Origin of the sequence: Burkholderia cepacia GG4 (genome assembly GCF_000292915.1) — a bacterium.
Classification (GTDB): domain Bacteria; phylum Pseudomonadota; class Gammaproteobacteria; order Burkholderiales; family Burkholderiaceae; genus Burkholderia; species Burkholderia cepacia_D.
In genome coordinates this window covers 1541315-1596857 of record NC_018513.1, presented here as the reverse complement: position 1 = coordinate 1596857, position 55543 = coordinate 1541315, and the positions used below count along the sequence as shown (strand labels likewise).

The following is a 55543-nucleotide window of genomic DNA, read 5'->3' as shown; positions in this document are numbered from 1 at the left end:
GTGCTGGTGAAATCGGACCTGATCTTCACGACGACGCGCCTGTTCGCCGATCATTACGCGAAGTTCCTGCCGCTGTCGGTCGTGCCGGCGCCGCTCGACTTCCCGCCGATGCAGTACTACCAGCTGTGGCACGAACGCTGCCATTACTCCGACGAAGTGCGCTGGCTGCGCAGCCTTGTCGCGGAAGCGACCCGCACGCTGATCGAGCCGTAATCGCGCGCGACGCGCGGGCCGGGCCCGCCGTTGCGCAGTGGCCCGGTGTGATGCGTGTGATGCGCGGCGTGTGGTGACTCGAGTCGTAGCCGCCGCGCGCGCCCGATCCGCAGCGCGCGGCGCGACCTTCACTTCATATCGGCGCGTCAGCGCGACGCCTCCACGAGCGCCTGCGCCAGCGCGTTATGGCGCTCGATGACGGGCGGCAGGTCGAGCGTCGCGAGCCGCCCTTCCCGCACCACCACCTTCCCGTTCACCACCGTGTACGCCGTCTGCGACGGCGCGCAGAACACGAGCGCCGCGACCGGATCGTGCAGCGCGCCCGCGAACAGCGGCTGGCGCAGGTCGAATGCGGCGAAATCCGCGGCCATGCCCGGCTTCAGCGCACCGATGTCGTCACGGTTCAGCACCTTCGCGCCACCGAGCGTCGCGATCTCGAGCGCCTCGCGCGCGGTCATCGCATCGGGCCCGAAGCCGACCCGCTGCAGCAGCAGCGCCTGCCGGACTTCCGCGACCATCTGCGCACCGTCGTTCGACGCGGAACCGTCGACGCCGAGGCCGACCGGCACGCCCGCGAGGCGCATCTTCTTCACCGGCGCGATGCCGGACGCGAGCCGCATGTTCGAGCACGGACAGTGCGCGACACCGGTGCCGGTGCGCGCGAACAGGCCGATTCCCGCATCGTCGAGCTGCACGCAGTGCGCGTGCCACACATCGTGGCCGACCCAGCCGAGATCTTCCGCGTATTCGGCCGGCGTCATCCCGAACTTCTCGCGGCTGTATGCGATGTCGTTGACGTTCTCCGCCAGGTGCGTGTGCAGCGACACGCCGTATTCGCGCGCGAGCACGGCCGCGTCGCGCATCAGCTCGCGGCTCACCGAGAACGGCGAGCACGGCGCGACCACCACGCGCAGCATCGCGTAACGGCCTTCGTCGTGATAGGTCTCGATCAGGCGCTGCGTGTCGCGCAGGATCTCGGGCTCGCGCTCGACGACCGAATCGGGCGGCAGCCCGCCGTCGCGCTGACCGACGCTCATCGAGCCGCGGCTCGCGTGAAAGCGCATGCCGATCCGCTGCGCGGCGCCGATGCTGTCGTCGAGCCGGCTGCCGTTCGGGTAAATGTACAGGTGATCGCTCGACGTCGTGCAGCCCGACTGCAGCAGCTCGGCCATCGCGGTCAGCGTCGACACCTCGATCATCTCGGGCGTCAGGTGCGCCCAGATCCGGTACAGGTTCGTGAGCCAGCCGAACAGCTCGGCGTTCTGCGCAGCGGGCACCGCGCGCGTGAGGCTCTGGTACATGTGGTGGTGCGTGTTCACCAGCCCCGGGATCACCAGGTGGCCGCGCAGGTCGAGCACTTCGTCGGCGTGATCGGGCAGCTCGGCGCTCGGGCCGACCGCGACGATCCGGTTGTCTTCGATATAGAGCCCCGCGTCGCGCAGTTCGCGGCGCGTGTCGTCCATGGTCACGAGCACGTCAGCGTGCTTGACCAGCAGGGTTTTCGGGCGGGATGAGGAAGTGTTCGGCGCGCGTGCGCCAGCGTGCTGCTCGAGGTTCATGCGTTCTCCGCGTCGGTCTGCCCCCAGGGGCTGTCCTGGAGGCGGTCACACAGCCGTTCGAACGCTGAATCGCGGCACGCCCCGGTGCCTGCGTCCGTTCGAACGCCCTGGCCCGGTTACCCGGCGTGCTCGCCGTCTTCGGGGTACGCGCCGGCCATCGGCCGACGCGCACGGCGGGAGGATCGCCCAAGCGCGCGCCGCACACAATGCGCGATCCGGAATACCGCGCTTCAGGGTTCCGATATGGTACGCCGCGCAGGCCCCCGCCGGGCCCCTGAAAGCCCGCCGGAAGCCGCGTCCGGCGTGCCGTCGACAGCGGTTCATGCGCGGCGCATTATCTTTGATATCGCGCCCGTATTTGCGCGGGGAACCTTTTTACAATGCCTGCACGGCGCTCGCTTCAATCTCGCCGACGGGTATGTAGCCACGTGACGTGGAGCCTCGATCCGCCGCACAGTCAATGGATCGAGTCGCCGCCGAACCTCGCATTCACACAAGGACAATTGCGAATGGGAAAGCTCACTACCCACGTACTCGATACGGCGCACGGTCGTCCCGGCGCTGCCATCAAGGTGGACCTCTACGCGCTGGACGGCGAATCGCGCCGCGCGATCAAGACCGTGCTGACCAATAGCGACGGCCGCTGCGACGAACCCCTGCTCGAAGGCGCTGCGCTCGCCGCCGGCGAGTACGAGCTCGTATTCCATGCCGGCGACTACTTCGCGTCGCTCGGCGTGAAGGTTCCCGAACCCCGCTTCGTCGACCGCGTCGTGCTGCGCTTCGGCATCGCCGACACCGCATCGCACTACCACGTGCCGCTGCTCGTGTCGCCGTGGTCGTACAGCACCTATCGCGGCAGCTGACATTCGAATCAGCGCCCGCATCAAACAAACGATTTGAGTCTGGAGGAGTTTCATGGAAGGCTTCATCACCGACTGGCTGAACCTCGCGCTGCGATGGCTGCATGTCATCGTCGCCATTGCGTGGATCGGCGAGTCCTTCTATTTCGTCGCGCTCGACAACAGCCTGAAACCGCCCACCGACCCGAACCAGCGCAAGCGCGGTGTGTTCGGCGAACTGTGGCACGTCCACGGCGGCGGTTTCTACAACATGCAGAAGTACACGGTCGCCCCGCCGGAAATGCCGGATGACCTGCACTGGTCGAAGTGGCCGTCGTACACGACCTGGCTGTCGGGCTTCTCGCTGTTCTTCGTGCTGTACCTGCTCGCACCGAACACGTACCTGATCGACAAGAGCGTGCTCGACATGGGCCCGGTGGTCGCCGTCGCATCCGCGCTCGGCTTCCTCGCGGCCGGCTGGATCGTCTACGACTCGCTGTGCCGCCTCCTCGGCACCAACGATCGCGTGCTCGGCATCTGCGTCGGCATCTACGTCGTCGTCGCCGCGTACCTCGCATGCCACATCTTCTCGGGCCGTGCGGCGTACCTGATCGTCGGCGCGATGCTCGCGACGATCATGTCGGCGAACGTGTTCTTCGTGATCATCCCCGGCCAGCGCAAGATGGTCGACAAGATGCTCAAGGGTGAAGAACCGAACCCGATCTACGGCAAGCGCGGCAAGCAACGCTCGGTGCACAACACGTATTTCACGCTGCCGGTCGTGTTCGCGATGCTGTCGAACCACTATGCGATGACGTACACGAACAAGTTCAACTGGATCGTGCTCGTGCTGATCATGCTGGCCGGCGCGCTGATTCGTCAGTTCTTCGTGATGCGTCACCGCGGCAAGCAGCTGTGGTACCTGCCGATCGGCGGCGTCGCGCTGCTGTCGGGCGCACTGGTGTGGACGATGCCGAAGCCGGTCGCACCGGAAGCGCAGGCCGCGAACGCGCCGAAGATCGTGATCAACGACATCATGCCGATCCTGCAGCAGCGTTGCGTCGAGTGCCACTCGGCGAAGCCGACGCTGATGGGCAGCGCGCCCGCCGGCGTGATGTTCGACACGCCGGACGAAGTGTCGAAGAACGCGCAGCGTATCTACGAACAGGCCGTGCGCCTGAAGGCGATGCCGATCGGCAACGTCACGCACATGACCGACGACGAGCGCGTGAAGCTCGCCGCCTGGTTCGAGGGTGGTGCGGCCAAGTAAGCCGCCGTGCGCCGGGTGTCGGTTGCCGGCGCAATCCTCTCCGTTCGCGGGCCCGGAAACGGGCCCGTTTTTTTGCCTGTCCGGAATGCCTCGCCTGCTAGCCGCGCAGCGCGTCGCGCTGCAGCGCGACGAGCGCATCGAGCGCGCGCGGGCCGTCGTCGAATGGCACGAAGATGTGATCGTGATATGCGGCGGCCATTACGTTGCAGCTGATGCCTGCCGCGCCGAGGGCGCGTGCGAACGCGGCCGTCAGGCCGACCGCTGCCAGGTCCGAGTGCACGGTCAACGTGATCCACGCGGCGCGAAACAGCACCGGCCAACCGCGCCGCCCGGCCGTCTCCTCATCGACCACGACCGTCATGCCCTCCGCTTCGCGGAACGTTGCAATCGCTTCGGATAACGATATGTTTGCATCGACCGGTAGCACGACGAAGGCGAACGCACCGCGATGCAGCTCGGGCTGCATCGTGCGCAGCAGGATCGTGAGGTCGTTTTCAGGTTGGCTCATCGTGGGAACGGGCCCGGAACCGGGCGTCGTGCGGTGGCGATGCGGGCACGATAGCACGCGCCGGCGCGACTTCGTCTGCGAGCCAGCCGCGATATGCGAGCACACCGCGCCATGCTGCCCGCGCAGCGGGCATAAAAAAACCCGCGCAAATCGCGCGGGTTGCTTCGACATCAATGGCTGAAATGCCGCTCAGGCCGTCAGCGCATCGAGCGCGTCCTCGGTGAGCCAAAGCGATTCCTGCAGGTCCTGCTCGTTCAGGTTCAGGCCATCGCCGCCGCGATCGACGACGATGAAGTCGCTGACGCCGCCCAGCGCGATCAGCGGGTGATGCCACACGCCCTTCGCATAGTTGACGCCCTGCCACCCGCTCGTCACGAACGCGCGGATGTTCGACGGATCGAGATCGCCCGCGGGCGCGACGACGACGAGATACGGCTGGTCGTTCAGCGGCACGAACGCCTGGCTGCCGAGCGGATGGCGCTCGAGCATCTTCACTTCGAACGGCAGCGTGCGCGGCTGGCCGCGGAACAGGTTGACGAGCGTGCGGCCGTCTTCATCCGTCACGTCGACCTGCGCGAGATCGTGAAAGCGGATCGTCGTGCCGAGGTTGATCGGAATCTGCTTCGCACCTTCCGTTTCGATCACGTCGCCGAACGGCGCGAACGCTTCCTTGGTCAGTGGTTCGATTGCAAGCGTCTTCATTTGTCGAGCGTCCCCCACAGACGCAGGCGCGATACGCCGCCGTCCGGAATGATGTTCAGGCGCACGTGGGTCACCGGGCCCAGCGATGCGATGTCCTGTTCGAAATAGTGCTGCTTGTCCATCTGCAGCTTCTGTTCGCCGAGCAGCACCGGCCAGAACATCGACTGCGTGATCAGCGAGCTGTCGGTCCCGCCCGACACGTACGCGGCCTGGATCGAGCAGCGATCCGGGTAGTTGCCCTTGAAGAACGCGGTGTCGACTTCGATCTTGCGGATCACACCCGGCTGCGCGAGCGCGATGATCGCCCAGTCGTTGCCCGGTTCGCGGCGGCGGCGGGTTTCCCAGCCGTCGCCCATGTTCACGCCGCGGCCCGGCAGCAGCAGGTTCGACGCGACGCCGAAGTGCTGGTTGTTCGCGGCCACCACGTAGCCGCCGTTTTCCATCGCCGCGAGGTCGAACTGCTCGGTCGCGCTCGCGCCGGCCCAGTCGAGCTGCGGCTGGCCATACACGCGCAGGCGCGCGATGCCGCCGTCCGGATAGATGTTCACGCGCAGGTGCGTGAACGCACGGGTATCGCTCGCCGCGACGTAGTGATGGCTGTTGCCCTGCAGCGTCGTCGACGGCACGACCTCGACCCACTCGGTCGCGTGCGTCGGCGCGCCGTCGGCTACGAACGCGGCCTCGATCGACGCGGCCGGCGGGAAGTTGCCGGTGAAGTGGCTCGTGTCGATGTCGAAGCCCTTGATCACGCCGGGCCGCGCGAGCTTGACGATGCACCAGTCGTAGCCCGTCGTGCGCTTGCGGCGCGTCTCCCAGCCGTCCATCCACTTGCCGTGGTCGTCGTACTTGCCGGGGATGAATACCGCCGGCTCGGGGTTCAGCATCCGGTCCTTCGGCGCGAAGAAGTCGTCGCTGGCCTCGAGCGCCTGCGCACCGAGACGCGGGTCGGCGAGGTTCACGTAGCGCCGCGTGAAATCGGGTGCGTCGGGATCGAGAAGCGGAACAGCCATGATGTTTCCTTGTTTCAGTGATGCGATCAGGCCGCTGCCACGCAGCAGGCCGTCTTGCGGAGTCAGGCGTCGATCAGGTCGTCGAGGCGGAAGCGCGCGATCCGGTAGATCTGGTCGAGGCTCGCACGCAGTTCTTCGGTACGCGAATGATTCACGCGCGATTCGAAGTTCGCGATGATGCCGTGCCGGTCATAGCCGCGCACCGCGAGGATGAACGGGAAGCCGAACTTCTCGCGGTACGTGCGGTTCAGCGTCAGCAGCTTGTCGAACTCCTCCTGCGTGCACTGGTCGAGGCCCGCGCCGCTCTGCTCGCGCGTCGACTCGGCCGTCAGCTCGCCGCGCACGGCGGCCTTGCCGGCCAGCTCCGGGTGAGCGTTGATCAGTGCGAGCTGGCGCACTTCGCCGCCCGCCTCCACCGCACCCGACATCCTCTGGTGCAGCGCGTCGATGCTCGCGAACGGCCGCTCGCCCGCAGCGACCTCGGCCACCCACGGCGAATGTTCGAAGATCCCCGACAGCGCCGCGACGAATGCGCTCGGCGCCATCGTGTTCAGTTGCTCCAACGTGTAACGCATCGCCTTCATGCTTTCCCTTCGTTTCGATGATTGGGCTGATACGGATGATGTTCACGCCAATGACGCGCGATATCGACACGGCGCGTCACCCATACGCGATCGTGCTTCTCGATGTGATCGAGGAAACGCTGCAGCCCGCGGAAACGTCCCGGCCGGCCCAGCAGGCGGCAGTGCATGCCGATCGACAGCATCTTCGGCGCCTCGTCGCCCTCGGCGTACAGCACGTCGAACGCGTCGCGCAGGTAGTCGAAGAAGTGATCGCCGGTGTTGAAGCCTTGCGGCGTCGCGAAGCGCATGTCGTTCGTGTCGAGCGTGTACGGGACGATCAGTTGCGGCGACGTGCTGCCGCCCGACACTGCGACGTCCATCCAGAACGGCAGGTCGTCGCCGTAGTTGTCGGAGTCGTACAGGAAGCCGCCGTATTCCGCGACGAGACGGTGCGTGTTCGGGCTGTCGCGGCCGGTGTACCAGCCCAGCGGACGCTCGCCCGTCACGCGCTCGATCGCTTCCATCCCGAGGCGCATGTGCTCGGCCTCGAGTTCGGGCGTCATGCTCTGGTAGTGGATCCAGCGCCAGCCGTGGCACGCGATCTCATGGCCGAGCTCGACGAATGCGCGCGCGAGCTCCGGATGGCGCTCGATCGCCATGCCGACGCCGAATACCGTCAGCGGCAGCCCGCGCTTCTCGAATTCGCGCAGGATGCGCCACACGCCGGCCCGCGAACCGTATTCGTAGATCGACTCCATGCTCATGTGGCGGTCCGGATACGCGGCCGCGCCGACGATTTCGGACAGGAACTGTTCGGAACCCGGATCGCCGTGCAACACGCAGTTCTCGCCGCCCTCCTCGTAGTTCAGGACGAATTGCACGGCGACGCGGGCGCGCCCCGGCCAGTTCGCCTGAACGGGATGGCGGCCGTAGCCGATCAGGTCGCGAGGATAGTTGGGATCGAGTGACATGGTTCGAAGGGCGACGAAAGCTTGCTGAAATAATGGGTTCGCATCGCCCCGCGCGGCTGTCGGAGGCCGGCCGCGCGGGCTGATGCGATGACGGCCCAGTGTAGCGAAAACGTTCATACGCGCCCATACAGCGGCGCAGATAGTGCATGTCAGACGGAGTGTATGTGCGGTTGCGGCAAATTCGGGACCGGTTCCGATGCGGTGATCCCGCTGCGCGCCGTGGTGGCGACCGGCACGGCCGGCGACGCGTCGTCCGGCGGGCTGAAACGCGCGAATTCGCCGTCGTAGCGCTTCGGCAGCGGCCGCGCATAGTCGCCACGCTTCGCGGTCGCGAGCCGCAGCGCCACGAGCGCCTCGGCCCATTTGACGGCCGCCGTGACGCCCTCGACCACCGGCGCGCCGATCTGCTGCTCGATCTCGTGCGCGAATTCGGCCATCCCGGCACAGCCGAGCACGATTGCGTCGGCACCGTCCTCGTCGAGCGCGCGCCGGCATGCGTCGACGATGATCCGCCGCGCGGCCGAGCCTGGCCGATCGAGCTCGAGCACCGCGACGTCGGTCGCGCGCACGTTGCGGCAGAACCGCTTCATCCCGTAGCGCTCCGCGAGATGCCACGCCATCCCGCAGGTGCGGGCCAGCGTCGTGACGACCGAGAAGCCCGGCGCGAGCACGCTCGCCGCGTGCATCGCCGCCTCGGCGATCCCGATCACCGGCCCGCGCGCGACCTCGCGCGCCGCATACAGGCCGGGATCGCCGAAACACGCGATCACGTACGCGTCGAAGCCGTCGCGCTCGCCCTGCGCGATCTCGGCAAGGAGCCCGGGCGTCGCGAGCGCCTCGTCGTAATAGCCTTCGATCGACGGCGGCCCCATCGGCGGGCTCACGGCGACGATCGCGGTGCCCGCGGCCGCGACTTCGCGCGCGCAGCGGCCCATCGCGTCAGTCATCCGCTGCGTCGTGTTCGGATTGATCAGCTTGATCTTCATCGCGCGCTCCTCAGGCCTTCGTGCTCACGAGCAGCCGGTAGAACAGGAAGCCGAGCCCCGCGCCGATGAACCACGAGAAGTTCGCGGCGGCCTGCCAGCCCGGCACCATCACGCAGACGACGGCGATCACCGCGGCCGGCAGCAGCGCGGCGAGCGCGCGGCGGTTCACGCCGCCCGTGTACCAGTAGCTGCCGCGCTCCGACATCGTGTACAGGTCGTCGCGCACGATCCGGCCGCGCTTGACGAGGTAGAAGTCGGCGATCAGCACGCCGTACAGCGGACCGATGAATGCGCCGAGCACGTCGAGCGTGTAGTGGATCACGGCCGGGTTGTTAAACAGGTTCCACGGCGTGATGAAGATCGACGCGACGGCCGCGAGCATCCCGCCCGCGCGCCAGCTGATCAGCCGCGGCGCGACGTTCGAGAAGTCGAACGCGGGCGACACGAAGTTCGCGACGATGTTGATGCCGATCGTCGCAATCGTGAAGGTGAGCGCGCCGAGGATCACCGCGGTCGGATGGTCGATGCGGCCGACCGTCTCGACGGGATCGGTGATGAGCTCGCCGAACACCGGCAGCGTCGCGGCGGTGGTGATCACCGTGACGAGCGAGAACGCGAGGAAGTTGACCGGCAGCCCCCAGAAGTTGCCGCGCTTCACTTCGCCAAACGAGCGGCAGTAGCGCGAGAAGTCGCCGAAATTCAGCATCGGCCCGGAGAAGTACGACACGACGAGCGACACGGCCGTGATCATCACCGGAATCACTGCCGCGCCGTGATACTTGACGCCGCCGAGGTTGATGCCGATGTTGCGCCAGCCCGCGCGCCACACCATGTAGCCGGCCAGGATGAACATCACGACGTAGACGGCCGGGCCCGCGAAGTCGATGAACTTCTTGATCGTCTCCATCCCGTTCCAGAACACGAACGCCTGCAGCACCCACAGCAGCATGAAGCCGGCCCAGCCGACCGCCGACAGCCCGAGGAAGCCGTAGCGATGCACGTCCGCGTACGGCAGCCATTGCGGGAAGAACTTCAGCACGACGATCACGAGCGCGCTGGACGCGAGATAGGTCTGGATGCCGTACCACGCGATCGCGATCAGCCCGCGGATCACGGCCGGCACGTTCGCGCCGAGCACGCCGAACGTCGCGCGGCACGCCACCGGATACGGCACGCCGACCTGCTGGCTCGGCCGCGCGATCAGGTTGCACAACCGGTTCACGATCGTGATGCCGACGATCAGCGCGATCAGCACCTGCCAGCTCGTCAGCCCGAGCGCGAACAGGCTGCCCGCGAACACGTAGCCACCCACGCTGTGCACGTCCGACATCCAGAACGCGAAGATGTTGTACGAACCCCATGTCTGATTTTTTAGGGGTGCCAAATCTTCGTTGTACAGACGTTGACTGTAGCCGTCCGGCAACGCGGGGCCGCCGCCCTCGCCGCCTTGTTCCGCCGGGTACGCGCTGTCGTGCGCCACACTGAACTGAGCCATGACTTCTCCTTGACGCGGCCGGACAGCCGCTCCACCGTCATCGATATCGCTCCGGATCATCGCCCGGAGTCGGACTGGCGGCCGGCGGCGCAAACCGCCGGCCTGCATTGCTCTCGTCGTGTGGCGCGCGGCCGGGTTCGCGTCGCCGCTCAGGCGCCGCCGAACACTTCGCGCAAATCGACCTGCCCTTGCGCGGGCCGGTCCAGCATCTTCAGTTCGACATGCTGCAGGTGGTGCGCCATCAGCGTCACCGCCCGCTTCGAATCGCCCGCTTCCAGCGCGGTCAGGATCTCGTCGTGGTCGTCGCACGAGCACGGGCTGCGCCCGTGCGATTCGTACAGCGCCGACATCAGCGTCGAGCGTGCGACGAGCCCGTCGAGGCACTCGCAGAGCGTCGCATTGCCCGTCAGCGCCGCGAGCGCCGTATGGAATTCACCCGACAGACGGATCCAGGCCGCGAAATCGTGCCGCTCGAACGCCTTGCGTTCCTTGTCGATCAGCGCGGCGACGCCCTTCAGCCGCTTCGCGCCCGGCCCGGTCGCGAGCCGCTCGACCACAGCCAGCTCGATGATCCGGCGCATCTCGAACACCTCGTGCACGTCCTGCAGCGTCGGACTCGCGACGAACGCACCGCGGTTCGGCTCGAGATCGACCAGCTTGTCGGCCGCGAGCTGCGAGAGCGCCTGCCGAATCGTCCCGCGCTTCACGCCGAACACGTCGCAGAGCTGCGCTTCCGTCAGCTTCGCGCCGGGCGCGAGCCGATGCTCGAGGATCGCGGTGCGGATCCGCTCGGCGATCGCTTCGGGACCGGCTGCGCCGGACGGGGGGGTATCGGACTCGTTCATGTTCTGCATCGTGTGATGGTCCTCATCCTAGGACGGACATAAAGATTGTCAACAATTCTTTTCCCGTATTGCGCACAATCGGCGTGCATTTCTCTGTGCCAGATCGGTGCGCGGCGCTCACCATTCAGGCGCGACAAGCCTCACATGCTTGTCCTTGGCCGCTCACGGTGTATACCCTCCAGGCCATTTTGTTGACAAAAATGGTGCGTGGCACGCTGTCGCCTCGATCGATGGCGTCGAAAATTTGCGACCGTTAGTTGCATGCTTACTTAAAGAAAAAGGCGGGAAACCCCGCCTTTCGATGGTATCCGCCTGGCCCGCTCAGCCGAGATGCGGATAGTCCGACAGCGTGAGCCGGAAACCGTGCGCATTCGCGACGAGCTGCGCCTGCGCGCCGAACGGCAGCGTCAGCAAGTCGGGCACATGGCCGAACTGCAGCCCCGTGACGACCGGAATGCCGATCACCGAGCGCACCTGCTCGATCATCGCCTGCATGTCGTAGCCGTTGTCGTACTCGAACGGCCGCGCGCCCGTGAACTGGCCGAGCACGAGCGCCTGCTGGCGCGCGAGCAGCCCCGACAGGTGCAACTGGTAGATCATCCGTTCGATCCGGAACGGCTGTTCGTTGACGTCCTCGACGAACAGGATGCCGCCGTCGATGTCGGGCATGTACGGCGTGCCGACGAGCGACGTGAGGATCGCGAGGTTGCCGCCCCACAGCGTGCCCGTCACGTTCACGGTTTGCACCTGCGGTGCTTCGGTGATGATCGTCGCGGTCGGCTGCGACAGCGTCTTCCAGAAATGCCGCATCGTGAAGTCGCTCGGCGTTTCCGCGCCGAAGTCGGCGGACAGCATCGGGCCGCCGAAGGTCTTGATGCGCGCCTTCGCATACAGCGCGAGTTGGATCGCGGTGAAGTCGCTGTGGCCGACGAGCGCGATCGGCTGATCGCGCAAGCGGCGTTCGAGGCCGCGATAGTCGAGCCCGTGCAGGATGCGCGCGGCGCCGTAGCCGCCGCGCACCGCGAGCGCGATATCCGGCAGCGGCCGCTCGGGGTCGGCCAGGCGGTTCAGGTCGCCTGCCCGCTCACCGTCGGTGCCGCCGAAACGCTGAAAGCGGCGCTGCGTCGCGTCGAGGTTCTCGATGCGGTGCTGCGCGCCGCTCAGGCGCTCGAGCGCGCGATTGATCGCGTCGGGGTCGTGCGGATAACCGGACGGCGCCAGCAGGCGGATGGTGTAGGACGCGGCGGGCTGGAAGGACATGGCGAAAGGTGTCGGGTCGTCAAACCTGCTTAGAGGGTCCGAACCGTCTCCGGTTCACGGAACCGCGCAGCTCGTCCCGTTCGGGGCGACGGGCGCGGCCGGGGCGCTCATGACGCGCCGGATTCGGCGTCGCGGGCCAGCCGTGCTTCACGCAGCGCGCGGCGGCGCTCCGCGAAGAACGACTTCAGCGCGGCGCCGCACTCGTCGGCGAGCACGCCGCCGGTCACGTCGGTATGGTGATTGAGCTGAGGATTCGCGAACGCGTCGATCACGCTGCCGCACGCGCCCGTCTTCGGATCGGCGGCGCCGTAGACCACCCGCGCGATGCGCGCGTGCATGATCGCGCCCGCGCACATCAGGCACGGCTCGAGCGTCACGTACAGTTCGCAGCCGGGCATCCGGTAATTCTGCAGATGCTGCGCGGCCATGCGCAGCGCGGCCATTTCCGCGTGGGCCGACGGATCGTGTCCGCCGATCGGATGGTTGAAACCGCGTGCGATCACTTCGTTGCCGCGCACCAGCACCGCGCCGACCGGCACTTCACCGGCCGCGCGCGCCTCTTCGGCGGCGGCCTGCGCAAGACGCATGAAGTGCAGGTCGCGCGCCGACACCGGCGCGGCTTCCGGTGCGGCTTCCGGTGCGGCAGCAGGAGAATGGCAAGCGGCAGCGGCTTCGGCTGCTGCGTCGCTCAGCGCGTCGGCGCTCACATCGGCCCCGCTTCGGCGGAAACATCGTCGAGCCCGCGCTCGCACAGACGTTCCGCGATGCGCCGGCAATAGTCGCGCGGCATCACCATCGGGCCTCCGCGCAGCGATTCGAGTGCCATGTCGAGCGCGAGGATCTTCGCCTGCAGCCGGCAGCGCGCGGCACGGTCGCTGACCGCCTGCAGTTCGTCCTGCAGGTTGCGCAGCGCGCGCAGTTGCTCGACGGCCGGCGGCACGAAGCCCGCATTCTTCAGGATACGGTTGGCCACCCGCACCTCCTCGGGTACGAGCAGGTCGTCATCCAGCGCCTGGGGCGCGCCGGTACCCGGCAAATCGTCGAACTCGCCCCGCGCGGCGGCGGCGGCGATGCGTTGTTCGACCAGTGCGTCAAGCAGTCTCATCAGTCAATCGGAACAAATGCGGCAGCCGAATTCTAGCAGGGTGACGTGCGTATGACAGGCCCTTCGAAGGTATGCTCGATATTGTGTGTTTAGGGGCCAAATCGGTGCGCATGCGCGCTGATCGCCGCGACTTGCCGTTGTGCTGCGCCGCAGCAGGCCCCGCGCGGTTTTGGCGCGGTTTGAGCAGGCCATGTCCGGCCCTGTTTTTTTATTTTCGCCCGGGCCGATCGGTGTTCGTCATCCCGCCGAAATCGCCGTTTCGTGACGGCTGGGTCATGCGGTGATCGGCTGCGACCGCTCCTTCGGAAACGGCCGGAACATCATCGCGACGAGGAACGCACCGATGCCGATTGCGAATGATCCGATGTACAGCCAGCCGTAGCTGCCCAGCGCATCGACGATCAGGCCGCCGGCGACGATGCGCTCGACGCGCGCTGGTTCGATCCCGGCGAACTCGAGCGAGACGATCTGCCGATGAGCGCGGGCGTACGCGACGTTGCGCATCGGGCGATCGAGCGGGCCGCCGTTCTGCGCGACACGCGCCGACCCACCACGACTTGATGCGGCACCGCCGTCGTTCCTGCATACCGTGCGGGCCGACCGATCGGGAGCATGACGGTATCGGCTACCCGCCGAGCCATGCATCACCAAACATCCAGCCATGAGCATCGCCCCGCTACGCGCGTCGGCGCGGCAGCATGCGCTCGGCGACCGTGAACGCACGCTGCATGAAGTGATTGAACCGCTCGGCGTCTCGCCGCAGTCCGGCCTGCTGGCCGCCAATCAGACACAGGTGCGCGACCTGCCCCACGATCTCGGCTTCGCCCGGCATGCGGACCCACCGACGGGACGTCTCGACCGCGAATGCGAGGCGCGTGGCATCGACGCGCTGCTGGAATTCCGCAACCAGCGCGTCCTGCAATGCCCATGCGCGGATCGCCACTTCGCGTCCCGGTCGCTTCTCTGCAGCGATGCGCAGGTAACGCGTCAGCGTGTCGCCCGCACTGCGGCCGTCCGCCGCGTAGGCAAGCATGCGTGCCGTGTAGTCGTTCTCCCACGCGGTCAGCAACGTCCTGACGAAGTCCTCCCGATTCCGGAAGTGGTGATAGAACGAGCCGCGGGTCACGTTCAGCCGTCGTGCGAGACTCTCGGCCGAAATGCCCGCATGCCCTTCCCCATCGAGGGCGTCGAAGCCCGCTGCGATCCAGTCGTTTCGAGTCAGTGTGCGCATCGGCATCGCCATACAGGCTGTGTATGGTGCGGCATGGACAGATAGGCTGCGAACTCTATCACGGCCACCGCCGCTTCCGGCAAGGCGCCGCTACTCATGGAGTTCGCGTTGAAAGACATCGCGCTCGTTGCATTCGACCAGTTCACCGACCTCGACCTGTTCCTGATGTGGGACATTCTCGGTCGCAACACCGCGGACTGGCGTGTCCGGATTCTCGGCGCGCAGCCGGTGCTGCGTTCCGCACATGGTCTGGCCATCCCCGTTCACGGCCCGCTCGAGGACGCCAATCGCGCCGACGCCGTGCTGTTTTCGAGCGGCAGGCAAGGCATACCGGCCGCGCTCGCGAACCCGGATTTCCTGCCGTCGTTCGATCTCGATCCGGCGCGCCAGACCATCGGATCGATCTGCGCGGGCGCCTTCGTCCTCGAGCGGCTCGGACTCTTGCCGGGCGGCCGGGCAACGACGCACCCCGACGCGCGACGCGGCCTGATGGATCGCGGGCTGCAGGTGCCGGACCAGCCGCTGGTGTGCCACGGCAACGTCGCGACGGCAGGCGGATGCGTGGCGGCGCTCTATCTGACGGGATGGCTCGTGGAATCGATGTTCGATGCGGACAAGCGGCGCGAGACGTTGCTGCCGGTCCTGCCCGCCGGACAACGGGCACTTTACGAGGACATCATCGAACTCAGCATTCGACAAGGAAAGGGGCAGGCTTCGGGATCGATCAGGATGATCGATGCCGGCGGCCACGTGCTGCCATAGGGCGTGACAGGCAGACGCTCCGCGTGCGGCGGCCGACCGGTGCCACGCACCTCCGTACCCGGGCCAGGCATGACGGCGAAGAAAACACTGCGCTCCGGCGACAATCGAATCGCTGCCGCCGATCGCACAAACAACAACGCCCGGCAGGTCATCCCCGCCGGGCGTTTGCATCATCCGATGCCGGCATCAGTCATCGAGGCACACCTCGACGCCGACGCTCACTCCCACTCGATCGTCGCCGGCGGCTTGCCCGAGATGTCGTACACCACGCGGTTGATGCCGCGCACCTCGTTGATGATCCGGTTCGACGCGCGGCCGAGCAGCGCGTACGGCAGGTGCGCCCAGTGCGCGGTCATGAAGTCGGTGGTCTGCACCGCGCGCAGCGACGTCACGTAGTCGTACGTACGGCCATCGCCCATCACGCCGACCGACTTCACCGGCAGGAACACCGCGAACGCCTGGCTCGTCAGGTCGTACCAGCTCTTGCCGACATCCGCGTCGCCGCACAGGCCCGCTGCCGCATCCTGCGCGGTCGCGGTCGTGTTGCGCAGCTCCTCGATGAAGATCGCGTCCGCGCGACGCAGCAGGTCCGCGTACTCGCGCTTCACTTCGCCGAGAATCCGCACGCCGAGGCCCGGGCCCGGGAACGGATGGCGATACACCATCTCCGGCGGCAGGCCGAGCGCGACGCCCAGCTCGCGCACTTCGTCCTTGAACAGGTCGCGCAGCGGCTCGAGCAGCTTCAGGCCGAGCGTTTCCGGCAGGCCGCCGACGTTGTGGTGGCTCTTGATCGTCGTCGCCTTCTTCGTCTTCGTGCCGCCCGATTCGACCACGTCCGGGTAGATCGTGCCCTGCGCGAGCCACTTCGCCTTCGACAGCTTCTGCGCCTCGGCCTGGAACACCTCGACGAACTCGCGGCCGATGATCTTGCGCTTCGCTTCCGGATCGGTCACGCCGGCCAGGTGGCCGAGGAACTGCTCGGACGCGTCGACGTGCACGACCTTCGCATGCAGGCGGCCCTCGAACATGTCGAGCACCATCTTGCCTTCGTTCAGGCGCAGCAGGCCGTGGTCGACGAACACGCAGGTCAGCTGGTCGCCGATCGCGCGATGGATCAGCGCAGCCGCGACGCTCGAATCGACACCGCCGGACAGGCCGAGAATCACTTCCTCGTCACCGACCTGCTCGCGAATCTTCGCGACGGCTTCCTCGATGTGATTCTTCATGATCCAGTCGGGCTTCGCGCCGGCGATCTGCAGCACGAAGCGTTCGATGATCTGGCGGCCCTTCACGGTGTGCGTGACTTCCGGGTGGAACTGCACCGCGTAGTAGCCGCGCGCCTCGTCGGCCATGCCGGCGATCGGGCAGCTCGGCGTCGACGCCATCAGCGCGAAGCCCGGCGGCAGCTCGGCAACCTTGTCGCCGTGGCTCATCCAGACCTTCAGCATCCCGTGGCCTTCGGCCGTCGTGAAATCCTCGATGCCGTCGAGCAGGCGCGTGTGGCCGTGCGCGCGCATTTCCGCGTAGCCGAATTCGCGATGGTCGCTCCACTCGACCTTGCCGCCGAGCTGCACGGCCATCGTCTGCATGCCGTAGCAGATGCCGAGCACCGGCACGCCGAGATCCCACACGGCCTGCGGCGCGCGCAGCTGGTGGTCTTCGTACGTGCTCGCGTGGCTGCCCGACAGGATCACCGCCTTCGGCGCGAACTCGCGGACGAAGTCGTCGGACACGTCGTTCGGGTGGATTTCGCAGTAGACGTGCGCTTCGCGCACGCGCCGCGCGATCAATTGGGTGACTTGCGAACCGAAGTCGAGAATCAGGATTTTGTCGTGCATGGCTGCGGACGGGATGAAGAGAATAAGAAAAGCAGCGCATCAAGCGCTGCGTCAATAGCATGGACAGCGGCGTCGGGCGGCAGGTGGCTCGCGCGACGCATCGCCGGTCAATCCTGCAGCGGCGGGCGCGCGTCGAATGCGACGCTGCCAGACGCTCGGTCGGAGGCGGCCGACGTGGCTGCCGCAGGCGCCGCCGGACGGCTGACGACCGGTTCGACACGCTGCTGCGGTGCGGAGGCCGGCGCCGGTTCGGCCTGGCGCTGCGCGCCACGAGCCTCGAGCGCCTGCGCCTTCTCGCGCCGCCGCACGGCCGATGCGAGCCGCACGCCGCCGATGCCGAGCACGATCAGCGCGACCCCGGCCATGGCCGACAGCACCCTGCCGGCGGCCGCGAGCGCGGGACCGTTGCCGGTGCCGAACGACCACACGACCGTCAGCACGCCGATCAGCCAGTTCACATGGCCGACCACGCGCGCGACGGGCGCCGTGAGTTCGCCGTTGACCGCTGCGTGAAACGCGAGCCACGCGAGCCCGAGCAGCGCGATGCCGAACGCCTGGCCGAGCATCGCCGGCTGGATGTTCGCCAACTGCAGCGCGTTGAACAGCGCCTGCCAGGGCGTCAGCACGAACAGCACGCCGAACGCCAGCAGCAGCACGGCATCGACGATCAGCACGGCTCGCAGCAGCGGTTTCATCGGCGATCAGTCCACGTGGTAGTTCGGCGCTTCCTTCGTGATCTGCACGTCGTGCACGTGCGACTCGCGCATGCCCGCCGCGGTGATCTGGACGAATTCGGCCTTCTCGTGCAGCTCGTCGATCGTCTTGCAGCCGCAGTAGCCCATGCTGGCACGCACGCCGCCGACCAGCTGGAACAGGATCGCGTTGACCGAGCCCTTGTACGCGACGCGGCCTTCGATGCCTTCCGGCACGAGCTTGTCGATGTTCGCCGAGTTGTCCTGGAAGTAGCGGTCTGCCGCGCCGTCCTTCATCGCGCCGACCGAACCCATGCCACGGTACGACTTGTACTGGCGGCCCTGGTACAGGAACACGTCGCCCGGCGCCTCTTCGGTGCCCGCGAACATGCTGCCCATCATCACCGCGTTCGCGCCGGCCGCGAGGGCCTTCGACACGTCGCCCGAGAAGCGGATGCCGCCGTCGGCGATGCACGGCACGCCGGTGCCGCGCAGCGCGTCGGACACGTTCGCGATCGCGCTGATCTGCGGCACGCCGACGCCCGCGACGATCCGCGTCGTGCAGATCGAGCCCGGGCCGATGCCGACCTTGACCGCGTCCGCGCCGTATTCGACGAGCGCCTTGGCGGCAGCGGCCGTCGCGATGTTGCCGCCGATCACCTCGACGTGCGGATAGTTCTGCTTGACCCAGCGCACGCGCTCGAGCACGCCCTTGCTGTGGCCGTGCGCGGTATCGACGACGATCACGTCGACGCCGGCCTGCACCAGCAGCTCGACGCGCTCTTCGTTGTCGGGGCCGACGCCGACTGCCGCGCCTGCGCGCAGCTTGCCGTGTTCGTCCTTGCACGCATCCGGGTGCTCGGTCTGCTTCGTGATGTCCTTGACGGTCATCAGGCCGCGCAGTTCGAACGCGTCGTTGACGACCAGCACGCGCTCGAGGCGGTGGCTGTGCATCAGCGCCTTCGCTTCGGCGAGCGGCGTGCCTTCCTTGACCGTGACGAGACGCTCGCGCGGCGTCATGATCGACTTGACCGGCTCATCGAGGCGCGATTCGAAGCGCAGGTCGCGGTTCGTGACGATGCCGACCAGCTGCGGGCCTTCGACGACCGGGAAACCCGAGATGCCATGCTGACGCGACAGCGCGATCACGTCGCGCACCTTCATCTGCGGCGGGACCGTGATCGGGTCGCGGACGACGCCCGATTCGAAACGCTTGACCTTCGCGACCTCGCGGGCCTGCTCGGCCGGCGTGAGGTTCTTGTGGACGATACCGACACCACCCTGCTGCGCCATCGCGATCGCGAGGCGACCTTCGGTGACCGTGTCCATCGCGGCGGACACGAGCGGCATGTTCAGGGAGATGTTGCGGGTCAGCTTGGTCTTCAGGCTGGTGTCGCGCGGGAGAACGTCGGAGAAGGCGGGAACGAGGAGCACGTCATCGAAAGTGAGTGCTTTTTGGATCAGACGCATGGCAAATCCTATGGGCGCAAAAGCGAATTATACGCGAAGCGCTGCGAATTTTCACAACACGAACAACGGGTTAGCCGTTCCCGAGCGTTCGGGGGCCGAATCGTTCGGATCGCCGTTCGGTTCGTTTTCGATCGCCTTTCGTTTCACCCCGGCATCGACCCATTCGCGCAGCCGGCCGCAACCGGGCCAATGACACGTCGTTTGCCGGCCCACGCGGGCCTCGCGGCGGCGCCTTCGCCGGACCGTTCGACGCGCGGCAGCGGCCCTAGGCCTGCCCGGCCGCACGCGCGATCATCACGACACCGGCGCCGATCGCAACGCCCCCGACGAGCATCCGCGCGCCGCGCTCGCCGCCGGCCGGCGCCAGCCGCTCGGCGGCAATCGCGGCCGTCACGACGGCCATCACCCGCAGGTCCATCGCGCCGGCCGCCAGGGCGATGGCCATCAGGTTCCCGCAGCAAGCGCCGCAACGTAGCGCAGCCTGCACGCCGTACCGCCACGCAGCCCCCGCGCCGGCTCCCGCCCGCCGCGTGCACTCGGCGTCCGGCACGTGCCGGCAGCAGGCAAGCCGGCGTATCTTCCAGACGGAAAACTGCAGTCCCCCGGCCCCGAGCACGACCGCGCCGGCAGCAAACGGCATTGCATCGGCGAGCGCGAGCAGCCGCGTCGCGGCGGCCGCCAATGCACCTCCGACGAGAAACACCACCGCACCGACGGCCATCCACACCGCGAAATACCCGGCGCCCGCGATCACGACGAACCATGCCGCGCGCGCGTCGCCCAGCGGGCCGAGACCCTGCCGATATCGCCACAGCACCGGCGCCAGCACCGGCAGCATCATCGTCACGGTCATCGCGCCCCACATGCCGGCGAACGCGGCGAATCCGTGCCCTGGCCGCCATCCGCACGGCCTCAGCCACCCCGCCGACAGCGTCCAGCCGACGGCCATCGGCATGCCGCCCATCGCGTCCAGCGACGCATGCTGCGCGAGCGTCGCCCACACGGCGACGGCGAACACCGCGACGAGCGCGGCGCCGAACGCAGCACCCGCCACGGCCGGTTTCAGCGCCGCGCTCATCGCGCGCTCCCGCCGGTCGCCGGCCCGCGCTCAACCGCGTGCGTACTCGTCATGGCGGCGCCACCACACGCCCGTCTCGTTGCGCCCGAGCGGCGCGCGATCGAGCCACTGGTACATCCCCCACAGCCCGTCGAGCCCGCGCGCGTAGGTGGAATACGTGTGATAGACGACGCCGTCCTCGCGCACGAACGCGCTCATCCCCGGCCGGTCGAGCGAGTACGTGGCGGCGTCGGTGCCGCACGTCGCCGCGAACTGGGCGACGGCGGCCGGCGGCGGGTCCATGTCCATCGCGTGACCGGCCCGCGCATAGTTGTATTCAACGTCACCGGCGCGCTGCTGCGCTTCGGTGAACGACACGTTGAAGTCGAAGTTGAACTCGCCGCCGTCCGACGACGCCCACGGAAAATGCCAGCCCATCCGCTGCCGGTACGCCAGCAGCTTCGCGAGCGGTGCGCGCGACACCGCCGCGAGCGTCACGTCGTGGTTCGCGAGGTGGACCGCAAAACCGTCGAAGCCGTCGGCGAGCGCCGAGCAAGACGGGCAGCCAGCCTTGTAGTCGGGGCCGAACATGAAGTGATAGACGAGCAGCTGCGAGCGGCCGCCGAACAGGTCGTCGAGCGACGCAGGGCCGTCCTCGGTGTCGAACCGGTAGGCCTTGTCGACGCGCACCCACGGCAGCGCCTGGCGCCGTCGCGCGAGCTCGTCGCTCTGCCGCGTCAACGCCTTTTCCGCATCGAGCAGCGCGCGGCGCGCAGCCAGCCATTCGTCGCGCGTTCCGGTGAGATGGTTCGTCATTGCGGGTTCCTCCTTTCGATGGATATCCGGGCACGGCGCATCTGCCGTGTGCGTGGTGCTAGATTAGGGCCGGGCATCGGACCGGAGGGAGTGACAACTGTGTCGGGATTCAGATGGATTCGCTGATCACGGCTGCCGCCCGCGCGCTCGCGGCGGGCGACCCGCTCGGTGCGCTGAACCGCGTCGCGCTGCGCGACGACGCGCCGGCGCTTGCGTTGCGCGGCATCGCGATGGCGCAACTCGGCGATTTCGAGCGCGCGCGGACGCTCGTGCGCGGCGCGGCCCGCGCATTCGGCGCGAAGGAAGCCGTCGCGCGGGCGCGCTGCGTCGTCGCGGAAGCCGAGATCGCGCTGGCGTCGCGCGACCTCGGCTGGCCGTCGCGCGCACTCGACGCCGCGTGCGCGACGCTCGACGCGCACGGCGACCACACGAACGCCGCGCACGCGCGCTATCTCGGCGTGCGCCGGCTGCTGCTGATCGGGCACATCGACGACGCCGAACGGCGGCTCGCGAGCCTCGATCCCGCCCCGCTGCCGGCCGCGTCGCGCGCGGCCCACGAGCTGATCGCGGCCGGCATCGCGATGCGCCGCATCCGCCCCCACGCGGCGCGTATGGCCCTCACCCGCGCCCGCGCGGCCGCGCAAGACGCCGGCATCGCCGCGCTGACGGCCGAAGTCGATACCGCTGCGCGCGTGCTCGATACGCCGGCCGCGCGGCTCATCGCGCGCGGCGCGTCGCGGCTCGTGCTGCTCGACGAGGTCGAGGCGGTGCTGGCGTCGAATGCGCTGGTCGTCGATGCGTGCCGTCACACGGTGCGCGATGCGCGCACGACCGTGTCGCTCGCGCGCCGCCCGGTGCTGTTCGTGCTCGCCCGCGCGCTGGGCGAGGCCTGGCCCGCCGACGTGTCGCGAAACGCACTCGTCGCCGCGGCGTTTCGTGCGAAGCACGCGGACGAGTCGCATCGCGCCCGCCTGCGCGTCGAGATCGGCCGCTTGCGCGCGATGCTGCGGCCGCTCGCGAACGTCACCGCGACGCCGCGCGGCTTCGCGCTCGAGCCGCTCGGCATGCGCGAGACCGTCGTGCTCGCGCGCCCGGTCGACGACCGTCACGCGGCCGTGCTCGCGCTGCTCGCGGACGGCGAGGCGTGGTCGAGCTCGGCGCTGGCGCTCGCGCTCGGCGCGAGCCAGCGCACCGTGCAGCGCGCGCTCGACACGCTCGCCGAAGCAGGCAAGGTGCAGGCGCTCGGCCGCGGTCGCGCGCGCCGCTGGATGATGCCGCCGCTGCCAGGATTCGCGACGACCTTGTTACTCCCCGCGCTGCTGCCGGGCGACTAGGATGGGTGCACCAACGATGAGGTGACAAACATGAAACGCTCCACGGCAGACATCCTCCGCGAATACGGCCCGTTTCCGGGCGTCGACGGCGTGCACGGCGTCACGTTCGACGGGCAGCACGTCTGGTTCGCATCCGGCGACAAACTGAACGCGCTCGACCCGGAACGCGGCACGACCGTGCGCGCACTCGACGTCGCCGCGCATGCGGGCACCGCGTTCGACGGGCGCCACCTGTTCCAGATCGTCGAGGACCGCATCGAGAAGATCGATCCGGACTCCGGCCGCGTGCTCGCGACGATCCCCGCGCCCGGCGGCGGCGCCGATTCTGGGCTCGCCTGGGCCGAAGGCACGCTGTGGGTCGGCCAGTATCGCGAACGCAAGATTCATCAGGTGGATCCGCAATCGGGCGCCGTGCTGCGCACGATCGAATCGAACCGCTTCGTCACCGGCGTAACTTGGGTGGACGGCGAGCTGTGGCACGGCACTTGGGAAGCGGACCAGAGCGAGCTGCGGCGGATCGACCCGCGCACGGGGCAGGTGCTCGAACAGGTCGACATGCCGCCAGGTATCGGCGTGTCAGGGCTGGAATCCGACGGTCGCGACGTGTTCTACTGCGGCGGCGGCAACAGCGGCAAGCTGCGCACCGTGCGCCGCCCCGCGCGGGCGCGCGCGGCGGGCGACAGCGCGGCGGCGGCCGAACCGGTCGAGCGCTGATCCGCTGATCCGCTGATCCGCTGAAAGACGAGGAGCAACCCGGCCCGCCGCGATCCCCGGTAAACAGGACCGGATCGCGGCGGCGCTCGCAGCCGATCCCGAACCCCACCCGCTCAGGAGTGCAGGAATGAACAAGACGCGGTCGCGCCGCCATCGCTAAGATGCGCGCTCGTCAGTCATTTGTTCGGAGCAGTCGATGCAGCGCGGTGTGGTGTATGGCGTCCTCGCGGGCGCGTTGTGGGGCATGGTATTTCTCGTGCCGCGGCTGATGACCGACTTCTCGCCGCTGCTGCTGAGCGCGGGCCGCTATGCGATGTACGGCCTCGTGTCGCTGGCGGCCGCGCTGCCGGCAGCCCGCTCGCTGCTCGCGCGGCTGACCCGCGAGGATCTCGTCGCACTCACGAAGCTCGCGCTGATCGGCAACGTCGCGTATTACATGCTGCTGTCCGGCGCCGTGCACCTGATCGGCATCGCACCCAGCTCGCTGATCGTCGGCGTGTTGCCCGTGACCGTCACGCTCGCGGGCCTCGGCGACCACGGCGCGGTGCCGCTGCGGCGCCTCGCCGCCCCGCTCGCGCTGGTGATCGCCGGCATCGTCTGCATCAACGTCGATCTCTTCACGTCCGAAGCCGCGCACGCGACGACGCTCGGCCAGAAGCTCGCGGGCATCGCATGCGCGAGCGGCGCGCTCGCGAGCTGGACCTGGTACGCGGTCGCGAACGCGCGCTACCTCCAGCGCCACCATCATTTCGGCGGCAACGAATGGTCGGTGCTGTGGGGCGTGGTGACGGGCCTGATCGGCGGTCTCTGCTGGCTCGCGATTCTCGCGCTGCCGGCCGGCACGCTACAGGCGGCGGTCCCGGCATCGCGCTGGCAACTGTTCTGGCTGCTGAACTTCGTGCTCGCGATCGGCGCGTCGTGGCTCGGCAACGGACTGTGGAACGCGGCATCGAAGCGGCTGCCGCTCACGCTGTCGGGCCAGCTGATCGTGTTCGAAACCATGTTCGCGATGCTCTACGCGTTCGTCTACGACCACCGGATGCCGCGCGCGCTCGAGATCGCGGCGCTCGCGCTGCTGCTGGCGGGTGTCTACGGTTCGGTGCGCCGGCACAGCGACCCGCACGCAGGCGGCAATACGCCCGGCGGCGCGGCCGTGAACGCGAACGTCACGACCCACTGAACGCGGCCTGAACGCGGCCGCGCCCGGTCTGACGAATCGAAACGGCGGAGACGGAGCGGCGCTGAAGCGGCGCGTCAGCGCGCATCCTTGTGCATCCACTTGCGCCCCTCGACGGAGCCTTCGCGACGGGTCTTGTCGACGCGCCGCTGGCGCGCGAGCTTCGGATCGACGATCAACGGGCGATAGATCTCGACACGGTCGTGATCGGCGAGCGGCGCGTCGAGCGGCGCGAGCTTGCCGAGCACGCCCGTTTTCGCATGCGCGAGGTCGATCTCCGGGTGCAGCGCAAGCACGCCGCTCGCGTCGATCGCCGCGCGCACGGTCGCGCCTTCGGGCAGCGACACCGGAATCAGCGTCTGGCGATCCGGCAGCGCGTAGCAGACTTCGATCGACAGCATCGCGTCACCCCTTCCCGTAGCGCTGGTCGGCGCGCTTGACGAACGAATCGACGAACGTGTTCGCGATATGGCTGAACACGGGCCCGATGATCTTCTCGAGCAGGATGCTCGAGAACTCGTAGTGCAGCGCGAATTCGATCTTGCACGCATCGGCGCGCAGCGGGATGAAGCGCCACGAGCCCGTGAACTTCTTGAACGGGCCGTCTGCAAACTCCATGTCGATCCGCGTCGGGCGCTGCTGCGTGTTGCGCGTCGCGAAATGCTGCTTGATGCCCTTGAAGTTGATGTCGATGCGCGCTTCCATCCCGCTGTCATCCTGACGGCGAACCTCGACGCCGCCGCACCAGGGCAGGAAATTGGGGTAGTCGGCCACGTCGGTGACGAGGTCGAACATCTGTTCCGCCGAATGGCGGATCAATACGGTTTTCTGGACATCTGCCATAAATCGCGCGGCATCGCTTAAGGTGAGAACGCAAGCCGGGCGATTCCCGCCCCGCTTTGCTAAAATCGTGATTTTAAACGAGTTGGCCCGATCCTTTCATGAGCATCATCGACAACAGGAAAGCGCACTTCGATTATCACATCGAGGAACGCTACGAGGCGGGGCTCGTGCTCGAGGGCTGGGAAGTCAAGGCGCTGCGCGCCGGGCGCGGCCAGATCCGGGAAGGTTACGTCGTTGTGAAGAGCGGCGAAATCTTCCTGATCGGTACCCATATCAGCCCGCTGCCCGAAGCCTCGACGCACATCACGCCCGACCCGGTTCGCACGCGCAAGCTGCTGCTGCACCGCGAGGAAATCAAGAAACTGATCGGCAAGGTCGAGCAGCGTGGCTACACGCTCGTGCCGCTGAACTTCCACTACAAGGGCGGTCGCGTGAAGTGCGACATCGCGCTCGCGAAGGGCAAGAAGCTGCACGACAAGCGCGAAACCGAGAAGAAGCGCGACTGGGAACGCGAGAAGGCGCGCATCATGCGCGCCGGCACCTGACGCCCGCAACCTGCCACGCAAACGACACGGCCCGCTCGCAGCGGGCCGTGTTGCTTTGGGCTATGTGATTCGCCGATGCAGGCCGCCCGGCGGCGGCTCGGGCAGCTTTCGGTACGCCATGCCGTCTGCCGCGGCCGAAGAAAGGTGCCACTGGCCTCGTCCGAGCTCCGGCTGCGCGACGATTCGCCGCACATCGATCGCACGCGGCGGCCCGCCGCGCATCGCGTACGGCCGACTCAGGCCTTCCCGCCCGAGGCCGCCCCCGCATTCTTGACGATCGTCAACGCCGACGAGATCGCGGTGCCGAGATCCGACAGGTTCGACGGCACGATCAGCGTGTTGCCCTGCTTCGCGAGATTCGAGAACGCGCCGACATACTGCTCGGCAACCTTCAGGTTCACCGCATCCATCCCGCCCTGCGACTGGATCGCGTTCGCGATCTTCTGGATCGCCTGCGCGTTCGCCTCGGCCACCGCCAGAATCGCAGCGGCCTCGCCCTGCGCCTGGTTGATCGCGGCCTGCCGCTCGCCCTCGGACTTCTGGATGGCCGCTTCACGCGCACCCGACGCGAGGTTGATCTGCTCCTGCTTGCGGCCTTCGGACGCCGCGATCAGCGCGCGCTTCTCGCGCTCCGCGGTGATCTGCGCCTGCATCGCGTGCAGGATTTCCTTCGGCGGCGTCAGATCCTTGATCTCGTAACGCAGCACTTTCACGCCCCAGTTCGCGGCGGCCTGGTCGAGCGCCGACACGATATTGTGGTTGATGAAGTCGCGCTCCTCGAAGGTCTTGTCGAGTTCGAGCTTGCCGACCACCGAGCGCAGCGTCGTCTGCGCGAGCTGCGTGATCGCGAGCACGAAGTTGCTCGAGCCGTATGACGCCTTCATCGGATCGGTCACCTGGAAGTACAGCACGCCGTCGACCTGCAATTGCGTATTGTCCCGCGTGATGCAGACCTGGCTCGGCACGTCGAGCGGAATTTCCTTCAGCACATGGCGGTAGGCGATCCGGTCGACGAACGGCAGCACGATATTGAGACCGGGCGACAGCGTCGCGTGATAGCGCCCGAAGCGTTCGAGTACCCAGGCATGCTGCTGCGGCACGATCTTCACCGTCTTCGACACGATCACGATGGCGATGACGAGCAGGACGACCCAGATGATCAGCGAATCCATGAAGTGTTCCCTCCTTGTTTTTCAGTGGACGATTAGCCCGCGGGTTTCGCTACGACGACGAGACTGTTGCCGCGCACGGCACTCACCTGATACACGCGCGCATCATCGCGCTCGCCGGCCGCGAGCTCGACGTCCCAGTCGGCGCCGCGATACTGCACGCGCGCGCGGCCGTCACGCCACGCGTCGACCGTGACGGTCGCGCCGATATCGAGATTGACGTCCGGATTCGTCGACGTGTCGCGCTTCTGCTTGCGCCCAAGCCCCGAGCGGCGCAGCACGATCATCGCGATGATCGCGACCGCGGCGGCCGCACCGATCTGCACGTGCGGCGCGAAGCCCGCGAACTGCAGCAACCCGCCCGCGAGAAAGCCGAGCGCGATCATCAGCAGATAGAACGTACCGGTCAGCAATTCGGCGACGACCAGCACGCCGACTCCGACCCACCAGAACAGATGCCCCGACATCATTGTGGTCTCCAGAAAAACGCCCCCATGCTCACTATATTCGCTGCGCCTGCTCCCGAGCGAGCGGCGGCACGCTTGGGGCGGCCCGGACCGGCAAAAAAAAACACCCCGGTGCTTACCGGGGTGTTTATAGCACGAACCTTGCATTTTGCCTTCACCGAAAGAGCGGCGAGCCGCCCTTTCGTCGACGATGCATGACCGACCGTTACTTCCGGTTGGCCAGCGCCTGCCACGTATCGATGATCGTGTCGGGGTTCAGCGAGATCGACACGATGCCTTCGTCGGTCAGCCATTGAGCGAAGTCCGGGTGATCGGACGGGCCCTGGCCGCAGATGCCGACGTACTTGCCCATCCTGCGGCAGGTATCGATCGCACGCTTCAGCAGGAACTTGACGGCCGGGTCGCGTTCGTCGAAGTCGACGGCCAGCAGTTCCATGCCCGAGTCGCGGTCGAGGCCGAGCGTGAGCTGCGTGAGGTCGTTCGAACCGATCGAGAAACCGTCGAAGTGCTCGAGGAACTCTTCGGCGAGGATCGCGTTGGTCGGGACTTCACACATCATCACGAGGCGCAGGCCGTTTTCGCCGCGCTTCAGGCCGAACTTCTCGAGCAGGCCGACGACACGCTCCGCCTGCTTCACGGTCCGCACGAACGGCACCATGATTTCGACATTGGTCAGGCCCATCTCGTCGCGCACGCGCTTCAGTGCACGGCACTCCATCTCGAACGCCTGCGCGAAGTCTTCAGCGATGTAGCGCGACGCGCCGCGGAAGCCCAGCATCGGGTTTTCCTCGTCCGGCTCGTAGCGCGAACCGCCGATCAGCTTCTTGTACTCGTTCGACTTGAAGTCGGACAGACGCACGATCACGGGCTTCGGATAGAACGCCGCAGCGATCGTCGCAACACCCTCCGTCAGCTTGTCGACGTAGAACTGGCGCGGCGATGCGTGACCGCGCGCCACGCTCTCGACCGCCTTCTTCAGGTCCTGGTCGATGTTCGGGTACTCGAGAATCGCCTTCGGGTGCACGCCGATGTTGTTGTTGATGATGAACTCGAGACGCGCGAGGCCAACACCACCGTTCGGCAGTTGCGAGAAGTCGAACGCGAGCTGCGGGTTGCCGACGTTCATCATGATCTTGACCGGGATTTCCGGCAGTTCGCCGCGCTGCACTTCCGTGACTTCCGTCTCGAGCAGGCCGTCGTAGATCTTGCCTTCGTCGCCTTCCGCGCACGACACGGTGACGAGCGCGCCATCCTTCAGGATGTCGGTCGCGTCGCCGCAGCCGACGACTGCCGGCACGCCGAGCTCACGCGCGATGATCGCCGCGTGGCAGGTGCGGCCGCCACGGTTCGTGACGATCGCAGCCGCACGCTTCATCACCGGCTCCCAGTTCGGGTCGGTCATGTCCGCCACCAGCACGTCGCCCGGCTGCACGCGTTCCATTTCCGACGGATCCTGGATCACGCGCACGGGGCCCGCGCCGATCTTCTGGCCGATCGCGCGACCCGTCGCCAGCACCTGCGACTGGCCCTTCAGCTTGAAGCGCTGCTCGGCCTTGCCGGTTGCCTGGCTCTTCACCGTTTCCGGACGTGCCTGCAGGATGAAGATCTTGCCGTCGCGGCCGTCCTTGCCCCACTCGATGTCCATCGGACGCTGGTAGTGCTTCTCGATGATGACCGCGTACTTCGCGAGCTCGATCACGTCTTCGTCGGTGATCGAGTAGCGGTTGCGCTGCTCGTGCGGCACGTCGACCGTCTTCACGCGGCCCGGCTCGCCCGGCTGCGTGAATTCCATCTTGATCAGCTTCGAGCCGATCGAGCGGCGGATGATCGGGTACTTGTCCTGCGCGAGCGTCGTCTTGAACACGTAGAACTCGTCCGGGTTCACGGCACCCTGCACGACGGTTTCGCCCAGGCCGTAGCTCGACGTGATGAACACGGCGTCCTTGAAGCCCGATTCGGTGTCGATCGTGAACATGACGCCGGCCGCGCCGACGTCCGAGCGGACCATGCGCTGCACGCCGGCCGACAGTGCGACCTCGGCGTGCGTGAAGCCCTTGTGCACGCGATACGAGATCGCGCGGTCGTTGTACAGCGACGCGAACACGTGCTTCATGCGGTCGAGCACGTCGTCGATGCCGACGACGTTCAGATACGACTCCTGCTGGCCAGCGAACGATGCGTCGGGCAGGTCTTCCGCGGTCGCGGACGAACGCACGGCGAACGACAGCTCGCCTGGCGAGCCGTTCTTCAGGATTTCGAACTGTGCGCGGATTTCCTCCTCAAGACGCGCCTGCATCGGTGCGTCGACGATCCACTTGCGGATTTCGGCACCGGCTTCGGCGAGCGCCTTCACGTCGTCGATGTCGAGCGACTCGAGACGCTTGGCGATGCGATCGGTCAGATCGTTGTGCTTGAGGAAGTCGCGGAATGCGAGCGCGGTCGTGGCGAAACCGGTGGGTACGCGAACGCCTGCTTCGGAAAGCTGGCTGATCATCTCGCCGAGCGACGCATTCTTGCCGCCCACGATCTCCACATCGGTCATCCGCAACTGCTCGAACGGGATTACATACGCCTGGTCCTTTGCGACGTTTGCTGCGTTAGTCATACAAGCCCCTAAGTGTGAAAAAAATGCTCGATTGCGCAAGTGGGCTCGGACGCGGGCGCTTGCAAAAAGGCGCGGCGCGTCTTGCGCAACCTGTTAGATAAACAATCGCAGCGGCGGAGAATCTTCCGACCCGATTTGCAAAAATCCCGGCAGAAGGGCGATATATTCAGACGAATCGCCGAACTTGCCGGGAATTTTCGATCGATCACGGCGAGCCCGGGGTGCCGTTCGCACCCTGCCCCCGCAATTGCTTATCCAACAGGTTGCCGCTATTCTACCGTGCCGGCTGCCGGATGTGGCGCGACCTTGTCACTGCGTCTGGAGGCGAACCTCCAGCCGTCCGCGCAACCGCCCTTCACGCTCGACGCCCAGATTCATGCTGCCTACCGTTTTCATCGTCTCCGACGGCACCGGGATCACTGCCGAAACATTCGCGCACTCGATCCTCTCCCAGTTCGACCAGAAATTCCGCCTCGTGCGCGTGCCGTTCGTCGACTCGCTCGAAAAAGCCTATGCGACCGTCGAGAAGATCAACGACGCCGCGGTGCATGATGGCCGCCGCGCGATCGTGTTCACGACGCTCGTCGACAGCGAGTCGAACGACATCGTCAAGCGCTCGAACGCGCTCGTGCTCGACATGTTCCAGCGCTTCGTCGAGCCGCTCGAGCAGGAACTGGAGCTGAAGTCGAGCCATGCGATGGGCCGCGGCCACCAGAACGCCGATACCGAGGAATACAAGACGCGAATCGAGGCGATCAACTTCTCGCTCGCACACGACGACGGCCAGTCGAACCGCAACCTGTCGGAAGCCGACGTGATCCTGGTCGGCGTGTCGCGCAGCGGCAAGACGCCGACGAGCCTGTATCTCGCGATGCAGTACGGCGTGAAGGCCGCCAACTATCCGCTGATTCCGGAAGACTTCGAGCGCGGCAAGCTGCCGTCGGCGCTGTCGCCGCATCGCGACAAGCTGTTCGGGCTGTCGATCGACCCGCAGCGCCTGTCGGAGATCCGCAACGAGCGCCGTCCGGGCAGCAAGTACGCGGCGCCGGAAAACTGCCGCTACGAGATCAACGAGGCCGAGGCGATGATGCGCCGCGAAGGGATCAAGTGGCTGTCGTCGACGCACAAGTCGATCGAGGAAATCGCGACGACGATCCTGCAGGAAATCCGCCTCGACCGGCAGTCGTACTGACGGCTGGCACACCGGCGGCCGCGAGACCGCCGTGGACAACAAAAAGCCGCGTCGAACGCGGCTTTTTTCGTGGCGCGGGATGCGCGCGGGCAACGCCGCGCGGCACGGCGTCATGCGCGCCGCTGCTGCCGCACCTGCTCGAACAGGCATACCGCCGCCGCCGCGGCGACGTTCAGCGACTCCATTCCGCCCGGCTGCGGAATCGTCACGCGATGCGTGGCCGCATCGCGCCAGAACGCCGACACGCCGGCACCCTCGTTGCCGAACACCCATGCCACCGGCCCGGCCAGGTCGCAGTCGTAGATCGCCTGCGCGCCGTGCGAATCCGTCAGCGCGACCGGCACATCGAGCCGTCCGGCGAGCGCGTCCGGCTCGACGTCTTCGTGAATCGACAGCAGGAAATGCGCGCCCATCCCCGAACGCAGCACCTTCGACGACCATGCGTAGGCGGTGCCCGGCGCGCAGAATACGTGCCGCACGCCGGCCGCCGCGGCGCTGCGCAGGATCGAACCGACGTTGCCGGCGTCCTGCACACCGTCGAGCACGATCGACGTATGCGTGACGCGCTCGGGCAGCGGCTGCGCGGGGCGGTCGACGAGCAGCAGGAAACCGACGCCGCTGACCACGTTCGACAGCTGCCCGAACAGCGCGTCCGGCAGCGTGACCACACGCTGTACGTCGACGCGCGCGATGATCGCCTGCGCTTCGGCGTGCGCGAGCGCACCTTCGGTTGCGACGCACAGCTCGGGCGTGGCGCCCGTATCGAGATATGCGCTGGCGAGGTGGAACCCTTCGAGCAGCGCCTGGCCGCCGCGGCGCTGCTGGGACGTCGAACCCGCGAGCGCCTTCAGGCGCTTGTACAGCGGGTTGTCGCGGGAAGTAATGCTTTTCATCGAATCAGGTCTAGTGCCGCGCGCACGGGTGCGAACGTGCGCCGATGCGCTTCGCACGGGCCGTGCTCGCGCAGCGCGGCGAGGTGTTTCGCGGTGCCGTACCCGGCGTGCACGTTGAAGCCGTACACCGGGAAGCGTTCATGCAGGTCGACCAGCATGCGGTCGCGCGTGACCTTCGCGAGAATCGACGCGGCCGAGATGCTCGGCACGAGCGCGTCGCCGCTCACGATCGCTTCGGCGCGCACCGTCAGCGTCGGGCAACGATTGCCGTCGATCTGCGCCAGCGTCGGCAGCACCGACAGGCCTTCGACGGCCCGCTTCATCGCGAGCATCGTCGCGTGCAGGATGTTGAGCGTATCGATCTCGTCGACGCTGGCCGACGCGATGCAATACGCGCGCGAACGCGCGACGATCAGTTCGTACAGCGCGTCGCGCTTTTTTGCGGACAGCGCCTTCGAATCGTCGAGCCCGTCGATCGGCTGCGCGGGATCGAGGATCACCGCGGCGGCCACGACCGGCCCCGCGAGCGGGCCGCGGCCGGCTTCGTCGACGCCGCAGACGATCTCGTCGGGCCGGCTGAAATCGAAGCCGCCCTGCACGTCGATCGACGCGCGACGGCGTGGTGCACGGGCTGCCGTCATGCGCGCCCCTTGCGTTGCTCGAGCACGCGCACGACCGCTTCGGCGGCCTTCGCGGCCGTGTTCTGCCGCAGCGAAAGATGCATTTCGGTAAAGACTTCGGTCAGCGTGCGGCGGTTCGCGTCGTCGCGCAGCTGCGTGAGCGTCGCATCGGCGAGCGCCTCGGGCGTCGCGAAATGCTGCAGCAGCTCGGGCACGACGAAGCGCCCCGCCAGGATGTTCGGCAAGCCGACGTACGGCAGATAACCCTGCCGGCGCATGATCTGCCCGGTCAGCCAGGGCACCTTGTACGAGATCACCATCGGTTTCTTCAGCAGCGCGGCTTCCAGCGTGACGGTGCCGCTCTTCACGAGGATTGCGTCAGCGGCCGTCATCGCGACCTGCGAGCGGCCGTCGGTGATCGTCAGCGCGAGTTGCGGATGCGCATCGACGAGCGGTTGCAGCAGCTCGCGCAACGCAGGCGTCGCCGCCGGCATCACGAACCGCACGCCGGGCTCGCGCTGCTGCATCAGCGCCATCGCCGCGAAGAAGGTCGGACCGATCAGCCCGATCTCCGAGCGCCGGCTGCCCGGCAGCACCGCGATCACGGGGCCGTCGGCAGGCAGGCCGAGCGCGATGCGCGCGCCGTGCGTGTCGGGCTCGAGCGGAATCTCGTCGGCGAGCGGATGGCCGACATACGTCGACGCGACGCCCGCCTTGTCGAGAATCGCCGGTTCGAACGGGAACAGGCACAGCATGTGGTCGACGGACTTCGCGATCTTCTTGATCCGGCCGCCGCGCCACGCCCAGATCGACGGGCACACGAAGTGGATCGACGGAATGCCCGCGTCGCGCGCGGCCTGTTCCACGTTGAAATTGAAATCGGGCGCGTCGACGCCGATGAACGCATCCGGCCGCTCGGCGAGCAGCTGGCGCTTCAGTTCGCCGCGAATCCGCAGGATCTCGGGGATCTGGCCCAGCGCCTCGACGTAGCCGCGCACCGTCAGCTTGTCCATCTGCCAGTGCGAGTCGAAGCCGTGCGCAAGCATCCGCTGCCCGCCGATCCCGTAGTAGCGGGTCGACGCGGGCAGCCGCTCTTGAAGCCCGCCGAGCAGCGACGCCGCGAGCAGATCGCCCGACGGCTCGCCGGCCACCATTGCGAGCCGGAGCTGATTGGTCGGGAGCGACATCGCTTAGCGAATGATGCCGCGTTGGGACGCGTCGATGAACTCGACGAGCGCGGTGACCGCCGCGTCGCCTTCGCCGCCCGCCCCCGCCAGCTCGCGCAACTGCACCTTCGCTTCCTCGAGCGACAGGCCGTTCTTGTACAGCAGGCGGTACGCGCTGCGCAGGGCCGAGATCGCGTCGGGCGAGAAACCGCGCCGGCGCAGGCCTTCGACGTTGATGCCGTGCGGCTCGGCCTTGTTGCCGGCTGCGATCACGAACGGCGGCACGTCCTGCACGAGCGCCGAGGCGCCGCCCAGCATCGAGTGTGCGCCTATCCGCACGAACTGGTGCACGCCCGACATCCCGCCGACGATCGCCCAGTCGCCGATCTCGACGTGACCGGCCATCTGCGCGTTGCTCGACAGGATCACGTTGTTGCCGATCCGGCAGTCATGTCCGATGTGCACATAGGCCATGATCCAGTTGTCGTCGCCGAGCGTCGTCACGCCGACGTCCTGCACGGTGCCCGTGTGGATCGTCGTGAATTCGCGGATCGTGTTGCGGTTGCCGATCACGAGCCTGGTCGGCTCGTCCTTGTACTTCATGTCCTGCGGACGTCCGCCGACCGACGCGTAATGGCCGATGCGGTTGTCCTCGCCGAGCGTCGTGTGACCTTCGATCACGCTGTGCGAGCCGATCGTCGTGCGCGCGCCGATCGTCACGTGCGGCCCGACGATCGCGTACGGCCCGATCTCGACGGACTCGTCGATCTGTGCACCCGGTTCGACAATCGCGGTAGGATGAATCCTGGTCATGCGCCGTTGCCTCTCGATGTGATGTGTCGCGTTGCCCGCGTTACGTTACCCATGCGTGCCGCGTCGCTCAGGGCGCCGCGTCGGCCGTCTTGACCGTGCACATCAGTTCGGCTTCCGCCGCCACCTTGCCGTCCACTTCCGCCACCGCCTTGAACTTCCAGATGCCGCGGATGTAGCGTTCGAACGTCACGTTCAGAATCAGCTGATCGCCCGGTTCGACCACGCGCTTGAAGCGCGCGCCGTCGATGCCGACGAAGTAGTACAGCGTGTTTTCCGGATCCTTCGGCTGCTCTTCCGCGAAGGTCAGCAGCGCGGCCGCCTGAGCGAGCGCCTCGAGGATCAGCACGCCCGGCATCACCGGCCGCTTCGGGAAGTGCCCCTGGAAGAACGGCTCGTTGATCGACACGTTCTTCAGCGCCTTGATCCCCTTGTGCGGCTCGAGTTCGAGCACGCGGTCGACGAGCAGAATCGGGTAGCGATGCGGCAGCAGCGTGAGGATCTTGTGGATGTCGAGATTGATTTTTTCAGTGCTCATGATGGTTCGTCTCACGCAGAGGCTGCGCGGTGGTGATGCAAAGGCTGAAGCGGGCCGCCGCGCGGCCCAGTCTGGCAAACCGGGCCGGATGCGCTGGCCGTGCCCGGTTCGTGGTCTCGCATGGTTTCGGTCAGGCGTCCGTGCCGCCCTGGGCGGCCAGCGCGGTTTCGAGCGCCTTGATGCGGTCGCGCAGCTTGTCGAGATTGCGCACGAGCGCGGCGCTCCGATTCCATTCGCCGTGGTCGACAGCCGGGAACGCGCTCGTGTAGATGCCGGCCTTCGGCAGCGACTTCGACACGCCCGAATTCGCGGTGATGATGACATAGTCACCGAGCGTCACGTGGCCGGCGATCCCGGCCGCGCCGCCGATCATGCAGTGGCGGCCGATCGTCGTGCTGCCCGCGATGCCCGCCTTGCCGGCGATCACCGTGTAGGCCCCGATCCGGCAGTTGTGGGCGATCTGCACCTGGTTGTCGATCTTCACGCATTCCTCGATGACGGTGTCCGCCATCGCGCCGCGATCGATCGTCGTGTTCGCGCCGATCTCGACGTCCGGGCCGATCGATACGCCGCCGACCTGCGGGATCTTGACCCAGCTGCCGGTGCGCGCATCGCCGTCGCCGACGAAATCCGGCGCGAAGCCGAACCCGTCGGAACCGATCACGGCACCCGCATGGATGATCGCGCGCGGGCCGACCTTGCAGCCGTGGTACACCGACGCGTTCGGATAGATGTGCGAACCCGCGCCGATCGTCGTGCCGCGGCCGACGAACACGTTCGCGTCGAGCTGCACACCGTCCTCGATCACCGCGCCGGCCTCGACCGTCACGTGCGGGCCGATCACCGCGCTCGCGGCGACCTGCGCGGCCGGATCGACCGTCGCGCTCGGATGCACGCCGGCGGCGCGCTGCGGCGTGGCCAGATCGATGAACATCTGAGCGACGCGCGCGAAATACGCGTACGGATTCGGCGTCACGATGAAATTGCGGGGGCCGGCCGTCCGGGGGCCGGCCGTCCGGCCGTCAGTGGCCGCGCCCAGCTTTTCGAGATCCTTCGGTGCGATCAGCACCGCGCCTGCGCGGGTCGTCTCGACCTGCGACAGGTACTTCGGATTCGCGAGAAACGCGAGTTGCTGAGGGCCTGCCTGGTCGAGCGGCGCGAGGCCGCTCACCGTGCATTGGGCGTCGCCGGCGATCTCGCCGCCGAACCGCTTTACGAGTGCCTCAAGCGTCAATGCCATTCGTCGTCTGCTCCGTTCAGTTCGTCGAGCCGGACGCGAGCGCCTTGAGCACCTTGTCGGTGATGTCGATGCGCGGGCTGACGTACACGGCCTCCTGCACAATCAGGTCGTAATTCTGCTGCTCGGCAATCTGCTTGATGACCTTGTTCGCACGCTCCAGCACCGCAGCGAGTTCCTCGTTGCGACGCTGGTTCAGGTCTTCGCGAAACTCGCGCTGCTTGCGCTGGAAGTCGGTATCGAGCTGCGCGAGATCGCGCTGCTTCTGCGCGCGATCGGCCGCCGACAGCGACGCACCGTTCTTGTCCAGCGAATCGGACGTCGACTTCAGGCGCGCCGCGAGGTCCTGCAGATCCTTGTCGCGCTTCGCGAACTCGGCTTCGAGCTTCGTCTGCGCCGCCTTGGCAGGCGCCGACTCGCGCAGGATCCGATCCGAATTGACCGCCGCGATGCGGGCGACGTCCTGAGCATGTGCCGTCGCCGCGCCCAAGGCCAGCGCAACGGTCAGCGCACACATCACTCGTTTCGAAAACTTACCGGTTAGCAAAATTACCCTCTCGTTGCTGTTGTCATGCGTTCGATCAGAACGCCGTCCCGATCTGGAACTGGAATTTCTGGTACTGGTCGCCTTCGTGCTTCTGCAGCGGGAAGCCGAGGCTCAGCTTCAGCGGGCCGATCGGCGAGATCCACGCGAGACCCACACCGTAGCCGTAACGCAGGCCGTTCGCGCCGGTACTCGTGCCGCCCGGCGCGTTGCCCCACACGTTACCGCCGTCGAGGAACGTGAACACGCGCAGCGTGCGGTCGTAGCCGGTGCCCGGCAGCGGGAACGTCAGCTCGATGTTGCCGACGAGCATCTTCGAACCGCCGATCGGGTCGTTCGTCTTCGTGTCGCGCGGGCCCAGCGAGCTCGGCTCGTAGCCACGCACGGAGCCGATACCGCCCGCGTAGTAGTTCTTGAAGATCGGGTACGGGTTGCCGATGCCGTTACCGTAGCCGCCTTGCAGGTTCATGCCCAGGATGAAGCCGCGCGAGAACGAATAGTAGTACTGTGCCTGCAGGTCAGCCTTGTAGTACTGGATCTTGCCGACCGGCACGCCGTACTCCATGTTCGCCTGCGTGAAGTAGCCGCGGCTCGGAATCAGCGCGCTGTCACGTGCGTCGCGCGACCACGCGATGGTCAGCGGCACCGTGTTCGACACGCGGCCGAACTGCGAGACGTAATCCTGGTAGCTCTGCGGCGTGTTCGAGTCGGTGTCGAGGCGGTTCTGCTCGAAGCCCGCGCCGAAGTAGACGGTGTCGACTTCCGAGAACGGGATGCCGAACTTCAGGTTGCCGCCCGCGCTGATGATCCGGAAGCTCGAGCTCGTCGAATAGTAGAGCGGCTGGTACGTGCGGTAGTAGACGTCCGTGATCCGCTTGATGCCGTCGACCGTGAAGTACGGGTCGACCTGCGTGACGGTCAGCGTGCGGTAGCTCTTCGCGGTGTTGACGTTCACCGACAGGCTCGTGCCCGAGCCGAACACGTTGTCCTGCGACACGCCGGCCGACAGCACCACCTTGTCCGTCGACGAGAAGCCCGCGCCCAGCGTAATCGCGCCGGTCGGCTTTTCGTCGACCTTCACGTTCACGTCGACCTGGTCGTTCGTGCCTTCGACCGGCACCGTCGCCACGTCGACGTTGGTGAAGTAGCCGAGACGGTTCACGCGGTCCTTCGACAGCGCGAGGCGGTTCGAATCGAACCACGAGCTTTCGAGCTGGCGCATTTCACGGCGCACCACCTCGTCACGCGTACGGGTGTTGCCGACCACGTTGATGCGGCGCACGTACACGCGGCGGCTCGGATCGACGACGAGGTTCAGGTTCACCTTGTGGTTCGCCTGGTCGATGTCAGGCTGCGCGTTGACGGTCGCGAATGCGTAGCCGTATTCACCGAGCTTGTCGACGATCGACTTGGTGGTTTGCTGCAGCTTTTCGGCCGAGAAGCGATCGCCCGGCTTGATCTTGATCAGCTTGCTCAGTTCCGCTTCGCGATCGAGCAGGTTGCCCGACAGCTTGATGCCCGACACCTTGTACGGCTCGCCTTCGTGCAGCGTAACCGTCAGGTACATGTCCTTCTTGTCGGGCGAGATCGACACCTGGGTCGACTCGATGTTGAACTCGAGGTAGCCGCGGTTCAGGTAGTACGAGCGCACAGCCTCGAGGTCGCCCGTCAGCTTTTCCTTCGAGTACAGGTCGTTCTTCGTGTACCAGGAGAACCAGTTCGGCGTCGACAGCTGCATCTCGTCGCGCAGCGTGTTGGTGCTGAATGCCTTGTTGCCGATGAAGTTGATCTGGCGAATCTTCGCGCTCGGCCCTTCGGCGACCGCGAACAGGATCGACACGCGGTTCGCGTCGACCGGCGTGATCGTCGTCTTGACCTCGGCCGCGTAGAAGCCGCGCGTCAGATACTGACGCTTGAGCTCCTGTTCCGCCTTGTCGACGAGCGCCTTGTCGTAGTAGCGGCCGTCGGCGAGGCCCACCGCGCGCAGCGCCTTCGTCAGGTTGTCCTTGTCGAATTCCTTCGTGCCGGTGAAGTCGATCGACGCGATGGCCGGACGCTCCTGCACCTGCACGACCACGACGTTGCCTTGCGTGGCAATCCGCACGTCGTTGAAGAAGCCCGTCGCGTACAGCGCGCGGATTGCTTCGGATGCCTTGTCGTCGGTAAAGGTATCGCCCTGCTTGATCGGCAGGTATGCGAACACCGAACCGGCTTCGACGCGCTGCAACCCCTCGATCTTGATGTCTTGCACCACGAACGGTGCCGCTGCATGCGCCGCGAGGCCGTGAGCGGCGAGCGCGGCCGCTGCAACTGTCTTAGGTACAAAGCGATGAGGTTTGAACAACGTGCATCCCCAATATTTAGCTGCATCAAATCAGGCGGCGACCGACTGGCCGCCGCCTGACGCTTCAGAAATGGATTAATCGAGCCAGGTCGTTGAACAGCGCGATCGCCGACAACACGACGATGCAGATCAACCCGGCTCTTTGCAGAATCAGCTGCCAGCGCTCCGAAACGGCTTTCCCGGTCGCGGCTTCAACCAGATAATATAACAGATGCCCCCCGTCCAAAACGGGAATCGGCAGCAAGTTCAGCACCCCGAGGCTAATGCTGACAAGGGCGAGGAACGACAGGAAGGCCGACGGACCGAGCCGCGCGCTCTTGCCCGCGTAGTCGGCAATCGTCACCGGGCCGGACAGGTTCTTCAGCGATGCGTTGCCCGTGATCATCCGCCCGAACATCTTCAGCGAATAGACGGAGATGTCCCACGTGCGCTGCGCGCCGAGCTGCAGGCTCTCGAGCGGGCCGTAGCGCACGTCGACCGACGGCGTGTGCATCGACAACGCCGCGCCGATGCGGCCGACCTGCTGGCCCGTTTCGTCGTCGCGCTGCGCCTGCGGCACGATCGACACCGTCTGCGTGGCACCGCCGCGCTCGAACCGGAGTTCGACCGCCTGGCCCGCGTGGTGCTTCACCGCGTCGATGAAGCGCGATGCGCCGCCGATCGGCTTGCCGTCGAGCGCGAGCAGCTTGTCGCCGGCCTTCAGGCCCGCCTGCTCGGCCGCGCTGCCGGGCTGCACCGACGCAACCGACAGCGGGCCGCCGCCGGTCTCGAAGCCCAGGCGCATCATGAAATCGTCGTCGAGCGCGCTTTCGGGAATATTGCGCAGATCGACGCGGAAGTCGAACGTCGAGCCGCCGTCGCGCGCGCCGAGCACGACCTCGCGATGATCGAACGCGGCGGCCAGCAGCTTCCAGCGCAGATCCGACCACGACCGCACCGGCACGGCCTCGCCGCCCTGCCCGTCGCCTGCGCGCACGTCGCGGATCGACACGATCGTCTCGCTGCCGTCGAAGCCGGCGCGCGCCGCCACCGTACCGGCGGCCGGCGGCGCGAGCACCGCGGCCGGCTCGGTCACGCCGGATGCGAATACGGCGGAAAACAGGACAATTGCCAACAGGAAGTTCGCGGCCGGGCCAGCCACGACGATCGCGATGCGCTTGAACACCGATTGCCGGTTGAACGCCTGGTCGAGTTCCTCGGGCTTGACGCCCGGCCCCGGCTCGCGCTCGTCGAGCATCTTCACGTAACCGCCGAGCGGCAGTGCGGAGAGCGTCCACTCGGTGCCCGTCCTGCGGCTGACCCAGCGCGCGACGGGCTGGCCGAACCCGATCGAGAAACGCAGCACCTTCACGCCGCACCAGCGCGCGACGCGATAATGTCCGTACTCATGCACGACGACCAGCACCCCGATCGCCACCGCAAACGCGATCAGTTCGACCAGCACGTTCATGAGAACCTCATTCAGACAGTGCGCTCCACGCGTGGCGCAGGCGCTTTCGCAATGATCTCGGCGGCGAGGCGGCGTGCCTCGGCATCCGCCGCCAGGACGTCGTCGAGCCCGTTCGGGCTGCGGTTCGGCAGTGCGTTGAGCACGGCGTCGACCGTCGCTGCGATCGCCATGAAGCCGATCCGGCGCTCGAGAAACGCTTCGACCGCGATTTCGTTGGCCGCGTTCAACGCAGCGCTCGCGATACCGCCCTCCTCAAGCGCCTTCAGCGCGAGCGCCAGGCACGGGAAGCGCGTGTAATCGGGCTTCTCGAACGACAGCTGCGCGATCTGCGCGAGGTCGAGCTGCTCGACGCCTGCGTCGACGCGTTCCGGGAACGCGAGCGCGTGCGCGATCGGCGTACGCATGTCGGGGTTGCCGAGCTGCGCGAGCACCGAGCCGTCGCGGTACGACACGAGCGAATGGATCACGCTCTGCGGGTGGATCAGCACGTCGATCCGGTCGCCAGGCAGACCGAAGATCCAGTGGGCTTCGATCACCTCGAGGCCCTTGTTCATCATCGTCGCGGAATCGACGGAAATCTTGCGGCCCATCACCCAGTTCGGGTGCTTGCACGCCTCGTCCGGCGTCACGTCGACGAGCGTGGCCGGCTCACGCGTGCGGAACGGGCCGCCCGACGCGGTCAGGATGATCTTCGAGATCCCGCCGTGCTCGTTCTCGTCGCGCGGCATGCACTGGAAGATCGCGTTGTGTTCGCTGTCGACCGGCAGCAGGATCGCGCCATGGTCGCGCACGGCGTCCATGAAGATCGCGCCCGACATCACGAGCGATTCCTTGTTCGCGAGCAGGATGCGCTTGCCGGCACGCGCGGCCGCCAGGCTCGGCGCAAGGCCGGCCGCGCCGACGATCGCCGCGACGACCGTGTCGCAACCGTCGCTGTTCGACACGTCGACGAGCGCCTGCGGCCCGTACAGCACCGTGGTCTTGCTGCCCGCCGCGCGCAATTGCGCTTCGACGTGCGCAGCCGTCGTCGCATCGCCGACCACCGCGACTTCGGGCGTGAAGCGCAGACACTGCTCGACGAGCTTGTCGCCGTTGCGGTGCGCGGTCAACGCGTAGACCGAGAAGCGCTCGGGATGGCGGGCGACCACGTCGAGCGTGCTGTCTCCGATCGAGCCCGTGGAACCGAGCAATGTCAGACGTTTTTGCATAACAGAAATAGTGGTTTAACCAAGCAGCAGCATCGCGAGCGGCAGCACGGGCAGCAGCGCGTCGACACGGTCGAGCACGCCGCCATGGCCCGGCAGCAGTCCGCTCGAATCCTTCACGCCCGCCTGACGCTTGAGCAGCGACTCGAACAGGTCGCCGATCACGCTGTAGGCGACCAGCAGCGTCAGCGCGGCCCACGCGCCGGGCATCCCGTAGCGCGTGGCGAATGCGGAAAATAGGGTCGGTTCGTACGCGTGCGCGGCCATTGCGACACCGGCAACGACCATCACGGCGAGCCAGCCGCCGATCGCGCCTTCCCAGCTCTTGCCGGGACTGATCGTGATGGCCAGTTTACGCTTTCCGAAGGCCTTGCCCGCGAAATATGCACCGATATCCGCAAGCCAGACGACCAGAAGCAGCGACAGCACGAACGGCACGCCCTGCGCACGCGCCGCGACGAGCGCGTGCCAGCAGGCCGCGAACACCACGAGCCCGGCCGCGAGCAGGAACGGCCGCCATACGCCGCCCGCGAGCTCCGGCTTGCGCCGCAGCGAGAACGGGCCGACCAGCAGCCAGAACACGCCGGCTGCCATGAAAAGGGGACGGGACGAAGCCGCTTCGATGCCGAGCGGCGCGGTCGCCGCCAGCGCAAGCGCCGCGACGATCGCATAGACGACAGAACCGGCAGCGCCGAGCTTCAGCAGGCGCGCCCATTCCCACGCGGCGAATACGAGCACGACACCGATCAGCGCGCCGAACGCGCTGAGCGGCGCAAACAGCGTCACCGGCAGCAGCACTGCCAGCATCACGACCGCCGTGATTACACGGGTCTTCAGCATGAAAGGGAATCGGCGTTCTGCGATTGCGGTTCGAGCTGCGCGCTCGTGCGCCCGAAACGGCGCTCGCGCTCGGTATACGACGCGATCGCGTCGGCCAGCGCAGCGCCGTCGAAATCCGGCCAGTACTTGTCGGTGAAATAGAATTCGGCGTACGCGAGCTGCCACAGCAGGAAATTGCTGATGCGCTGCTCGCCACCGGTACGGATGAACAGATCCGGCTCCGGCGCGTAGGCCATCGCCAGGTGCGGCGCGAACGCGTCTTCGGTCACCTCGACCTCGCGGCCTTCGCGTACGGCCTGCTCGATGAGCTTCTTCGTCGCCTGCAGGATGTCCCAGCGGCCGCCGTAGTTTGCGGCGATCGTCAGGGTCAGGCGGGTGTTGCGCGCCGTCTTGGTCTCGGCGCGGCGGATCAGGTCGCGGATGCGCGGCTCGAAACGCTCGAGATCGCCCACCACGCGCAGGCGGATCCCGTTCGCATGCAGCTTGCCGACCTCGCGCTCCAGCGCCGTGATGAACAGCCGCATCAGGAACGACACTTCCTCGTTCGGCCGCCGCCAGTTTTCCGAACTGAACGCGAACAGCGTCAGGTATTCGACGCCGGCGCGCGCGCAACCTTCGACCGCCGCCCGCACGGCGTCCACGCCGCGGGTGTGCCCCGCGACGCGCGGCAAGCGGCGTTCGGTCGCCCAACGGCCGTTGCCGTCCATGATGATCGCGATATGACGCGGCACGGCGCCGACGTCAGGCACGCGAACGGTAGAGCTGGTATAGGTCATGGCCGTTGAGACAGTAATGCGGGAAGAAGGCGGCGCGCGAGGACGGTCGTCAGACCGTCATGATCTCGGCTTCCTTGCTCTGCACGAGCTTGTCGATTTCGGCGACGTGCTTGTCGGTCAGCTTCTGCACGTCGTCGCTCGCACGGCGCTCGTCGTCTTCCGAGATTTCCTTGTCCTTCACGAGCTTCTTGAGCGCTTCGTTCGCGTCGCGGCGCAGGTTGCGGATCGCGACCTTGGCCGTTTCGCCTTCGCTCTTGACGACCTTGGTCAGCTCGCGGCGGCGCTCTTCCGTCAGCGCGGGCATCGGCACGCGGATCAGGTCGCCGGACGTTGCCGGATTCAGGCCGAGATCGGCTTCGCGAATGGCCTTCTCGACCTTCGCGACCATCGGCTTTTCCCACGGCTGCACACCGATCGTGCGCGCGTCGACGAGCGTCATGTTGGCAACCTGCGAGATCGGCACCATCGACCCGTAGTAGTCGACCTGCACGTGATCGAGCATGCCGGTATGCGCACGGCCCGTACGGATCTTCGCCAGATCGCTCTTGAATGCATCGATCGAGCGCAGCATCTTCTGCTCAACGCCCTTCTTGGTATCAGCGACACTCATTTCAACCTCCGAACCTTCAAACCTTCAAAAAACGCGGGTGCTGCCCGGCGCGCCACGCACACCAGGCCGACGACCCGCATCCGCGGGAGTTTACACGTGGACGAGCGTACCTTCGTCCTCGCCCAGCACGATGCGCTTGAGCGCGCCCGGCTTGTTGATCGAAAACACGCGAATCGGCAGCTTCTGGTCGCGGCACAGCGCAAAGGCCGTCGCGTCCATCACCTGCAAGTTGCGGCTGATCGCCTCGTCGAAAGTGATCGTCGTGTAACGCGTGGCCGACGGATCCTTCTTCGGATCGGCAGAATATACGCCATCGACCTTGGTCGCCTTCAATACGACCTCGGCGCCGACTTCCGAACCGCGCAGCGCGGCGGCCGTGTCCGTCGTGAAGAACGGGTTGCCCGTGCCGGCCGCGAAGATCACGACCTTGCCTTCCTCGAGCTGGCGGATCGCACGGGGCCGGATGTACGGCTCGACGACCTGGTCCATGCGCAGCGCGGACTGCACGCGCGCGACGATGCCGGCGTGGCGCATCGCATCCTGCAGCGCCAGCGCGTTCATCATCGTCGCCAGCATCCCCATGTAGTCGGCCGTCGCGCGGTCCATGCCCGCTGCGCCGCCCGCGACACCGCGGAAAATGTTACCGCCGCCGATCACTACCGCGAGCTGCGTACCGAGACCCACGACTTCGGCGATATCCGCCACCATCCGTTCGATCGTCGCGCGATTGATGCCGAAGGCATCGTCGCCCATCAGCGCTTCGCCGGAGAGTTTGAGGAGGACGCGTTTATAGGCATTGGACATAGGGGCTTCCGAGCGACGAGAGGATGACAACCACGAACTGTAGGGGCGAAATACTGATTCGGGCAAGCGCCGACGACCGGACCGGGGTTCCCGGCCGGCCGGCAGCGCCGCCGGCCGCGGCGGAGCGGACGCCCGCCGCGGATACTGCCTGACTGCTTACTGCTGCTTTGCTGCTGCGACTTGCGCGGCCACTTCGGCGGCGAAGTCGTCCTGGCGCTTCTCGATGCCTTCGCCGACGACGAACAGTGCGAACTTCTGCACCGTCGAATCCGCTGCCTTCAGCATCTGCTCGATCGTCTGCTTGTCGTTCTTCACGAACGTCTGGTTCAGCAGCGACACTTCCTTCAGGTACTTCTGGACGCTACCGTCGACCATCTTCGCGACGATCTCGGCCGGCTTGCCCGATTCCGCAGCCTTCTGCTCGGCCACGCGACGTTCCGTCTCGATCAGTTCGGCCGGCACGTCGGCCGACGACAGCGCGACCGGCTTCATTGCCGCGATGTGCATCGCGACGTCCTTGCCGACCTGCTCTTCCGCGCCCGTGTACTCGACGATCACGCCGATACGCGCGCCGTGCAGGTAGGTTGCGATCTTGTTCGCGGTTTCGAAACGGACGAAACGGCGGATCGAGACGTTCTCGCCGATCTTGCCGATCAGTGCCAGACGGACTGCGTCGACCGTCGAGCCTTCGAGCGGCAGTGCCGACAGCGCAGCCACGTCGGCCGGGTTTTGCGTCGCGACGAGTTCTGCAACCGTCTTCGAGAACGCGAGGAAGTCGTCGTTCTTCGCGACGAAGTCGGTTTCGCAGTTCAGCTCGACCAGCGCGCCCGCGTTGCCGCCGACGAACGATGCGACGACGCCTTCGGCCGTCACGCGCGATGCTGCCTTGCTTGCCTTGTTGCCGAGCTTGACGCGCAGCAGCTCTTCAGCCTTGGCCAGGTCGCCGTCGGCTTCCGTCAGCGCCTTCTTGCACTCCATCATCGGTGCGTCGGTCTTTGCGCGCAGTTCTGCCACCATGCTTGCGGTAATTGCCGCCATCATTCGCTCCTTGAGTCTGTATTCACAACGCCGCCCGCTTGGACGCGAACGGCCGAAAATCGTTTCCGGACCCGCGCCGATTCGGCGCGATCAGGTCCGGCGCACAAGCTTAAAAAAAGGGGGCCTGTTGAGAGCCCCCTTTTTGCGCCGGCTCGGGGCCAGTTACGCGTTTTCCTCGACGTACTCGTCGTCGCCACGCGCTGCCTGGACCACTTCGTTGACCGCGTTAGCACGGCCTTCGAGGATCGCGTCGGCCACGCCTTCAGCGTACAGCGCGACTGCCTTGCTCGAGTCGTCGTTGCCCGGGATCACGTAGTCCACACCTTCCGGCGAGTGGTTCGTGTCGACCACGGCGATGACCGGCACGCCCAGCTTGTTCGCTTCCGTGACGGCAATCTTGTGGTAGCCGACGTCGACGACGAAAATTGCGTCCGGAATGCCGCCCATGTCCTTCACGCCGCCGATCGACTTCTGCAGCTTGGCGATTTCGCGTTCGAACAGCAGCGCTTCCTTCTTGCTCATCTTCTCGAGCTCGCCTGCCTCGACTGCCGCTTCCATGTCCTTCAGGCGCTTGATCGAAACCTTCAGCGTCTTGAAGTTGGTCATCATGCCGCCGAGCCAGCGTGCGTTGACGAACGGCATGCCCGCGCGCTGCGCTTCCTGGGCGATCGTGTCACGCGACTGGCGCTTCGTGCCGACGAACAGGATCGTGCCACGGTTCGCTGCCAGCTGACGCACGTACTTCTGTGCGTCCGTGAACATCGGCAGCGTCTTTTCGAGGTTGATGATGTGAATCTTGTTGCGGTGACCGAAAATGAACGGAGCCATCTTCGGGTTCCAGAAGCGCGTCTGGTGACCGAAGTGGACACCCGCTTCCAGCATTTGGCGCATCGTAACTGCCATGTAAATTCTCCACGAGGGTTGGGTCTTAAGCCGGCTGCCGTACCGCCGCGCGAACGCGCCCCGAAGGACCTTCGTTCCGCGCGGCCGGCACCCTGGTTGCGCCGGCTTGCGATTCGACACGTGCGAAAATGCCCGTGCCGCAAGCCTTTCATCGCCATGCCACCCCCAAGACGGGGCACGTTCGGCATTTGGATGTCGACTTAGCCAAAGAGTATAGCACGCCGATTTGTCGGCTCTCAAGTCGCCCGGCACTTTCGCTTGCCGCGCGGCAGCCGGCCGGACAATCCGCGAAAACCCGCATCCGCGCCGCCAGCAGGGGCTGCGAGGCCCGCCATAAGGTGCGATAATCCGTCAATTCACCGCATTCCAGGCATACCTCGATGGCTATTACGCTCAAAAACGAACACGACATCGCCGAGATGCGCGTCGCCTGCCGTCTCGCGAGCGAAGTGCTCGACTTCATCACGCCGCACGTCGTCGCGGGCGTCACGACGGCCGAACTCGACCGGCTCTGCCACGAGTTCATGCTCAACGAACAGGGCACGGTCCCCGCGCCGCTGAACTACCAGCCGCCCGGCTATCCGCCGTACCCGAAGGCCACCTGCATCTCGGTCAACGACGTGATCTGCCACGGCATTCCCGGCGAGAAGGTGATCAAGAACGGCGACGCGCTGAACATCGACATCACCGTGATCAAGAACGGCTACTTCGGCGACACCAGCCGGATGTTCATCGTCGGCGAAGGCTCGATCCTGGCGAAGCGCCTCGTGCAGACCACCTACGAGTGCATGTGGCTCGGCATCGACCAGGTCAAGCCCGGCGCGCACCTCGGCGACATCGGCTACGCGATCCAGAAGCATGCGGAAGCGCAAGGCTACAGCGTCGTGCGCGAATACTGCGGGCACGGCATCGGCACGGTGTTCCACGAGGATCCGCAGGTCGTCCACTACGGCCGTCCGGGCACCGGCATCGAGCTGAAGGCCGGGATGATCTTCACGATCGAGCCGATGATCAACGCCGGCAAGCGCGACATCCGCACTATGCCCGACCAGTGGACGGTCAAGACGCGCGACCGCAGCCTGTCCGCGCAATGGGAGCACACGGTGCTCGTCACCGAGACGGGCTACGAAGTGCTGACCGTATCGGCCGGCACGCCGGCGCGTCCGGTGTTCGCGCAACCGGCCGCCGCGGTCTGAGCGCCATCGCGCCAGCCTGCCCCACCCGCCCCTGCACCTGAACGACCGCCCATGAGCGCTCACGCCGCCCCCTCGCCCGAAGCGCTGTCGCGGCGCGCCGAATTCAAGGCCGCCAAGACCGACATGCTCGAGCGCTTTCGCAGCGCGACGAACGTCGCGTCGCTGATGCACGCGCTGTCGAAACTCACCGACGAAGCGCTCAAGCGCGTGTGGGACGACTGCGGGCTACCCGCGACGCTCGCGCTCGTCGCCGTCGGCGGCTACGGGCGCGGCGAGCTCGCACCCCATTCCGACGTCGACATCCTCGTGCTGCTGCCGGATGCGCACGACCCGGCGCTCGACGCGCGCATCGAGCGCTTCATCGGGATGGCGTGGGATCTCGGCCTCGAGATCGGCAGCAGCGTGCGCACGGTCGCGCAATGCATCGAGGAAGCGTCGCAGGACGTCACGGTGCAGACCTCGCTGCTCGAAGCGCGCCGCATCGTCGGCAGCACCGCACTGTTCGAGCGCTTCACCGTGCGGTATCACGAGGCGCTCGACGCGCGCGCGTTCTTCACCGCGAAGGTGCTCGAGATGCGGCAGCGCCACGCGAAGTTCCAGGACACGCCGTACAGCCTCGAGCCGAACGTGAAGGAAAGCCCCGGCGGGCTGCGCGACCTGCAGACGATCCTGTGGATCGCGCGCGCGGCCGGCTTCGGCAGCAGCTGGCGCGAACTCGATACGCGCGGCCTCATCACCGAGCGCGAGGCGCGTGAATTGCGCCGCAACGAAGGATTCCTGAAGACGCTGCGCGCGCGGCTGCACGTGATCGCCGGCCGCCGCCAGGACATGCTCGTGTTCGACCTGCAGACGCAGGCGGCCGAGAGCTTCGGCTACCGGCCGACGCAGGCCAAGCGCGCAAGCGAACAGCTGATGCGCCGCTACTACTGGGCCGCGAAAGCCGTCACGCAGCTCGCGACGATCCTGATCCAGAACATCGAGGCGCAGCTGTTCCCCGCGACGAGCGGCATCACGCGCGTGCTGTCACCCGATCGCTTCGTCGAGAAGCAGGGCATGCTCGAGATCGTCGACGACGGCGTGTTCGAGCGCCATCCGGACGCGATCCTCGAAGCGTTCCTGCTGTACGAGACGACCCGCGGCGTGAAGGGCCTGTCCGCCCGCACGCTGCGCGCGCTGTACAACTCGCGCGAAATCATGAACAACACGTGGCGGCGCGATCCGCAGAACCGCCGCACGTTCATGCAGATCCTGCAGCAGCCCGAAGGCATCACGCATGCGTTCCGGCTGATGAACCAGACGAGCGTGCTCGGCCGCTACCTGCTGAATTTCCGCCGCATCGTCGGCCAGATGCAGCACGACCTGTACCACGTGTACACGGTCGACCAGCACATCCTGATGGTGTTGCGCAACATACGCCGGTTTGCGGTGGCCGAGCATGCGCACGAGTACCCGTTCTGCAGCCAGCTGATCGGTAATTTCGAGCGGCCGTGGGTACTGTATGTCGCGGCGCTGTTCCACGACATCGCGAAAGGCCGCGGCGGCGACCACTCGACGCTCGGGATGACCGACGCGCGGCGCTTCTGCCGCGAGCACGGGATCACCGGCGACGACGCGGCGCTGATCGTGTGGCTCGTCCAGCATCACCTGACGATGAGCCAGGTCGCGCAGAAGCAGGACACGAGCGATCCGGAAGTGATCAAGCGCTTCGCTGAAGTCGTCGGCAACGAACGGTACCTCACCGCGCTCTACCTGCTGACCGTCGCCGATATCCGCGGCACGAGCCCGAAGGTGTGGAACACGTGGAAGGGCAAGCTGCTCGAGGACCTGTACCGCATCACGCTCGCGGTGCTTGGCGGCGCCAACCCCGACGCGCATTCGGAACTGAAATCGCGGCAGGAGCAGGCGCTCGCGCTGCTGCGCCTCGAGACCGTGCCCGACGACGCGCACCGCGCGCTGTGGGATCAGCTCGACATCGGTTTCTTCCTGCGCCACGATGCGGCCGACATCGCATGGCAGACGCGCGTGCTGTACCGGCACGTGAACGCCGAGACCGCGATCGTCCGTGCGCGGCCGTCGCCGATCGGCGACGCACTGCAGGTACTCGTGTACGTGAAGGACCGCCCCGACCTGTTCGCGGGCATCTGCGCGTACTTCGACCGCAACGGGCTGTCGGTGCTCGATGCGCGCGTCAGCACGACGCGGCACGGCTATGCGCTCGACAACTTCATCGTCACGCAGACCGAACGCGACGTGCGCTACCGCGACATCGCGAATCTCGTCGAACAGCAACTCGCGACGCGCCTGGCCGAAACCGCGTCGCTGCCGGAGCCGTCCAAGGGCCGCCTGTCGCGGCTGTCCCGGACGTTTCCGATCACGCCGCGCGTCGACCTCCGGGCCGACGAGCGCGGCCAGTACTACATCCTGTCCGTGTCCGCCAACGACCGGCCGGGCCTTCTCTATTCGATCGCGCGCGTCCTGGCCGAGCATCAGGTCGGCGTCCACGCGGCGCGGATCAATACGCTCGGCGAACGCGTCGAGGACATCTTCCTGCTCGACGGTGCCGGCCTGTCCGACAACCGCCTGCAGATCCAGCTCGAAACCGAATTGCTGCGCGCGATCGCAGTCTGAATGAATCACAGCGTTTATGCGCACCAAATTAACCGTCAAGAATCCGAAGCCGGCGTCGCCGACCCGCGCCCCTGTCCGCTCCGGCAGCCTCGTCGCCCGCAAGGCGGTGCGCCCCGCCGCACCGTCCGCGGCCGACAAGCCCGCGCGCCCGAAAAAGGCGGCCGCACCGGCAGCCGCCGGTGAACGCGCATTCAAACCGCGCGGTGCGGAGCGCCCGGGCGCGGATCGCGCGCCGGCGCAGCGCGCTCCGCGTGACGGCGGTGCCGAACGCGGCTATCGCGGCGGTGATGCGAAACCGGGCGGCCGCGCCCCTTATCGCGACAATGCGGCCGGCGAAGGCGCGAAGCGCAGCTTCGGCGACCGCCGCCCGCCGGCCGATCGCCCGGCACGCCGCAGCGACGACGATGCACGCCCGCGCCGCGCAGGTGCCGAAGGCGGTGCACGCGCGCCCTATCGCGACAAGGCAACCGGCGATGCGCCGAAGCGCAGCTTCGGCGACCGCCCGGCACGCCGCAGCGACGACGATGCACGCCCGCGCCGCGCAGGTGCCGAAGGTGGCGCACGCGCGCCCTATCGCGACAAGGCAACCGGCGATGCGCCGAAGCGCAGCTTCGGCGATCGCCCGGCACGCCGCGACGACGACGCACGCCCGCGCCGCGCAGGCGCCGAAGGCGGTGCACGTGCGCCCTATCGCGACAAGGCAACCGGCGATGCGCCGAAGCGCAGCTTCGGCGACCGCCCGGCACGCCGCAGCGACGACGATGCACGACCGCGCCGCGCAGGCGCCGAAGGCGGTGCACGCGCGCCCTATCGCGACAAGGCAGCCGGCGCCCCGCTGAAGACCGCGCAACCCGTCAAGCGCCGCGCCGCCGACATCGATCACGGCGACGAAACGGGCCTGATGCGCCTGTCGAAGCGCATGTCCGAGCTCGGCTTGTGCTCGCGCCGCGAAGCCGACGAATGGATCGAAAAGGGCTGGGTGCTCGTCGACGGCGAGCGCATCGATACGCTCGGCACCAAGGTCCGCCCGGACCAGAAGATCGAGATCGACGAGCGCGCGAGCGCCGCGCAGGCCGCGCAGGTGACGATCCTGCTGCACAAGCCGGTCGGCTATGTGTCGGGTCAGGCAGAAGACGGCTACGAGCCGGCGTCGGTGCTGATCACGCGCGCCAACCAGTGGAGCGGCGACCGTTCGCCAATGCGCTTCTCGCCGCAGCATCTGCACGCGCTCGCGCCGGCCGGCCGGCTCGACATCGATTCGACCGGCCTGCTCGTGCTGACGCAGAACGGCCGGATCGCGAAGCAACTGATCGGCGAACAGTCGGACATCGACAAGGAGTACCTGGTGCGCGTGCGCTTCGGCGAAATGCTGATCGACATCGACCAGCATTTCCCCGCGGAATCGCTCGCGAAGCTGCGCCACGGGCTCGAACTCGACGGCGTCGCGCTGAAGCCCGCGATGGTGAGCTGGCAGAACGGCGAGCAGTTGCGTTTCGTGCTGCGCGAAGGCAAGAAGCGCCAGATCCGTCGCATGTGCGAGCTGGTCGGCCTCGAAGTGATCGGCCTGAAGCGCGTGCGGATGGGCCGCGTGATGCTGGGCGCGCTGCCGCAAGGGCAATGGCGCTATCTGTCGGCCGACGAATCGTTCTGACCGCGGGCACGCGCAGCGTGCCATGCAACGAAAAAGCCCGCGCAAGCGGGCTTTTTCATTTCCGGTACATTCCGGCACTACGACGGCGCGTCACGCCGCGCGGGCATCCGCGTGCCGATCAGTCGTCGTCGGTCGAATCGAGCCCCGGGAACAGCACCTCGGTGAAGCCGAAGCGCGTGAAATCGGTGATGCGCATCGGATACAGCTTGCCGATCAGGTGATCGTATTCATGCTGGACGACCCGCGCGTGGAAGCCTTCCGCGACGCGGTCGATCTTCGCACCGAACTGGTCGAAGCCGCTGTAGCGCACCTTCGCGTAGCGGCTGACGACGCCGCGCATGCCCGGCACCGACAGGCAGCCCTCCCAGCCCTCTTCCATGTCCGGCGGCATGTACTCGAGCTTCGGGTTGATCAGCACGGTCTCGGGCACGGGCGGCGCTTCCGGATAGCGGTTGTTGCTGCCGAAGCCGAAGATGATGATCTGCAGCCCGAGGCCGATCTGCGGCGCGGCGAGCCCCGCGCCGTTCGCGTGATGCATCGTCTCGAACATGTCCGCGACGATCTCGTGCAGTTCCGGCGTGTCGAACCGCTCGACCGGTTTGGCGACTTCGAGCAGGCGCGGATCGCCCATCTTCAGGATCTCGCGAATCATGGCGTATTACCCTCCAGGAGCTGGTGCAGTCCGTCTTCGTCCAATACGGGGATGCCGAGTTCCTCGGCCTTCACGAGCTTGCTGCCGGCTTCGGCGCCCGCGACCACGTAATCCGTCTTCTTCGATACCGAGCCCGCGACTTTCGCGCCCGCCGCTTCGAGCATCTCTTTCGCCGCGTCGCGCGTGAGCGTAGGCAGCGTGCCCGTCAGCACGACCGTCTTGCCGGCCAGCACGCCCTGCGGCGCCTTCGGCGCGGGCGGGCCTTCCGGCCACGTGACCTTGCCGGGTGCGCGCAACTGCTCGATCACGGTCCGGTTGTGCTCTTCCGCGAAGAACTGATGAAGCGACTCGGCGACGATCGGCCCGACGTCGTTCACTTCGAGCAGTTCCTCGATCGACGCGTCCATGATCGGGGTCAGCGACCCGAAATGCTTCGCGAGATCCTTCGCGGTCGATTCGCCGACATGGCGGATCCCGAGCCCGTAGATGAAGCGCGCGAGCGTCGTGTGCTTCGCCTTCTCGAGCGAGTCGAGCAGGTTCTGCGCGGATTTCTCGGCGAACCGGTCGAGTTCCGCGAGCGTCGCGAAACCGAGATTGAACAGGTCGGCCGGCGTGCGCACGAGGTTCAGCTCGACGAGCTGGTCGATGATCTTCTCGCCGAGCCCGTCGATGTCGAGCGCACGGCGCTGCGCGAAATGCCACAGCGCCTGCTTGCGCTGCGCCGGACAGAACAGGCCGCCCGTGCAGCGCGCGATCGCCTCGTCCGGCAGGCGCTCGATCTTCGAGCCGCACACCGGGCACTCGGTCGGCATCACGAACTCGGCCGCGTCGTCCGGCCGGCGATCGAGCAGCGCGCCGACGACCTCGGGGATCACGTCGCCCGCCCGCCGGACGATCACGGTATCGCCGATCCGGATGTCCTTGCGGCGGACTTCGTCCTCGTTGTGCAGCGTCGCGTTGGTCACCGTCGCACCGCCGACGAACACGGGCTCGAGCCGCGCGACCGGCGTGATCGCGCCCGTGCGGCCGACCTGCACGTCGATCGCGACGAGCTTCGTCAGCGCTTCCTGCGCGGGGAACTTGTGCGCGAGCGCAAAGCGCGGCGCGCGCGACACGAAGCCGAGGCGGTCCTGCTCGTCGCGCCGGTTCACCTTGTAGACGACGCCGTCGATGTCGTACGGCAGCGACTCGCGCTTCTCACCGACCTTGCGGAAGAAACCGAGCAAGCCTTCTGCGCCGTGCACGATCGCACGCTCGCGGTTCACCGGCAGGCCGAGCGACTCGTACCAGTCGAGCAACGCGCTGTGCGTATCGGGCATCGGCATCCCGTCGAGCATGCCGATCCCGTACGCGAAGAACGACAGCGGACGCTGCGCGGTGATCTTCGGGTCGAGCTGGCGCAGGCTGCCGGCCGCCGCGTTGCGCGGATTCGCGAATTCGCGCTGCTCGGCCGCGCGCTGGCGTTCGTTCAGGCGTGCGAAATCGCGCTTGAACATCAGTACCTCGCCGCGCACGTCGAGCACCGCCGGCACGTGCGCGCCCTTCAGCTTGAGCGGAATCGAGCGGATCGTGCGGACGTTCTCCGTCACGTCCTCGCCGGTGGTGCCGTCGCCGCGCGTCGACGCCTGCACGAACACGCCCTGCTCGTAGCGCAGCGAGATCGCGAGCCCGTCGAACTTCAGTTCGCACGCGTACTCGACCGGGTCCGTCACGGAGCCGGCGAGGTCGATCGTCTTGTCGAGCGCATCGGCGATGCGCTTGTCGAACGCGGCGATGTCCTCGTCGGCGAAGCCGTTGTTCAGCGACAGCATCGGCGCGTCGTGGACGACCGGCGTGAAACCGTTTGCCACTTCGCCGCCGACGCGCTGGGTCGGCGAATCGGGCGTCACGAGTTCGGGATGGTCGGTTTCGAGCTGCTGCAGCTCGCCGAACAGGCGGTCGTATTCGGCGTCGGGCAGATCCGGCTGGTCGAGCACGTAATAGGCGTGGTTCGCCCGCTCGAGTTGGTCGCGCAGCCACGCGACGCGCGCGTCGGGCTGGCTGGCTGGCGGTTCGGCTTGGGTTCGGGCCATGCTGGCGGCAGATTCGTTCTGAAAAATCGGATGCCCGATTATCTCAGTTTGACGCCGCAGCGGGGGCACGCGATGCGTGCCGCGCAGGCCCGTTGCAGCGCACCCGGGCATGGGTGCGCTGCAACGACGGGCGGCCGCGCCGAAGGCCGCCGCCCGGGAGGCGCGTTACTGGCTGAAGAGGCGGCGCGTGACCGGCGAACCGGCCGGGATGCCCGCTTCCTCGAGCTTCGCGTACAGCTTCATCAGTTGCTGGTCGATCGCGACCAGGGTCGATTCCGGCAGCGGCCGGCGCGAATCGTCGACGACCCGCGCACCGATCCGCTCGGAC

At 66.9% G+C, this 55543-nt stretch carries 54 protein-coding genes and 2 pseudogenes (2 of these 56 cut by a window edge); 13 read left to right on the top strand and 43 right to left on the bottom strand.

Translation table 11 applies throughout. The features are described from left to right. Positions 1–213: the 3' end of a LysR substrate-binding domain-containing protein gene (locus tag GEM_RS07300; protein ID WP_006490213.1), read on the top strand. Its footprint begins 717 nt before the window's first position; 213 of the gene's 930 nt are visible here — the last part of the coding sequence; its start codon lies off the left edge, out of view; the stop codon is at positions 211–213. A 146-nt stretch (positions 214–359) separates the two neighbouring features. Here the strand turns inward: GEM_RS07300 and GEM_RS07295 are convergent, their stop codons facing one another. Further along, positions 360–1772 carry an 8-oxoguanine deaminase gene (locus GEM_RS07295; RefSeq protein ID WP_014896777.1) on the bottom strand — a complete coding sequence of 471 codons (1413 nt, stop codon included), beginning with the start codon at positions 1770–1772 and terminating at the stop codon, positions 360–362. Between the two features lie 509 nt (positions 1773–2281). Between GEM_RS07295 and uraH the strand changes: the two genes are divergently transcribed. Then, positions 2282–2635, top strand: a complete 354-nt coding sequence (uraH, locus tag GEM_RS07290) for a hydroxyisourate hydrolase (protein WP_011657188.1) — start codon at positions 2282–2284, stop codon at positions 2633–2635. A gap of 52 nt (positions 2636–2687) precedes the next feature. Beyond that, a complete protein-coding gene (locus GEM_RS07285; RefSeq protein ID WP_014896776.1) occupies positions 2688–3881 on the top strand; it encodes a urate hydroxylase PuuD in 1194 nt (397 codons plus the stop codon). A 97-nt stretch (positions 3882–3978) separates the two neighbouring features. On the opposite strand, the gene GEM_RS07280 is transcribed toward GEM_RS07285, so the two are convergent. From GEM_RS07280 to GEM_RS31135, 12 genes and pseudogenes are all read right to left on the bottom strand, one after another. Then, positions 3979–4389: an ACT domain-containing protein gene (locus tag GEM_RS07280; RefSeq protein ID WP_014896775.1), complete on the bottom strand. Its 411-nt coding sequence runs from the start codon at positions 4387–4389 to the stop codon at positions 3979–3981. A gap of 189 nt (positions 4390–4578) precedes the next feature. Then, complete coding sequence (locus GEM_RS07275) at positions 4579–5091, bottom strand: ureidoglycolate lyase (protein ID WP_014896774.1); 513 nt, start codon at positions 5089–5091, stop codon at positions 4579–4581. Continuing rightward, positions 5088–6101: an allantoicase gene (gene alc, locus GEM_RS07270; RefSeq protein WP_014896773.1), complete on the bottom strand. Its 1014-nt coding sequence runs from the start codon at positions 6099–6101 to the stop codon at positions 5088–5090. The genes GEM_RS07275 and alc overlap by 4 nt, the downstream gene beginning before the upstream one ends. Before the next feature lie 62 nt (positions 6102–6163). Continuing rightward, positions 6164–6685: a 2-oxo-4-hydroxy-4-carboxy-5-ureidoimidazoline decarboxylase gene (gene uraD, locus GEM_RS07265; protein WP_014896772.1), complete on the bottom strand. Its 522-nt coding sequence runs from the start codon at positions 6683–6685 to the stop codon at positions 6164–6166. Further along, positions 6682–7635 carry an allantoinase PuuE gene (puuE, locus tag GEM_RS07260; protein ID WP_014896771.1) on the bottom strand — a complete coding sequence of 318 codons (954 nt, stop codon included), beginning with the start codon at positions 7633–7635 and terminating at the stop codon, positions 6682–6684. The genes uraD and puuE overlap by 4 nt, the downstream gene beginning before the upstream one ends. Positions 7636–7784: 149 nt before the next feature. After that, positions 7785–8621, bottom strand: coding sequence for an aspartate/glutamate racemase family protein (locus GEM_RS07255; protein ID WP_014896770.1), 837 nt, complete (start codon positions 8619–8621; stop codon positions 7785–7787). A 10-nt stretch (positions 8622–8631) separates the two neighbouring features. Further along, positions 8632–10116 carry an NCS1 family nucleobase:cation symporter-1 gene (locus GEM_RS07250; RefSeq protein ID WP_014896769.1) on the bottom strand — a complete coding sequence of 495 codons (1485 nt, stop codon included), beginning with the start codon at positions 10114–10116 and terminating at the stop codon, positions 8632–8634. Between the two features lie 149 nt (positions 10117–10265). Continuing rightward, positions 10266–10970 (bottom strand): GntR family transcriptional regulator, encoded by a 705-nt coding sequence (locus GEM_RS07245; protein ID WP_014896768.1) that lies wholly within the window; start codon positions 10968–10970, stop codon positions 10266–10268. Positions 10971–11282: 312 nt separating this feature from the next. Then, positions 11283–12221 carry a muramoyltetrapeptide carboxypeptidase gene (ldcA, locus tag GEM_RS07240; RefSeq protein WP_014896767.1) on the bottom strand — a complete coding sequence of 313 codons (939 nt, stop codon included), beginning with the start codon at positions 12219–12221 and terminating at the stop codon, positions 11283–11285. A gap of 107 nt (positions 12222–12328) precedes the next feature. Then, complete coding sequence (tadA, locus tag GEM_RS07235) at positions 12329–12928, bottom strand: tRNA adenosine(34) deaminase TadA (protein ID WP_041490475.1); 600 nt, start codon at positions 12926–12928, stop codon at positions 12329–12331. Next, positions 12925–13326, bottom strand: a complete 402-nt coding sequence (locus GEM_RS07230) for a DnaJ family domain-containing protein (RefSeq protein WP_014896765.1) — start codon at positions 13324–13326, stop codon at positions 12925–12927. Before GEM_RS07230 ends, tadA begins: the two co-directional genes overlap by 4 nt. Positions 13327–13599: 273 nt before the next feature. Next, a pseudogene (locus tag GEM_RS31135) lies at positions 13600–13743 on the bottom strand (MFS transporter); the annotation flags it as partial. Here GEM_RS31135 and GEM_RS32150 point away from each other — a divergent pair. Continuing rightward, positions 13732–13887: pseudogene (locus GEM_RS32150) on the top strand (ADP-ribose pyrophosphatase); the annotation flags it as partial. The pseudogenes GEM_RS31135 and GEM_RS32150 overlap by 12 nt on opposite strands. A 115-nt stretch (positions 13888–14002) precedes the next feature. Here the strand turns inward: GEM_RS32150 and GEM_RS07220 are convergent. Beyond that, positions 14003–14557, bottom strand: coding sequence for a TetR/AcrR family transcriptional regulator (locus tag GEM_RS07220; RefSeq protein ID WP_041490630.1), 555 nt, complete (start codon positions 14555–14557; stop codon positions 14003–14005). Between the two features lie 96 nt (positions 14558–14653). Here GEM_RS07220 and GEM_RS07215 point away from each other — a divergent pair, with 96 nt between their 5' ends. Next, positions 14654–15319: a DJ-1/PfpI family protein gene (locus GEM_RS07215; RefSeq protein ID WP_014896762.1), complete on the top strand. Its 666-nt coding sequence runs from the start codon at positions 14654–14656 to the stop codon at positions 15317–15319. 218 nt (positions 15320–15537) lie between these two features. Here GEM_RS07215 and guaA read toward each other — a convergent pair whose 3' ends face one another. From guaA to GEM_RS07190, 5 genes are all read right to left on the bottom strand, one after another. Continuing rightward, entirely contained in the window at positions 15538–17157 is a 1620-nt protein-coding gene (gene guaA, locus GEM_RS07210; RefSeq protein ID WP_014896761.1) for a glutamine-hydrolyzing GMP synthase, read from the bottom strand. A gap of 107 nt (positions 17158–17264) precedes the next feature. Then, positions 17265–17852, bottom strand: coding sequence for a hypothetical protein (locus tag GEM_RS07205; RefSeq protein WP_014896760.1), 588 nt, complete (start codon positions 17850–17852; stop codon positions 17265–17267). Between the two features lie 6 nt (positions 17853–17858). After that, on the bottom strand, positions 17859–19319 hold the full coding sequence (gene guaB, locus GEM_RS07200; RefSeq protein ID WP_014896759.1) for an IMP dehydrogenase: 1461 nt from the start codon (positions 19317–19319) through the stop codon (positions 17859–17861). Between the two features lie 265 nt (positions 19320–19584). Further along, the gene (locus tag GEM_RS07195) at positions 19585–20397 is read right to left on the bottom strand and encodes a DUF2182 domain-containing protein (RefSeq protein WP_014896758.1); all 813 of its coding nucleotides are present in this window, start codon (positions 20395–20397) and stop codon (positions 19585–19587) included. Between the two features lie 30 nt (positions 20398–20427). Beyond that, a complete protein-coding gene (locus GEM_RS07190) occupies positions 20428–21192 on the bottom strand; it encodes a DUF899 domain-containing protein (protein WP_014896757.1) in 765 nt (254 codons plus the stop codon). A gap of 113 nt (positions 21193–21305) precedes the next feature. On the opposite strand from GEM_RS07190, the gene GEM_RS07185 reads away from it, so the two are divergent. The 3 genes from GEM_RS07185 (at position 21306) to GEM_RS07175 (ending at position 24420) form a co-directional block, all read left to right on the top strand. Then, positions 21306–22526: a hypothetical protein gene (locus GEM_RS07185; RefSeq protein WP_014896756.1), complete on the top strand. Its 1221-nt coding sequence runs from the start codon at positions 21306–21308 to the stop codon at positions 22524–22526. Positions 22527–22556: 30 nt separating this feature from the next. Further along, entirely contained in the window at positions 22557–23240 is a 684-nt protein-coding gene (locus tag GEM_RS07180; RefSeq protein WP_014896755.1) for a glutaminyl-peptide cyclotransferase, read from the top strand. Positions 23241–23436: 196 nt separating this feature from the next. Further along, positions 23437–24420, top strand: a complete 984-nt coding sequence (locus GEM_RS07175; protein ID WP_014896754.1) for a DMT family transporter — start codon at positions 23437–23439, stop codon at positions 24418–24420. Between the two features lie 74 nt (positions 24421–24494). On the opposite strand, the gene GEM_RS07170 is transcribed toward GEM_RS07175, so the two are convergent. After that, positions 24495–24818, bottom strand: coding sequence for an RnfH family protein (locus GEM_RS07170; RefSeq protein ID WP_014896753.1), 324 nt, complete (start codon positions 24816–24818; stop codon positions 24495–24497). Positions 24819–24822: 4 nt separating this feature from the next. Then, complete coding sequence (locus GEM_RS07165; RefSeq protein WP_014896752.1) at positions 24823–25260, bottom strand: type II toxin-antitoxin system RatA family toxin; 438 nt, start codon at positions 25258–25260, stop codon at positions 24823–24825. A 98-nt stretch (positions 25261–25358) separates the two neighbouring features. Between GEM_RS07165 and smpB the strand changes: the two genes are divergently transcribed. Next, positions 25359–25805, top strand: a complete 447-nt coding sequence (gene smpB / locus GEM_RS07160; protein WP_014896751.1) for an SsrA-binding protein SmpB — start codon at positions 25359–25361, stop codon at positions 25803–25805. Between the two features lie 236 nt (positions 25806–26041). Here the strand turns inward: smpB and GEM_RS07155 are convergent, their stop codons facing one another. The 3 genes from GEM_RS07155 to ppsA all read right to left on the bottom strand — a co-directional run bounded on the left by GEM_RS07155 (position 26042) and on the right by ppsA (position 30046). Further along, positions 26042–26977: an SPFH domain-containing protein gene (locus GEM_RS07155; protein WP_014896750.1), complete on the bottom strand. Its 936-nt coding sequence runs from the start codon at positions 26975–26977 to the stop codon at positions 26042–26044. 32 nt (positions 26978–27009) lie between these two features. Next, entirely contained in the window at positions 27010–27444 is a 435-nt protein-coding gene (locus tag GEM_RS07150) for an NfeD family protein (protein ID WP_041490474.1), read from the bottom strand. A 202-nt stretch (positions 27445–27646) separates the two neighbouring features. Beyond that, complete coding sequence (gene ppsA / locus GEM_RS07145) at positions 27647–30046, bottom strand: phosphoenolpyruvate synthase (protein ID WP_014896748.1); 2400 nt, start codon at positions 30044–30046, stop codon at positions 27647–27649. A 376-nt stretch (positions 30047–30422) separates the two neighbouring features. Between ppsA and ppsR the strand changes: the two genes are divergently transcribed. Then, complete coding sequence (ppsR, locus tag GEM_RS07140) at positions 30423–31238, top strand: pyruvate, water dikinase regulatory protein (protein WP_014896747.1); 816 nt, start codon at positions 30423–30425, stop codon at positions 31236–31238. 110 nt (positions 31239–31348) lie between these two features. On the opposite strand, the gene GEM_RS07135 is transcribed toward ppsR, so the two are convergent. The 16 genes from GEM_RS07135 to rpsB all read right to left on the bottom strand — a co-directional run bounded on the left by GEM_RS07135 (position 31349) and on the right by rpsB (position 47016). Next, complete coding sequence (locus GEM_RS07135) at positions 31349–32131, bottom strand: TrmH family RNA methyltransferase (protein ID WP_014896746.1); 783 nt, start codon at positions 32129–32131, stop codon at positions 31349–31351. Beyond that, the gene (gene rnhB, locus GEM_RS07130; RefSeq protein WP_014896745.1) at positions 32128–32772 is read right to left on the bottom strand and encodes a ribonuclease HII; all 645 of its coding nucleotides are present in this window, start codon (positions 32770–32772) and stop codon (positions 32128–32130) included. The genes GEM_RS07135 and rnhB overlap by 4 nt, the downstream gene beginning before the upstream one ends. Next, on the bottom strand, positions 32769–33938 hold the full coding sequence (gene lpxB, locus GEM_RS07125; RefSeq protein WP_014896744.1) for a lipid-A-disaccharide synthase: 1170 nt from the start codon (positions 33936–33938) through the stop codon (positions 32769–32771). The genes rnhB and lpxB overlap by 4 nt, the downstream gene beginning before the upstream one ends. Before the next feature lie 3 nt (positions 33939–33941). Beyond that, complete coding sequence (lpxA, locus tag GEM_RS07120) at positions 33942–34730, bottom strand: acyl-ACP--UDP-N-acetylglucosamine O-acyltransferase (protein ID WP_014896743.1); 789 nt, start codon at positions 34728–34730, stop codon at positions 33942–33944. A gap of 67 nt (positions 34731–34797) precedes the next feature. Further along, positions 34798–35265, bottom strand: a complete 468-nt coding sequence (gene fabZ / locus GEM_RS07115; protein ID WP_006495559.1) for a 3-hydroxyacyl-ACP dehydratase FabZ — start codon at positions 35263–35265, stop codon at positions 34798–34800. 130 nt (positions 35266–35395) lie between these two features. Continuing rightward, positions 35396–36505 (bottom strand): UDP-3-O-(3-hydroxymyristoyl)glucosamine N-acyltransferase, encoded by a 1110-nt coding sequence (lpxD, locus tag GEM_RS07110; protein ID WP_014896742.1) that lies wholly within the window; start codon positions 36503–36505, stop codon positions 35396–35398. Positions 36506–36521: 16 nt separating this feature from the next. Then, on the bottom strand, positions 36522–37019 hold the full coding sequence (locus GEM_RS07105) for an OmpH family outer membrane protein (RefSeq protein WP_041490473.1): 498 nt from the start codon (positions 37017–37019) through the stop codon (positions 36522–36524). A gap of 64 nt (positions 37020–37083) precedes the next feature. Further along, the gene (gene bamA / locus GEM_RS07100; RefSeq protein WP_014896740.1) at positions 37084–39390 is read right to left on the bottom strand and encodes an outer membrane protein assembly factor BamA; all 2307 of its coding nucleotides are present in this window, start codon (positions 39388–39390) and stop codon (positions 37084–37086) included. 64 nt (positions 39391–39454) lie between these two features. Beyond that, entirely contained in the window at positions 39455–40840 is a 1386-nt protein-coding gene (rseP, locus tag GEM_RS07095) for an RIP metalloprotease RseP (RefSeq protein ID WP_014896739.1), read from the bottom strand. Positions 40841–40851: 11 nt separating this feature from the next. Then, the gene (locus GEM_RS07090) at positions 40852–42048 is read right to left on the bottom strand and encodes a 1-deoxy-D-xylulose-5-phosphate reductoisomerase (RefSeq protein WP_014896738.1); all 1197 of its coding nucleotides are present in this window, start codon (positions 42046–42048) and stop codon (positions 40852–40854) included. A 15-nt stretch (positions 42049–42063) separates the two neighbouring features. Next, positions 42064–42885, bottom strand: a complete 822-nt coding sequence (locus GEM_RS07085; RefSeq protein ID WP_014896737.1) for a phosphatidate cytidylyltransferase — start codon at positions 42883–42885, stop codon at positions 42064–42066. Then, a complete protein-coding gene (uppS, locus tag GEM_RS07080) occupies positions 42879–43661 on the bottom strand; it encodes a polyprenyl diphosphate synthase (RefSeq protein WP_014896736.1) in 783 nt (260 codons plus the stop codon). Before uppS ends, GEM_RS07085 begins: the two co-directional genes overlap by 7 nt. A gap of 49 nt (positions 43662–43710) precedes the next feature. Then, positions 43711–44271, bottom strand: coding sequence for a ribosome recycling factor (frr, locus tag GEM_RS07075; RefSeq protein WP_014896735.1), 561 nt, complete (start codon positions 44269–44271; stop codon positions 43711–43713). 90 nt (positions 44272–44361) lie between these two features. Further along, positions 44362–45075, bottom strand: a complete 714-nt coding sequence (gene pyrH / locus GEM_RS07070; protein ID WP_014896734.1) for a UMP kinase — start codon at positions 45073–45075, stop codon at positions 44362–44364. A gap of 156 nt (positions 45076–45231) precedes the next feature. Further along, entirely contained in the window at positions 45232–46113 is an 882-nt protein-coding gene (gene tsf, locus GEM_RS07065; protein WP_014896733.1) for a translation elongation factor Ts, read from the bottom strand. A 162-nt stretch (positions 46114–46275) separates the two neighbouring features. Continuing rightward, complete coding sequence (gene rpsB, locus GEM_RS07060) at positions 46276–47016, bottom strand: 30S ribosomal protein S2 (RefSeq protein ID WP_006752149.1); 741 nt, start codon at positions 47014–47016, stop codon at positions 46276–46278. 380 nt (positions 47017–47396) lie between these two features. On the opposite strand from rpsB, the gene map reads away from it, so the two are divergent. Genes map through GEM_RS29630 form a run of 3 tightly spaced genes read left to right on the top strand, consistent with a single transcriptional unit; the run spans position 47397 to position 52491 of the window. Next, complete coding sequence (gene map / locus GEM_RS07055) at positions 47397–48212, top strand: type I methionyl aminopeptidase (RefSeq protein ID WP_014896732.1); 816 nt, start codon at positions 47397–47399, stop codon at positions 48210–48212. Positions 48213–48263: 51 nt separating this feature from the next. Then, complete coding sequence (locus tag GEM_RS07050) at positions 48264–50840, top strand: [protein-PII] uridylyltransferase (RefSeq protein ID WP_014896731.1); 2577 nt, start codon at positions 48264–48266, stop codon at positions 50838–50840. Positions 50841–50856: 16 nt separating this feature from the next. After that, a complete protein-coding gene (locus GEM_RS29630) occupies positions 50857–52491 on the top strand; it encodes a pseudouridine synthase (protein WP_014896730.1) in 1635 nt (544 codons plus the stop codon). A gap of 118 nt (positions 52492–52609) precedes the next feature. Here GEM_RS29630 and def read toward each other — a convergent pair whose 3' ends face one another. From def to GEM_RS07030, 3 genes are all read right to left on the bottom strand, one after another. Then, positions 52610–53143, bottom strand: coding sequence for a peptide deformylase (def, locus tag GEM_RS07040; RefSeq protein WP_014896729.1), 534 nt, complete (start codon positions 53141–53143; stop codon positions 52610–52612). Continuing rightward, positions 53140–55215, bottom strand: coding sequence for an NAD-dependent DNA ligase LigA (gene ligA / locus GEM_RS07035; protein ID WP_014896728.1), 2076 nt, complete (start codon positions 55213–55215; stop codon positions 53140–53142). Before ligA ends, def begins: the two co-directional genes overlap by 4 nt. 165 nt (positions 55216–55380) lie before the next feature. Then, positions 55381–55543, bottom strand: the 3' portion of a protein-coding gene (locus tag GEM_RS07030; RefSeq protein WP_014896727.1) for a cell division protein ZipA C-terminal FtsZ-binding domain-containing protein. Its footprint extends 1145 nt past the window's final position; the window shows 163 of its 1308 coding nt (coding positions 1146–1308); its start codon lies beyond the right edge, outside the window; it ends in the stop codon at positions 55381–55383.

Excerpts from the sequence above, each read along its gene's own strand:
- GEM_RS07295 (WP_014896777.1), bottom strand. The coding sequence starts at position 1,772 with ATGAACCTCGAGCAGCACGCTGGCGCACGCGCGCCGAACACTTCCTCA.
- uraH (WP_011657188.1), top strand. The coding sequence starts at position 2,282 with ATGGGAAAGCTCACTACCCACGTACTCGATACGGCGCACGGTCGTCCC.
- GEM_RS07285 (WP_014896776.1), top strand. The coding sequence starts at position 2,688 with ATGGAAGGCTTCATCACCGACTGGCTGAACCTCGCGCTGCGATGGCTG.
- GEM_RS07280 (WP_014896775.1), bottom strand. The coding sequence starts at position 4,389 with ATGAGCCAACCTGAAAACGACCTCACGATCCTGCTGCGCACGATGCAG.
- GEM_RS07275 (WP_014896774.1), bottom strand. The coding sequence starts at position 5,091 with ATGAAGACGCTTGCAATCGAACCACTGACCAAGGAAGCGTTCGCGCCG.
- alc (WP_014896773.1), bottom strand. The coding sequence starts at position 6,101 with ATGGCTGTTCCGCTTCTCGATCCCGACGCACCCGATTTCACGCGGCGC.
- uraD (WP_014896772.1), bottom strand. The coding sequence starts at position 6,685 with ATGAAGGCGATGCGTTACACGTTGGAGCAACTGAACACGATGGCGCCG.
- puuE (WP_014896771.1), bottom strand. The coding sequence starts at position 7,635 with ATGTCACTCGATCCCAACTATCCTCGCGACCTGATCGGCTACGGCCGC.
- GEM_RS07255 (WP_014896770.1), bottom strand. The coding sequence starts at position 8,621 with ATGAAGATCAAGCTGATCAATCCGAACACGACGCAGCGGATGACTGAC.
- GEM_RS07250 (WP_014896769.1), bottom strand. The coding sequence starts at position 10,116 with ATGGCTCAGTTCAGTGTGGCGCACGACAGCGCGTACCCGGCGGAACAA.
- GEM_RS07245 (WP_014896768.1), bottom strand. The coding sequence starts at position 10,970 with ATGCAGAACATGAACGAGTCCGATACCCCCCCGTCCGGCGCAGCCGGT.
- ldcA (WP_014896767.1), bottom strand. The coding sequence starts at position 12,221 with ATGTCCTTCCAGCCCGCCGCGTCCTACACCATCCGCCTGCTGGCGCCG.
- GEM_RS07230 (WP_014896765.1), bottom strand. The coding sequence starts at position 13,326 with ATGAGACTGCTTGACGCACTGGTCGAACAACGCATCGCCGCCGCCGCC.
- GEM_RS07220 (WP_041490630.1), bottom strand. The coding sequence starts at position 14,557 with ATGCGCACACTGACTCGAAACGACTGGATCGCAGCGGGCTTCGACGCC.
- GEM_RS07215 (WP_014896762.1), top strand. The coding sequence starts at position 14,654 with ATGGAGTTCGCGTTGAAAGACATCGCGCTCGTTGCATTCGACCAGTTC.
- guaA (WP_014896761.1), bottom strand. The coding sequence starts at position 17,157 with ATGCACGACAAAATCCTGATTCTCGACTTCGGTTCGCAAGTCACCCAA.
- GEM_RS07205 (WP_014896760.1), bottom strand. The coding sequence starts at position 17,852 with ATGAAACCGCTGCTGCGAGCCGTGCTGATCGTCGATGCCGTGCTGCTG.
- guaB (WP_014896759.1), bottom strand. The coding sequence starts at position 19,319 with ATGCGTCTGATCCAAAAAGCACTCACTTTCGATGACGTGCTCCTCGTT.
- GEM_RS07195 (WP_014896758.1), bottom strand. The coding sequence starts at position 20,397 with ATGAGCGCGGCGCTGAAACCGGCCGTGGCGGGTGCTGCGTTCGGCGCC.
- GEM_RS07190 (WP_014896757.1), bottom strand. The coding sequence starts at position 21,192 with ATGACGAACCATCTCACCGGAACGCGCGACGAATGGCTGGCTGCGCGC.
- GEM_RS07185 (WP_014896756.1), top strand. The coding sequence starts at position 21,306 with ATGGATTCGCTGATCACGGCTGCCGCCCGCGCGCTCGCGGCGGGCGAC.
- GEM_RS07180 (WP_014896755.1), top strand. The coding sequence starts at position 22,557 with ATGAAACGCTCCACGGCAGACATCCTCCGCGAATACGGCCCGTTTCCG.
- GEM_RS07175 (WP_014896754.1), top strand. The coding sequence starts at position 23,437 with ATGCAGCGCGGTGTGGTGTATGGCGTCCTCGCGGGCGCGTTGTGGGGC.
- GEM_RS07170 (WP_014896753.1), bottom strand. The coding sequence starts at position 24,818 with ATGCTGTCGATCGAAGTCTGCTACGCGCTGCCGGATCGCCAGACGCTG.
- GEM_RS07165 (WP_014896752.1), bottom strand. The coding sequence starts at position 25,260 with ATGGCAGATGTCCAGAAAACCGTATTGATCCGCCATTCGGCGGAACAG.
- smpB (WP_014896751.1), top strand. The coding sequence starts at position 25,359 with ATGAGCATCATCGACAACAGGAAAGCGCACTTCGATTATCACATCGAG.
- GEM_RS07155 (WP_014896750.1), bottom strand. The coding sequence starts at position 26,977 with ATGGATTCGCTGATCATCTGGGTCGTCCTGCTCGTCATCGCCATCGTG.
- GEM_RS07150 (WP_041490474.1), bottom strand. The coding sequence starts at position 27,444 with ATGATGTCGGGGCATCTGTTCTGGTGGGTCGGAGTCGGCGTGCTGGTC.
- ppsA (WP_014896748.1), bottom strand. The coding sequence starts at position 30,046 with ATGACTAACGCAGCAAACGTCGCAAAGGACCAGGCGTATGTAATCCCG.
- ppsR (WP_014896747.1), top strand. The coding sequence starts at position 30,423 with ATGCTGCCTACCGTTTTCATCGTCTCCGACGGCACCGGGATCACTGCC.
- GEM_RS07135 (WP_014896746.1), bottom strand. The coding sequence starts at position 32,131 with ATGAAAAGCATTACTTCCCGCGACAACCCGCTGTACAAGCGCCTGAAG.
- rnhB (WP_014896745.1), bottom strand. The coding sequence starts at position 32,772 with ATGACGGCAGCCCGTGCACCACGCCGTCGCGCGTCGATCGACGTGCAG.
- lpxB (WP_014896744.1), bottom strand. The coding sequence starts at position 33,938 with ATGTCGCTCCCGACCAATCAGCTCCGGCTCGCAATGGTGGCCGGCGAG.
- lpxA (WP_014896743.1), bottom strand. The coding sequence starts at position 34,730 with ATGACCAGGATTCATCCTACCGCGATTGTCGAACCGGGTGCACAGATC.
- fabZ (WP_006495559.1), bottom strand. The coding sequence starts at position 35,265 with ATGAGCACTGAAAAAATCAATCTCGACATCCACAAGATCCTCACGCTG.
- lpxD (WP_014896742.1), bottom strand. The coding sequence starts at position 36,505 with ATGGCATTGACGCTTGAGGCACTCGTAAAGCGGTTCGGCGGCGAGATC.
- GEM_RS07105 (WP_041490473.1), bottom strand. The coding sequence starts at position 37,019 with ATGTGTGCGCTGACCGTTGCGCTGGCCTTGGGCGCGGCGACGGCACAT.
- rseP (WP_014896739.1), bottom strand. The coding sequence starts at position 40,840 with ATGAACGTGCTGGTCGAACTGATCGCGTTTGCGGTGGCGATCGGGGTG.
- GEM_RS07090 (WP_014896738.1), bottom strand. The coding sequence starts at position 42,048 with ATGCAAAAACGTCTGACATTGCTCGGTTCCACGGGCTCGATCGGAGAC.
- GEM_RS07085 (WP_014896737.1), bottom strand. The coding sequence starts at position 42,885 with ATGCTGAAGACCCGTGTAATCACGGCGGTCGTGATGCTGGCAGTGCTG.
- uppS (WP_014896736.1), bottom strand. The coding sequence starts at position 43,661 with ATGACCTATACCAGCTCTACCGTTCGCGTGCCTGACGTCGGCGCCGTG.
- frr (WP_014896735.1), bottom strand. The coding sequence starts at position 44,271 with ATGAGTGTCGCTGATACCAAGAAGGGCGTTGAGCAGAAGATGCTGCGC.
- pyrH (WP_014896734.1), bottom strand. The coding sequence starts at position 45,075 with ATGTCCAATGCCTATAAACGCGTCCTCCTCAAACTCTCCGGCGAAGCG.
- tsf (WP_014896733.1), bottom strand. The coding sequence starts at position 46,113 with ATGGCGGCAATTACCGCAAGCATGGTGGCAGAACTGCGCGCAAAGACC.
- rpsB (WP_006752149.1), bottom strand. The coding sequence starts at position 47,016 with ATGGCAGTTACGATGCGCCAAATGCTGGAAGCGGGTGTCCACTTCGGT.
- map (WP_014896732.1), top strand. The coding sequence starts at position 47,397 with ATGGCTATTACGCTCAAAAACGAACACGACATCGCCGAGATGCGCGTC.
- GEM_RS07050 (WP_014896731.1), top strand. The coding sequence starts at position 48,264 with ATGAGCGCTCACGCCGCCCCCTCGCCCGAAGCGCTGTCGCGGCGCGCC.
- GEM_RS29630 (WP_014896730.1), top strand. The coding sequence starts at position 50,857 with ATGCGCACCAAATTAACCGTCAAGAATCCGAAGCCGGCGTCGCCGACC.
- def (WP_014896729.1), bottom strand. The coding sequence starts at position 53,143 with ATGATTCGCGAGATCCTGAAGATGGGCGATCCGCGCCTGCTCGAAGTC.
- ligA (WP_014896728.1), bottom strand. The coding sequence starts at position 55,215 with ATGGCCCGAACCCAAGCCGAACCGCCAGCCAGCCAGCCCGACGCGCGC.